This window comes from Streptomyces sp. NPDC042346, from assembly GCF_055581845.1.
On record NZ_JBVJEH010000017.1, the window covers coordinates 13,361 to 71,031 of the forward strand.

Here is a 57,671-nt window from a genome sequence, read left to right on the forward strand (position 1 = left end):
GAAGAACCACGTGCGGAACATCCTGGAGAAGCTCCAGCTGCACTCCCGCATGGAGGCCGTGGTCTACGCGATGCGGGAGAAGATCCTCGAGATCCGCTGAGGCTCCGGCACGAGGGGCGCCCCTGCTGGGGGTCCGGGGGTTATCCCCCGGGGGATGCAGCATCTCCGAGAACACGGTGAAGAACCACGTGCGGAACATCCTGGAGAAGCTCCAGCTGCACTCCCGCATGGAGGCCGTGGTCTACGCGATGCGGGAGAAGATCCTCGAGATCCGGTAGGGCGGCGCCCCTGCGCCCCCGCTCGGCCGTTCAGCTCAGGGCGCGTACCAGCTCGGGTGCGAGCTCGGGGTGGTTCACGCGGTCCGGGACCACCGACACCGCGTCGCAGCCGACCCACTCGGCCGCCTCGCGCAGCGCCCGCGCCACCGCCGGTACGGCCTTCGGGCCGTCCAGGGTGATCTGCCGGGCGACCAGCGTGCCGCCCTCGCGCGCCGGGTCCACCCGGCCGACCAGACGGCCCCCCGCCAGGACCGGCATCGCGAAGTAGCCGTGCACCCGCTTCTGCTTCGGCACGTACGCCTCCAGGCGGTGCGTGAAGCCGAAGATCCGCTCCGTGCGCGCCCGCTCCCAGATCAGCGAGTCGAAGGGCGACAGCAGCGTCGTCCGGTGCCGGCCGCGCGGCTCGGAGGCCAGCGCCGCCGGGTCCGCCCACGCGGGCTTCCCCCAGCCCGCCACCGTGACAGGAACGAGCCCCGAGGCCTCGACCACCGCGTCGAACTGCTCGCCCTTGATGCGGTGGTAGTCCGCGATGTCCGCGCGCGTGCCCACGCCCAGCGCCTCGCCCGCCTGCCGCACCAGGCGCCGTACGCACTCGGTGTCGTCCAGCTCGTCATGGAGCAGTGCCTGCGGGATCGCCCGCTCGGCCAGGTCGTAGACCCGCTTCCAACCGCGCCGCTCGACCACCACCACCTCGCCGTGCATCAGCGCCCGCTCGACGGCGATCTTCGCGTCGGACCAGTCCCACCACTCGCCCTTGTTCTTCGCGCCGCCCAGCTCGGTCGCGGTCTGCGGGCCCTCGGACCGCAGCTGGTCGATCACCTTGTCGTACGCCCCGGCCGACAGGTCGTGGTGCCAGTGCGGGCGGTCGCGGTAGGCGCGGCGGCGGAACGCGAAGTGGGGCCACTCCTCGATCGGCAGGACGCAGGCGGCGTGCGACCAGTACTCGAAGGCGTGGGGTCGTGCCGGAAGCGCGCCATCGGAGACGCCGGTCCAGTAGGCGTCCTCGACCGTCCCGCGGCCCACGGCGCCCAGGCGCGCGTACGGGATGAGCTCGTGCGAGCGGGCCAGGACGGAGATCGTGTCGAGCTGGACCTGACCGAGGGCGCGCAGCACCCCGCGGACCCCGGACCTGCGGTCGGGCGCGCCCAGGAACCCCTGAGCGCGCAGCGCGATCCGGCGGGCTTCGTCGGCGGACAGTTCGGCGGCGGGGCGCGGCGCAGTCGTCATGCACCGCACCCTAGAACCCGGCACTGACAGCCGGGCCGCGGGTCAGGCCTGGTCGGGCCGGTCGGGCCGGTCGGGGGCCGGGAGGTACGGCAGCGGGCTCGGCAGGCCGAAGTCGGAGGGCAGCAGGGCGCCGACCCAGCAGTCGCGGAGCGTGCCCTTGTTGACGAGGCCGGCGCGCTGGACGCCCTCCAGGGCGAAGCCGACGCGCTCGGCCACCGCGCGCGACCCGGTGTTGCCGAGCTCCGCGCGCCAGACGAGACGGGTGCAGCCGAGCCCCGTGAACGCCCAGTGGGCCAGGGCCCGGACGGTCTCCGTCATGTAGCCGCCGCCCCGATGCTCCTTGCGCAGCCAGTAGCCGACCTCCCAGACGCCCGAACCGCGGCTGGTCAGCGAGATCGCGGCGAGCAGCGGGCCGCCGGCCACCGGCTCGACGGCGAAGGAGTAGTCCGAGTCCTCGCGCCAGCCGTCGGGCACCAGCCGGTTCAGGAAGAAGTCCGCGTCCTGCCGCGTATAAGGGTCCGGGACGACCGTCCAGCGCCGAATGTCCGGGTCCTGGCAGATTTCGTACACCGCGTCGGCGTCGCCGGGGACGAAGTTCCGCAGACGCAGTCGGTCGGTGGTGAGGGTGATCGGCTCCATGCCTGGATTGTGGTGAGCCGCCCGACCGGAAGCGAACACTTTTCGGGAGGTGCGGCACCTTCCGCCCACCTCGTGCGTTCTCTTTGAGGGTGGCCTTGCGGCTCGGGCACTGCGGGCCTCCCTTCGCGAGGGCGGTCTCGCTTACGATGGCCGTTGCGGTGGGGACCACCTGCCGTGCCCGCGCTCGCGTCGATCACAAGACCCAGTGCCAGGCCCGACCGGCAAGGAGACCAGCCTCAGTGTCCGTCTTCAACAAGCTCATGCGTGCAGGCGAAGGCAAGATCCTGCGCAAACTGCACCGCATCGCGGACCAGGTCAACTCCATCGAAGAGGACTTCGTCAACCTCTCCGACGCCGACCTGCGGGCGCTCACGGACGAGTACAAGCAGCGGTACGCCGACGGCGAGAGCCTCGACGACCTCATGCCGGAAGCCTTCGCGACGGTGCGCGAGGCCGCCAAGCGCGTCCTCGGCCAGCGCCACTACGACGTCCAGCTGATGGGTGGCGCCGCGCTCCACCTCGGCTACGTCGCCGAGATGAAGACCGGTGAGGGCAAGACCCTCGTCGGCACCCTCCCGGCGTACCTCAACGCGCTGTCCGGCAAGGGCGTGCACCTGATCACGGTCAACGACTACCTGGCCGAGCGCGACTCCGAGATGATGGGCCGCGTCCACAAGTTCCTCGGGCTCCAGGTCGGCTGCATCCTGGCCAACATGACTCCGGCCCAGCGCCGTGAGCAGTACGCCTGCGACATCACGTACGGCACGAACAACGAGTTCGGCTTCGACTACCTCCGCGACAACATGGCGTGGTCCCAGGACGAGCTCGTCCAGCGCGGCCACAACTTCGCCTGTGTCGACGAGGTCGACTCGATCCTCGTCGACGAGGCCCGTACGCCGCTGATCATCTCCGGCCCGGCCGACCAGGCCACCAAGTGGTACGGCGACTTCGCCAAGCTGGTCACCCGCCTCTCCAAGGGCGAGCCCGGCAACCCGCTCAAGGGCATCGAGGAGACCGGCGACTACGAGGTCGACGAGAAGAAGCGCACCGTCGCCATCCACGAGGCCGGTGTCGCCAAGGTCGAGGACTGGCTCGGCATCGACAACCTCTACGAGTCGGTGAACACCCCCCTCGTCGGGTACTTGAACAACGCCATCAAGGCGAAGGAACTGTTCAAGAAGGACAAGGACTACGTCGTCATGGACGGCGAAGTCATGATCGTCGACGAGCACACCGGCCGTATCCTCGCCGGCCGCCGCTACAACGAGGGCATGCACCAGGCCATCGAGGCGAAGGAAGGGGTGGCGATCAAGGACGAGAACCAGACCCTCGCCACGATCACCCTGCAGAACTTCTTCCTCCTGTACGCGAAGCTCTCCGGCATGACCGGTACGGCCATGACCGAGGCCGCCGAGTTCCACCAGATCTACAAGCTGGGCGTCGTCCCGATCCCCACGAACAGGCCGATGATCCGCAAGGACCAGTCCGACCTGATCTACCGGACCGAGGTCGCGAAGTTCGCCGCCGTCGTCGACGACATCGCGGAGAAGCACGAGAAGGGTCAGCCGATCCTCGTCGGCACGACCTCCGTGGAGAAGTCCGAGTACCTCTCGCAGCAGCTCTCCAAGCGCGGCGTCCAGCACGAGGTGCTCAACGCCAAGCACCACGACCGCGAGGCCAGCATCGTCGCCCAGGCCGGCCGCCGCGGCGCCGTCACCGTCGCCACGAACATGGCCGGTCGCGGTACGGACATCAAGCTCGGCGGCAACCCGGACGACCTCGCCGAGGCCGAGCTGCGCCAGGCGGGCCTGGACCCGGTCGACCACGTCGAGGAGTGGGCCGCGGCCCTCCCCGGCGCCCTGGAGCGGGCCAAGAAGGCCGTGCAGGCGGAGTTCGAGGAGGTCAAGGACCTCGGCGGTCTTTACGTGCTGGGCACCGAGCGCCACGAGTCCCGCCGTATCGACAACCAGCTCCGCGGCCGCTCCGGCCGTCAGGGCGACCCCGGCGAGTCCCGCTTCTACCTCTCGCTCGGCGACGACCTGATGCGCCTGTTCAAGGCGCAGATGGTCGAGCGCGTGATGGCCATGGCCAACGTGCCGGACGACGTGCCGATCGAGAACAAGATGGTCACCCGGGCGATCGCCTCCGCCCAGTCGCAGGTCGAGACCCAGAACTTCGAGACGCGTAAGAACGTCCTGAAGTACGACGACGTCCTCAACCGGCAGCGTCAGGTCATCTACGGCGAGCGCCGCCGCGTCCTGGAGGGCGAGGACCTGCACGAGCAGATCCAGCACTTCATGGACGACACGATCGACGACTACATCCGCCAGGAGACCGCCGAGGGCTTCGCGGAGGAGTGGGACCTCGACCGTCTGTGGAACGCGTTCAAGCAGCTCTACCCGGTGAAGGTCACCGTCGACGAGCTGGAGGACGCTGCGGGGGACCGGGCCGGCATCACCGCCGAGTTCATCGCCCAGTCGGTCAAGGACGACATCCACGAGCAGTACGACGCGCGTGAGAAGCAGCTCGGCTCGGAGATCATGCGCGAGCTGGAGCGGCGCGTGGTCCTGTCGGTCCTGGACCGCAAGTGGCGCGAGCACCTCTACGAGATGGACTACCTCCAGGAGGGCATCGGCCTGCGCGCCATGGCGCAGAAGGACCCGCTGGTCGAGTACCAGCGCGAGGGCTTCGACATGTTCACCGCCATGATGGAGGGCATCAAGGAGGAGTCCGTCGGCTACCTGTTCAACCTGGAGGTCCAGGTCGAGCAGCAGGTCGAGGAGGTCCCGGTGCAGGCGACCGCTCCCTCGCTCGACAAGGGCGACGCGGTGCCGTCCGGCGCCGGGAACGGGCGTCCGGAGATCCGCGCCAAGGGGCTCGACGCTCCGGCGCGGCCGGACCGTCTGCACTTCTCCGCGCCGACCGTCGACGGTGACGGCGGGGTCGTCGAGGGCGACTTCGCCTCCGACGACGAGTCGGGCGACGGGATGACGCGGGCGGAGCGTCGCAAGGCGCAGAAGAACGCGAGCGGTGGGCGTCGTCGCAAGAAGTGACATCGTGACGCCGTGATGGCGTGAGGTGGAGGGGTCGGTCGCCCGGTGGGCGGCCGGCCCCTTCGTCATGGGTGGCGGGCCGCCGTGCCGAGGCCGTCGAGCTCGACGGCGGCGCAGCGCCAGCGGTGGTCGGGGCCGCGCTCCAGACGGAACGCCATGGCCCGGACGCGAGGGCCGGTGGCGATGCTCGCGAAGGCCTCCATGGCCGTGCGGTGGGGGTCCAGCTGTACGGCGCAGCGGCGCATGACGGGGCGGGGGCCGAGCGATCGCAGGGGCGTCGTCGGAGCCAGCCGGACGAGCTGCTCGTACGCCTCCCCGACGGTGTGACCGAGCATCCAGTGGACCGGCCGCTCCCCGCTGAGCACCGCGAGCAGGCGCTCCGCGAAGACGGTGTGCGGGGGGAGCGCGCGGGGCGGGGTGCGGGGGTGGGTGCCCGCGCCGCCTCGGGGGCGGGTGCCGGCGGGGCCGCCCGGGGCGGTGCGGGGGCGGGGCGTGCGCGGGCGGGTGGTGGCCGTGGGCGAGAGGGGTGCGGGGGCGATGTCCGTGGCGATGTCCGTGGCGACGGGCGTGGCGGGTGCGGTGTTCATGGTGGTCATGGCGGGCCCCTGTCGTTGCGTAACCGAGTGGTACCAGTCGGTAACTTCCGTTGGGGATCTTGTACGGGTGGGGTACGAGCCCCCGCAAGGAGTCCGGGGCCGCGGGGCCGCGCCGCGGGCGAATCACCTATCAGGGTGACGCGGGGGGAAAGCGCCTCTTTAGGGGCTTGGCGGGGGCCGTCGGCGGTGGACGGGCGGGGAGTTCGGTCCGCCAGCCCGAAGGGGGACTCCGCACGTATCCTGAGGGCCTCTCCGTCTACGAAAGCGGCCAGCCATGCGCGTGTACGTCCCCCTGACCCTCCCCGGTCTCGCACAGGCGCACAAGGCGGGCGAGCTGGGCCCCGGCCCGCTGACCGCCTACGCCGTCACGCCCGCGCTGCGCGAGTGGTACGTCTCCGACGACATCGAGGAGCTGGAGTACGCGGCGCTCAACCGGGCCGCCTCCGCCTCCCTGCGGCTCATCGCCGGTGACCCCGGGGCGCCGCGGCGCCGGGTCGTCGTCGCCGTCGACGTGGCCGACAAGGACGCCACCGTGGATCCCGACCGGGGGCTCGACGCCGGGTCGATCGGCGAGGTCCGGATCGCCGGGGCCGTCGCGCTGGCCAAGGCCGCGGCGGTGCACGCCGACGCGGACGACGCCGAGGCGGACGTCACCGCGGCGGCCGCGGCGCTCGGGGCGGCGGACCAGGGCGACGACGACGCGCGCTTCGTGGTGGACGGGGCCGAGGACCACGAGCTGCTGTGGTTCGGGGTGCAGGAGATTCCCGGGCTGCTGGGGTAGCCGGGGAGCGGGACGCGACGGGACCGGGCCGGGTGCGTTGTCGGCGCCTGCCGGTACCGTTCTTCCAATGGGGAAGCACGCTAAGCATCTGGTCTGGGACTGGAACGGGACACTGCTCGACGACATCGGCGCGGTGATCGGGGCGTCGAACGCCGCCTTCGCCGAGATCGGGCTCGCGCCGATCACGCTGGAGCAGTACCGCGAGCTGTACACGGTGCCGGTGCCGAAGTTCTACGAGCGGCTCATGGGGCGGCTGCCCACGGACGAGGAATGGACCGTCATGGACGGCGCCTTCCACCGCCACTACTGGGCGCGGGCGGAGGGGTGCGGGCTCACGCTCGGCGCCGCGGAGCTGCTCGCGGCGCGGCAGGACTCCGGGCTCACGCAGTCGCTGCTGTCGCTCGCGCCGCACGCCGAGCTGATACCGCTCGTGCGGCGCCACGGGATCGCCGAGCGGTTCCTCCGGATGGACGGGCGGGTCGGCGACTCGACGGACGGGAAGTCCGGGCACATGGTGCGGCACCTGGAGGCGCTCCGCGTCCCCGCGGACCGGGTGGTCGTCATCGGCGACGCGGCGGACGACGCGGTGGCGGCGGCGCACGTCGGCGCGCAGGCGGTGCTCTACACCGGGGGGTCGCACAGTCGGGCGTCGCTGGAGCGGGTGGGGGTGCCGGTGGTCGACTCGCTGGCGGAGGCGGTGTCCGTGGCGGAGGGGTTGGGGTAGCGGTCGGACTGGGCCGGGCCGGGCTGGGTCCGGGCCGGTGGGGCGGCCCTGTCCGGTGGTGGGTGGGGCGGGGGGCCGGATCCGGCCCGGTGGGTGGTTGTGCCCACCCGTTCCGCCCCGGCGGAACGCATGCCCACAACCACCCTGGGGGCGCGTGCCTACAACCACCCCTTCGGGGTGTCAGGCCTTGGCTCGGAGGACCTTGAGGAATTCGCGCATCCAGGTGGGGTGGTCCGGCCAGGCCCGGGAGGAGACCAGGAGGCCGTCGACCACGGCCGCCGAGTCCTGGAAGGTGGCTCCGGCCGCCTGCATGTCGAGTTCCAGGGCCGGGTACGCCGTGACCCTGCGGCCCTCCAGGCCGCCGATCGCCGCCGTCAGGAGCGGGCCGTGGCAGATCTGGGCCACCGGCTTGTCCGCGTCGAAGAAGGCCTTCAGGATCTTGCGGAGCTCCGGGTCGTTGCGCAGGTACTCCGGCGCCCGGCCGCCCGGGATCACCACCGCCACGTACGCGCCCGGGTCGACCTCCGAGAAGGCCAGGTCCGCGGGCCACGTGTAGCCGGGCTTCTCGGTGTACGTGTCGAAGCCGGGCTCGAAGTCGTGGACGACGAAGCGGAGCGTCTTGCGGGCCGGGGCCGCGATGTCGACCTCGTAACCCTCCTCCAGGAGCCGCTGGTAGGGGTACATCACCTCGAGCGACTCCGCCGCGTCACCGGTCACGATCAGGATCTTCGCCATGGCTCTCCCAGGTCACAGATGGTCGGTCTGCCGTGCTGCGCCCATGCTCGCGTACACGCTGCCCCTGGCGGGGCGCTTTGCCAAGAGGACATGTGTCGCTGTCCATAACGTCAAACTTCCCCCCCTGCTTTTGTACACATACGGACCATGACGGTTCGGGGGTCGGGGGAGATAGGCTTTTGCCGTGATCAGCGCGATACGCCGAGGGGGCAGTGAAGCCCCCGGCTGCCGCCCGACCCGCGACAGCGGCCGGGCCGACCGTGCGTTCGCCGATCCCTTCCGTCCGGGCGCGCCGCGCTCTGTGGCCGATAACGACCCGGGCATCTCTCATCCGGGCATAACGTCGTCTTCGACCGGAATCACCGCGTCGTGGCGTTGTGCCCTTTCTTCCACCGACGTCACGCAACGGCGCGCGACAGGAGTCAGAGGACATGCAGACCAAGCTGGACGAAGCCAAGGCCGAGCTGCTCGAAAGGGCCGCTCGGGTAGCTGAGCACAGCCCGGTCGGGGGGCGACTTCCGACGGGGCCGGAGGGTGCCGGGGAGCGCCCGGACCGGGACACCGTGCTCGAATACCTCCAGCGCTACTACCTGCACACCGCGCCGGAGGACCTCGGCGACCGGGACCCGGTCGACGTCTTCGGTGCCGCGCTCTCTCACTACCGGCTCGCGGAGAACCGCCCGCAGGGCACCGCGAGCGTGCGCGTCCACACCCCGACGGTGGAGGAGAACGGCTGGACCAGCAGCCACTCCGTCGTCGAGGTCGTCACCGACGACATGCCGTTCCTCGTCGACTCCGTCACCAACGAGCTGTCCCGCCAGGGCCGCGGCATCCACGTCGTGATCCACCCGCAGGTCCTCGTCCGCCGTGACGTCGCCGGCAAGCTCATCGAGGTCCTCGCCGCCCAGATCCAGGGCGAGCTGCCGCACGACGCGATCACCGAGTCGTGGATCCACGTCGAGATCGACCGCGAGACCGACCGCGCCGACCTCAAGCAGATCACCGCCGACCTGCTGCGCGTCCTGTCCGACGTCCGCGAGACGGTCGAGGACTGGGACAAGATGCGCGACGCCGCGCTGCGGATCGCGGAGGGTCTCCCGGCCGAGCCCACCGCCTCCGACCTGCGGCCGACCGAGGTGGAGGAGGCCCGCGAGCTGCTGCGCTGGCTCGCCGACGACCACTTCACCTTCCTCGGCTACCGCGAGTACGAGCTCGTCAACGGCGACGCCCTGTCCGCCGTGGCCGGCACCGGCCTCGGCATCCTGCGCTCCGACCCGCAGCACGGCGCCGACGACGAGGGCCACCACGCCCACCCCGTCTCGCCCTCCTTCAGCCGGCTGCCCGCCGACGCGCGCGCCAAGGCCCGCGAGCACAAGCTGCTGATCCTGACGAAGGCCAACAGCCGGGCGACCGTGCACCGCCCCTCGTACCTCGACTACGTCGGTGTGAAGAAGTTCGACGCCGACGGCAACGTCATCGGCGAGCGGCGCTTCCTCGGCCTGTTCTCGTCCGCCGCGTACACCGAGTCCGTGCGGCGCGTCCCCGTCGTCAAGCGCAAGGTCCAGGAGGTCCTCGCGGGCGCCGGCTTCTCGCCGAACAGCCACGACGGCCGCGACCTGCTCCAGATCCTGGAGACCTACCCGCGCGACGAGCTCTTCCAGACCCCGGTCGACCAGCTCCAGTCCATCGTCACCAGCGTCCTGTACCTCCAGGAGCGGCGCCGGCTGCGGCTCTACCTGCGTCAGGACGAGTACGGCCGCTACTACTCGGCCCTCGTCTACCTGCCGCGCGACCGCTACACCACCCGCGTCCGGCTGCGGATCATCGACATCCTCAAGGAGGAGCTCGACGGCACCAGCGTCGACTTCACCGCCTGGAACACCGAGTCGATCCTCTCCCGGCTGCACTTCGTCGTCCGCGTCAAGCCCGGCACCGAGCTCGCCAAGCTGACCGACGCCGACGTCGACCGCATCGAGTCCCGGCTCGTCGAGGCCGCCCGCTCCTGGGCCGACGGCTTCGGCGAGGCGCTCAACGCCGAGCTGGGCGAGGAGCGCGCCGCCGAGCTGCTCCGCCGCTACGGCAACGCCTTCCCCGAGGGCTACAAGGCCGACCACTCGCCGCGCGCGGCCGTGTCCGACCTGGTCCACCTGGAGGCCCTCGCCCGTACGGACAAGGACTTCGCGCTCTCCCTCTACGAGCCCGTCGTCGCCGGCCCCGGCGAGCGCCGCTTCAAGATCTACAAGACCGGCGACCCGATCTCCCTCTCCGCCGTCCTGCCGGTCCTCAACCGGCTCGGCGTCGAGGTCACCGACGAGCGCCCGTACGAGCTGCGCTGCTCCGACCGCACCCACGCCTGGGTCTACGACTTCGGCCTGCGCATGCCGCTCCCGACCGGCAACGGCGGCGACTACCTCGGCGACGACGCCCGCGAGCGCTTCCAGGAGGCCTTCGCCGCCACCTGGACCGGCGAGGCCGAGAACGACAACTTCAACTCCCTCGTCCTCTCCGCCGGGCTCACCTGGCGCGAGGCGATGGTGCTGCGCGCCTACGCCAAGTACCTGCGCCAGGCCGGTTCGACCTTCAGCCAGGACTACATGGAGGACACCCTCCGCAACAACGTCCACACCACCCGGCTGCTCGTCTCCCTCTTCGAGGCCCGGATGGCGCCGGAGCGCCAGCGCGCCGGCACCGAGCTGACCGACGGCATCCTGGAGGAGCTGGACGGCGCCCTCGACCAGGTCGCGAGCCTGGACGAGGACCGGATCCTGCGGGCCTTCCTCACCGTCATCAAGGCCACCCTGCGGACCAACTTCTTCCAGAAGGCGGCGGACGGGAAGTCGCACTCCTACGTGTCGATGAAGTTCGACCCGCAGGCCATCCCCGAGCTGCCGGCCCCGCGCCCCGCCTTCGAGATCTGGGTGTACTCGCCGCGCGTCGAGGGCGTCCACCTGCGCTTCGGCAAGGTCGCCCGAGGCGGCCTGCGCTGGTCCGACCGCCGTGAGGACTTCCGTACGGAGATCCTCGGCCTCGTCAAGGCGCAGATGGTGAAGAACACCGTCATCGTGCCCGTCGGCGCCAAGGGCGGCTTCGTCGCCAAGCAGCTCCCGGACCCGTCCGTGGACCGGGACGCCTGGCTCGCCGAGGGCATCGCCTCGTACAAGACCTTCATCTCGGCGCTGCTCGACATCACCGACAACCTGGTCGCGGGCGAGGTCGTGCCGCCGCTCGACGTGGTCCGCCACGACGAGGACGACACGTACCTCGTCGTCGCCGCCGACAAGGGCACCGCGACTTTCTCCGACATCGCCAACGGGGTCGCCGAGGCCTACGGCTTCTGGCTCGGCGACGCCTTCGCCTCCGGCGGTTCGGCCGGTTACGACCACAAGGGCATGGGCATCACCGCCCGCGGCGCCTGGGAGTCCGTCAAGCGCCACTTCCGCGAGCTGGGCCACGACTCCCAGACCGAGGACTTCACGGTCGTCGGCGTCGGCGACATGTCCGGCGACGTCTTCGGCAACGGCATGCTGCTCAGCGAGCACATCCGTCTGGTCGCCGCCTTCGACCACCGGCACATCTTCCTCGACCCGAACCCGGACGCGGCCGTCTCGTACGCCGAGCGCCGCCGGCTCTTCGACCTGCCCCGCTCGTCCTGGGCCGACTACGACACGTCGCTGCTCTCCGCCGGCGGTGGCATCCACCCCCGCGGCGCCAAGTCCATCCCGGTCAACGCGCAGGTCAGGGCCGCTCTCGGCATCGAGGACGGCGTCACCAAGATGACCCCGGCCGAGCTGATGAAGGCCGTGCTCCACGCGCCCGTCGACCTGCTGTGGAACGGCGGCATCGGTACGTACGTCAAGTCCTCCGCCGAGTCGAACGCGGACGTCGGCGACAAGGCCAACGACGCCATCCGCGTCGACGGCCAGGACGTCCGCGCCCAGGTCATCGGCGAGGGCGGCAACCTCGGCGCGACCCAGCTCGGCCGCATCGAGTTCGCCCGCAGCGGCGGCCCCGAGGGCCAGGGCGGCAAGGTCAACACCGACGCCATCGACAACAGCGCCGGCGTCGACACCTCCGACCACGAGGTCAACATCAAGATCCTGCTCAACGGGCTCGTCGCCGAGGGCGACATGACCGTCAAGCAGCGCAACAAGATCCTCGCCGAGATGACCGACGAGGTCGGCACGCTCGTCCTGCGCAACAACTACGCGCAGAACACGGCCCTGGCCAACGCCGTCGCGCAGTCGCCCTCGCTGCTCCACGCCCACCAGCGCTTCATGCGCCGCCTGGGCCGCGACGGCAGCCTCTCCCGCGAGCTGGAGTTCCTGCCCAACGACCGGCAGATCCGCGAGCTGCTCAACAACAGCCGGGGCCTCAGCCAGCCGGAGCTCGCCGTCCTCCTCGCGTACACCAAGATCACGGTGGCCGACGAGCTGATCGGCACGGAGCTCCCGGACGACCCGTACCTGCGCGGGCTGCTCCACGCGTACTTCCCGACGCTGCTGCGCGAGAAGTTCACCGAGGCCGTCGACGGTCACGCCCTGCGCCGCGAGATCATCACGACGGTCCTGGTCAACGACACCGTCAACACCGGTGGCTCGACCTTCCTGCACCGCCTCCGCGAGGAGACGGGCGCGTCGATCGAGGAGATCGTCCGCGCGCAGACCGCGGCCCGGGTGGTCTTCCGCCTCAGCCAGGTCTGGGACGCCGTCGAGGCCCTCGACAACCAGGTGCCCGCCGACGTCCAGACCCGGATGCGGCTGCACTCCCGCCGGCTCGTCGAGCGCGGCACGCGCTGGCTGCTCAACAACCGGCCGCAGCCGCTCCAGCTCAGCGAGACCATCGAGTTCTTCGCGGATCGCGTCGAGGAGGTCTGGACGCAGCTCCCGCAGCTGCTGCGCGGCTCGGACCTGGAGTGGTACCAGTCGATCCTGGCCGAGCTGACCGAGGTCGGCGTGCCGGAGGAGCTCGCGCTGCGGGTCGCCGGCTTCTCGTCCGCCTTCCCGATCCTCGACATCGTCGCGATCGCGGACCGGACGGGCAAGGAGCCGCTCGCGGTGGCCGAGGTCTACTACGACCTGGCCGACCGCCTGCGGATCACCGACCTCATGGACCGGATCATCGAGCTGCCGCGCAGCGACCGCTGGCAGTCGATGGCCCGCGCCTCGATCCGTGAGGACCTGTTCGCGGCGCACTCGGCGCTGACCGCGGACGTCCTGACCGTGGGCAACGGCACGACGAGCCCCGAGGAGCGGTTCAAGGCCTGGGAGGAGAAGAACACGGCGATCCTGGGCCGCGCGCGGACGACCCTGGAGGAGATCCAGGGCTCGGACACCTTCGACCTGGCGAACCTGTCGGTGGCCATGCGGACCATGCGCACGCTGCTGCGGTCGCACAGCTGATCGTGACGTGAGGAAGGGCCCCGCCGGTGTTCCGGCGGGGCCCTTCTCCTTTCTCTGCGCTCTTCAGCTGTCGGCAGGGGTGGTCACCGTCTCCTTCCACAGCCGGCGGGCGGCGAGCAGGGCCGCCGCGAGCAGCAGGCCGTTGCGGAGCACCATGACGGTGAGGCCGGAGGGGGTGCCGGCGAGGACCTCCAGGTACAGGACGGGGTACGCGAGCGAGCTCAGCGCCGCCGCCGGGAGCAGCAGCAGGGCCGCCGGGCGCATCACGGTGCTGCGGGAGGTCAGGCAGACGGCGGCGAGCCCGAGCAGCCAGACCATGTACTGGGGGCTGATGACCCGGCTGGTGACGGTGAAGAGCAGCACGGCGGCGAAGGCCGCGTCGAGCGGTGTCGCGGGGGTCCAGCGCCGGGCCCGGACGCGCCAGAACAGCAGCCAGCCGAGGGCGATGACGGTGAGCAGCAGGGCGAGGTGCCCGAGGGTGGAGACGTACGGGCCGAGGTACTCGAAGGAGCCGTAGCGGAACTCGACCCGGCCCGGCCAGATGTCGGCGGCCCGGGCCAGCGCGAGGGCCGTGCCGCCCAGGGACTCGACCTGAATGCCGCGGTTGCCCTGCTGGCGCAGGAAGCCGAGGGAGTCGTCGAAGAGCAGCGCGAGGGTGGCGAGGAGGGCGAGCGCGGCGACGACGGCGGCGGTCCAGGCCTCGCGGGTGGTACGGCCCCGGGGGGTGCCGATCAGGGTGAGCACCGGCCAGACCTTGACCATGGCGCCGATCCCGGCGAGCGCCCCGCCGAGCTGGTGGGCGGCCGTCGAGCGGGCGTTGACGGCGAGCAGGGCGAGGACGGCGAGGGCGGTGGTGTGGACGTCGTACCGCGCGAGGGGGAGGTGCAGGAGGAGCGGGAGGCCGCAGACCCAGAACCAGGCGCCGTGGGTGACGCGTTCGCTGTCCGCGCGGGCGAGGGCGAGGGTGACGACCGCGTCCGCGAGGAGGGCGAGGGCGACGAAGGCCTGGAAGTAGGTGAGGGAGGGGACGATCCCCGGGGCCATGATCACGAGGCCCGCGCCGGGCGGGTACTGCCAGGTGACGTCGCCGGGCGGGAAGGTTCCGGACGCGAACTGCCCGTACCAGTACCGGTAGAGGTCCACCTCGCGGCCGACCCCGCCGATGCCGAGGTCGTCGCGGAGGAGCAGCAGGAGCATCCCGGCGCGGGTGAGGAGCCAGACGACGGCGAGGGCGAGGGCGGGGCCGCGGCCGACCGTGACGAAGGTGGCGGAGGTGAAGGTGTCCGAGTCGAAGGGGGACTTGGTCAGGGAGGGGGGAGGGGGTGCGGTGGCGGGGGACGCGGGGGATGGGGGAGCGGTGGTGGGGGATGCGGGAGCGGCGGGGGTGCGGGGCTCGGTGGGTGACGGAGCGTCGTTCCGGGCCCGGCGACGCGGCGGCTGCGGGTGATCGTTCGTCATCCCCCGGCACTCTAGTCCGTTATGCCCTATTTCTTAGGAGTTGCCGCCCTCGTGCCTGTGAACTCCTCGTACGCCGCCACCACCTCCTTCGCCGGACCGTCCATCCGCAGCGTCCCCGCCTCCAGCCACAGCGCCCGCTCGCAGGTCTCCGTGATGGTGGAGTTCGAGTGGCTGACCAGGAAGACCGTCCCCGCCTCCGCCCGCAGCTCGTCGATCCGCCGCTGGCTGCGCCGCCGGAAGTGTGCGTCGCCGGTCGACAGGGCCTCGTCGATGAGCAGGACGTCGTGGCTCCTGGCGGCGGCGATCGAGAAGCGCAGCCGGGCCCCCATCCCGGAGGAGTACGTCCGCATGGGGCGGGAGATGGCGTCGTCCTTCTCGTTGATGCCGGAGAACTCGACGATGTCGTCGTAGCGCTCCCGCACCTCCGCGCGGCTCATGCCCATCGCGAGGCCGCCCAGGACCACGTTCCGTTCGCCGGTCAGATCGCTCATCAGGGCCGCGTTGACGCCGAGGAGCGAGGGCTGGCCCTGGGTGTAGACCTGACCCCGCTCGACGGGCTGGAGGCCCGCGATGGCCTTCAGGAGCGTCGATTTCCCCGAACCGTTCGAACCGATCAGGCCGATCGCCTCGCCCCGGTACGCGGCGAAGCTGACGCCCTTCACGGCGTGGACCAGGCGGCCGCCGGCCGGAGTCGTACGGCCGCGGCGCAGCATCCGGCCGAGGGCGGCGGTGGCGCTGCCCCGGCCGCCGGGGTGCCCGCCGTGGACCGTGTAGGTGATGTGGACGCCGTCGACCACGACGGTCGGGGTGCGGGGGTCCGCGTGGGTGGTGTCCTGTGTGTCAGCCACGGCCGTACGTCTCCTCTGCCTTCCAGAACCAGATGAAGCCGCCCGCGAAGGCCAGCAGGGCCCAGCCGACGGCCAGTGCCCAGACGTGCGGCGGCAGCTGGGCCGCCGTGTAGCTCTCGATCAGCGCGAAGCGCATGAGGTCGATGTAGACCGCCGCCGGGTTGCACTGGAGGGCCAGCACCACGGCGTCCGGGAAGCGGCCGGCGCCCGCCAGGTTCTGGATCGAGAACATGACGCCCGAGGCGTACATCCAGGTGCGCAGCACGAACGGCATCAGCTGGCTGATGTCCGGGGTGCGCGCCGCGAGCCGCGCGAGGACGAGCGCCGCGCCGGTGTTGAACAGGGCCTGGCAGAGGAGGGCCGGAACGGCGAGCAGCCAGCTCCAGGTGGGGAACTCGCCGCAGCAGACGAGGATCGCGCCGAGTGCGGTGAGCGAGAGCAGCAGCTGCTGGAGCTGCTGGAGCGCGAGGGAGATCGGGAGGCTCGCACGCGGGAAGTGCAGGGCCCGGACGAGGCCCAGGTTGCCGCTGATCGCGCGGGTGCCGGCCAGGACCGTGTCGGAGGTGAAGGTCCACACGAAGATGCCGGTGAGCAGGAACGGGACGTAGTCGGGGACGCCGTGCTTGGCGTTCATGAGGACGCCGAAGATCGCGTAGTACACGGCCGCGTTGAGGAGCGGGGTCATCACCTGCCAGACCTGGCCGAGCCGGGCCTGGCTGTACTGGGCGGTGAGGCGGGCGGTCGCGAAGGCGGTGATGAAGTCGCGGCGGGACCAGAGCTGCCGGACGTAGGCGGGGAGCGAGGGGCGGGCCCCGCTGACGGTCAGGCCGTGGCGCAGGGCGAGCGCGCGCAGGTCCTCGGGCGGGGGCGGGGGCTGGTGCCGGTCGTCTCGTACGGGTGGGGCGAGGGTCGTGGTCACGCGGGCCGCTTTCGACGAAGGGTGCGGGTGTCGTCGGCGATGGAACGGGTCCGTATCGTCGCTACGTGGAGGTTAGGACGCTCACACGTCGGAACGCAACCGTATCGTCGTCACGTCACCGTTGGTTAGGATGCCGTTCATGACCGAACCGACCCCCCGCCGCGCCCCCGCCGGAGCCGCCGTACTCCGCGAGGACGTGACCGAGGCCATCCGCGCCGCCGTCTTCGAGGAGCTCGCGGCCGTCGGCTTCGCCCGGATGTCCATCGAGGGCATCGCGCGCCGCGCGGGCGTCGGCAAGACCGCCGTCTACCGGCGGTGGAAGTCCAAGCTCTCCCTCGTCCTCGACCTGGTCGGCGCCTTCGCCGTCCAGGGCCTGCCGGTGCCCGCCACGGGCTCGCTGGACGGGGACGTGCGCGCGCTCCTGGAGATGGCCTCGTACGCCCTGCGCCACCCGGTCGCCTCGCGGGTCATCCCCGACCTGCTCGTCGAGGCCGCACGGCAGCCGGAGATCGCCGACGCGATCCGGGAGGCGCTGCTCGACGGCCAGCAGGGCGTCATGACCCGGATCGTCCGCGAGGCCGTCGCCCGCGGCGAGCTCCCCGAGGGCACCGACCCGGCCAAGGCCCTCGACCTCGTCGTCGGACCGCTGTACTGGCGCCTCGTCGTCGTCCGTACGGCGCTGCCCGCGGAGTACGTGGACGAGCTCGCGCGCGCGGCGGTGGCGGCGCTCAAGGCCTGAGGCCGCCCGGGAGCACTACTCCACCGCGCCCGCCGCCACTACTTCACCGCGCCCCGCCGCCACTACTTCACCGCGCCCGCCGCCACTACTTCACCGCGCCCGCCATCACCCCGGACGCGAACTGCCGCTGGAACGCGAAGAACACCGCCAGCGGCACCACCATCGACAGGAACGCCCCCGGCGCCAGCACGTCCACGTTGTTGCCGAACTGCCGGACCTGCTGCTGGAGCGCCACCGTGATCGGCGGCGACTGCGAGTCAGCGAAGATCAGCGCGATCAGCATGTCGTTCCACACCCACAGGAACTGGAAGATCCCCAGCGAGGCGATCGCCGGACCGCCGAGCGGCAGCACCACCCGCGTGAAGAGCCGCACCTCGCCCGCCCCGTCGAGCCGCGCCGCCTCCAGGAGCTCGCGCGGGATCTCCGCGAAGAAGTTCCGCAGCAGGAAGATCGCGAACGGCAGGCCGAAGGCGGTGTGGAAGAGGACGACGCCGACCGTCGTCTCGAAGAGCCCGACCGCGCCGAACAGCTTCGACACCGGGACCAGCGCGACCTGCACCGGGACCACGAGCAGGGCCACCACCCCCAGGAACCACCAGTCCCGGCCCGGGAAGTCCAGCCACGCGAAGGCGTACCCGGCGAAGGAGCCGAGGACGAGGACGAGGAGCGTGGCCGGGACGGTGATCAGGACGGTGGAGAGGAGCGAGCCGGTGATCGTGCCGTTCGCGAGGAGGTGCGCGTAGTTCTCGGTGGTCAGCCGGGCCGGCGCCGTGAACACCTCCCACCAGCCGCTCGCCGCGATGTCGGAGGGCGAGCGGAGGGAGGAGAACAGCAGCCCGACCGTCGGCAGCAGCCAGAGCAGGCCGGCCAGCACGAGGAAGACGCGGACGCCGCCGCCGGCCGCGCGGGCCGCCATCCGGGAGGCGAGGGAGGCGCGAGGGGCGCGGGACGGCGGCGGGCCGGGAGCGGCCGGCGGGGTGGACACGGCCGTCGGGGCGGGCGAGGTCATCGGCGGGTCTCCCTTCGAATGCGGCGGATGTTGACCGCCATCACCGGCAGCACCAGCAGGAGCAGCACGACGGCGATGGCCGAGCCGACCCCGAGGTCCGCGTCCGTGCCGAAGGACGAGCGGTACAGCTGGAGCGCGAGCACGTTCGCGTCGTCCTGCGCCGAGCCCGGCGCGATGACGAAGACCAGGTCGAAGACCTTCAGCACATTGATCATCAGAGTGACGAGGACGACTGCGAGGATCGGGGCCAGGAGCGGGACCGTGATCCTGCGGAACACCTGCCACTCGTTCGCCCCGTCCACCCGCGCCGCCTCCAGGAGTTCGCGGGGCACGGCCGCGAGCCCGGCGCCGATCAGCACCATCGCGAACCCGGCCCACATCCACACGTACGCCCCGATCACGGCCGGGGTGACGAGCGAGGGGCCCAGCCACTCCACGCCGTTGTACTGCTCCCGGAAATTGCTCGCGGGGAGGCGGAGTACGGCTCCGTCGGCGCGGTCGGCGGGCAGGGTGAAGGTGCCGTCGGCCGCCGCCGTGGCCGTGGCGACCACCGTGCCGTCCCGTACCGCCTCGATCCGCAGCCCGGCGAGGCCCAGTTCGGCGGGGTCGACGACGTTCGGCTTTCCGCCGCCGCCCCGGGTGAAGTCCAGCCAGGCCGTTCCGGTGATCGTCCCCTCGGGCGGGGGAGCGGGCTCGTGCGCCGGGCGGGCCTCCTTCGGCATCCGGCCGGGAGCCACCCCGACGAGCGGGAGGAGGACGGGCTCCCCGGCGTGCACCGCCTCCTTGGTGACGTACGCACCCCTGTCGCCGTCGCCGCCACCGGCCGCCGTGAGCGGGTGCACGGGGAGCGGCCGGGCACGGGGGAAGCCCGAGGACTCGGCGAAGGTGTCGTGGACCCCGACCCAGACGGCGTTGGCGACCCCCCGGTCCGGGTCCTGCTCGTAGACGAGCCGGAAGATGATCCCGGCCGCCAGCATCGAGATCGCCATCGGCATGAAGACGACCAGCTTGAACGCCGTGCCCCAGCGGACGCGTTCGGTGAGGACGGCGAACACCAGGCCGAGCGCGGTGGCGACCGCGGGGGCGAGAACCAGCCAGATCAGGTTGTTCCGCACGGCGGTGCGGAGCGAGTCGTCGGTGACGAGCGCGAGGTAGTTGTCCAGGCCCACGAAGGAGGAGCCGGAGCGGTCGAAGAACGAGCGCTGGACGGAGTACCCGATCGGGTAGACGACCAGCGCCCCGAGGAGGAGCAGGGCGGGGAGCAGGAACCCCGCCGCGACCGTCCTGCTCCTCCCGTTCCCGTTCCTGTTCCTGTTCCTGTTCTTGGTGCTGGTGCTGCTGGTGCTGTGCCTGCTCTTGGGGTCGGTGCGGGGGGTCCTCGGCATGCCCGTACCTCAGCTCTTCGCGGCGGCCCGGTACGCCTTCGCCGCGTCCGCCTCCAGGCGCGCCTGGGCCCCGGCGATGTCCTTCGGGTTCTTCAGGAAGTCCTGGAGCGCCTTCCACTCGCCCTTGCCCGGGGTCCCGCCGAAGGACTGCGGCATCTGGTCCGACATGTCGAAGCGGAAGTCGTCACCGGCGCCGACGAGGGCCTTGGCGATCTCGCGCTGGACGTCGTTCGGATACGCGGACGGGTCCAGGTTCTTGTTGGGGGAGAGGAAGCCGCCCTCGGCCGCCCAGATCCGCGCCGCGTCCGGGGAGGCCAGGAAGGCGAGCAGCGCCTGCGCGCCCTTCGTGTCCTTCAGCGCCACGGCCGCGTCGCCGGCCGTCACGACGGGCGCGATGCCGCCGCCGACCGCCGGGAACGGGAAGGCCTTCGCGTCCGTACCGATCTTCGCCTCCGTCTGGGCGATGTTGACGGCCGCGAAGTCGCCCTCGAAGACCATCGCCCCCTTGGGCTGGTCGCCGCCCGTGAACGTCTGGGTGACCGAGACCGGGTACTCGGTCTGGAGCGCGCCGCTCGTCCCGCCCGCCAGCAGCGCCGGCTTCCCGAACAGCTCGGCGAGCGTGGTGAGGGCCGCGGTGACCGAGGGGTCGGTCCACTTGATCTCGTGCTTCGCCAGCTGGTCGTACTTCGCCGGGCCCGCCTGGGAGAGGTAGACGTTCTCGAACCAGTCGGTGAGGGTCCAGCCGTCCGCGCCGCCGACCGAGACCGGGGTGACGCCGGAGGCCGAGACGGTCTCGGCGGTGGTGAGGAACTCCTTCCAGGTCTTCGGCTCGGTCGCGCCCGCGTTCTCGAAGACCGCGGTGTTGTACCAGACCAGGGACTTGTTGGCGGCCTTGAAGTAGACCCCGTACTGGGTGCCGTCGACCGCGCCGAGGTTCTGCCAGCCGGGCGAGTAGTTCGCGGCGAGCTGGGCCTTGGCCTCGGGGCCGACCGGCTTCAGCCACTTCTGGGCGGCGGCCTGCTGGATCGCGCCGACCTGCGGCAGCATCGCCACGTCGGGCGGGGAGCCGCCGGCGATCTTCGTTCCGAGGAAGTTCACGATCGGGTCCTGGGCCGGCACGAACGTGACGGTCGCGCCGGTGCGCTTCTCGAACTCCTTGAGGACCTTGGTGAAGTTCTCCTGCTCGGGGCCCGTCCAGACGGCGGCGACCTCGATCTTCTCGCCCTTGAGGGAGGTGCCGGGGGTGGACGTGGCGTCCCCCGGATCCTCGCGCGCCCCGCCGCCGTCGCCGCCACCGCAGGCCGCGAGGGCCAGTGCGGTGAGCGCCGTGAGCGCCGTGATGGTCACTGTGGTCTTGCGTGGACGAAGAGTTGTACGCATCGCTGCCCCGTCTCTCCCGTGCGCGTCGCTGTCCCGTGCCGACAGGTCTACGCCGGGTGACGGAGCCCCCGCAATACCGCCTTCCGTGTCAAGTGGGTGATCGTGACTCCCTCGTGACGTGCCGTCAGGTGCGAGTGGCGGGCGCGAGCGGCGGTATGGGCGTCGCCTCGACCGAACGGGCGGCCCGGTCGAGGGCGCTCGCGAGGAGGGCCAGATCCGTCGGGCCGTTGCCGAGCTCGCGGACCGGGCGGCGGGTGGGCGGGTCGCCCATCCGCTCCCACTCCAGCGGGACGACGACCGGGCGGAGCGTCGCCGTCCGCGGGATGCGACCGGTCACGCGGCCCGCCTGGAAGGGGGTCACGCGGCCGTCCGGATGGCCGAGCCTGCCCCGCCCGGCCGCCGGTACGTCCGGGCCGGGGGACACCGGGGGCGCGTCGAGCACGATCCGCAGCCGGGCCCCGTGGGCCAGCTCCGTGTCGGCGGTCCGGTCCGGTCGCGACGAGGTCGCGACCAGGTGCACCCCGAGCCGCTCGCCGTGCCGCGCGACGGCCTCCAGGGCCCGCACGACGGACCCGGCGGCCGGCCGGCCGGGGGCCCCGAGCGCGGGGGCGACCAGGGCGTCGAAGTCGTCGACGAGGACGACGAGCCGCGGCAGCGGCCCGGCGCCCGCCGCCCGGGCGGAGCCGGACTCGCCGACGGTGGGCCGCGGAATCCGCCCACCGGTCGGGTCGGCGGCCCCGGGCTGCTCGCTGGAGGGGTGCGGTACGCGGCCGCTCGGGTGGTCGGCGAGGTCGCCGTCGCCCGTGCGGAGGGTGCGGCTGCTCGGCCGGTCGTCCAGGGACCCGCCCTCGCGCCGGGGGAGCCGCCCGCTGGGCGTGTCGGCCAGGAAGCCGGTCCCACCGTCACGCGCCACGCGCCCGCTGGAGCGGCCCCCGAGGTCGTCCGCGCCGGGGTACGGCACGCGGCCGCTGGAGCGGTCCTGGAGGCTGCCGTCGCCCGTGCGGGGCACGCGCCCGCTGGAACGTCCGCCGAGGTCGTCGGCGCCGGGGTACGGGACCCGGCCGCTGGAGCGTTCCTGGAGGCTGCCGTCGCCCGTGCGGGGCACGCGCCCGCTGGAGCGGCCCCCGAGGTCGTCCGCGCCGGGGTACGGGACCCGGCCGCTGGAGCCGTCGTGGAGGCTGCCGTCGCCCGTGCGGAGCGTGCGTCCACTGGAGCGGCCGCCGAGCTCGTCCGCGCCCGAGTACGTGATCCTGCCGCTCGGGCGGCCGCCGAGGTCGCCGTCGGGCGTACGGGCGCCGCGCGCGCTCGGGAGCGCGCCGATCGTGCCGTCGCCCGTGCGCAGGGTACGGCCGCTCGGACGGTCCGTCAGGTCGCCCGCTTCGGACACGCGGACGGTCGCGCGGGCGCCCTGCGGCACGGATTCCGCGGCGCTCGGGGAGCGCTGGCCGATCAGCCGGTCGGCGGCGGGCGCGGTGCGGCTCCCGCGCCGGTCGGCGAAGTGGCCGTCGCCCAGGAGCTCGGCCCGGCGCTTCAGCTCGGCGCCGAGCGCCTGCGCGAACTCCCGCATCCGTACCGGATCGGAGGCGACCAGGTGCTCGGTGACGTGCGGCAGCTCCGTACAGACCGCGAGGCCCTCGCCGCGCTCGCCGCCCGCCCCGTCCACGAGGAGCAGGCCCAGCCGGTCCGGGCGGCCGCCGGCCGCGAGGGACGCGGCGATCGAGCGGAGCAGCTCCGTGCGGCCGCTGCCCGCCGGTCCCTCGATCAGCAGGTGCGGGCCCTCCTGGGTGAGGTCCACCGACAGCGGGCCGCGCGGGCCCGCGCCGAGCACGGCCGTCCCGTCGCCGGCGGAGGCCCAGCGGGCCAGCAGGGAGGCGGGGGTCGCCCGGGCGAGGCCGAGCTCGTCGAGCAGGCGGGCCGACGGGGGCAGCGCGGCGGCCCGGCCGTGCGGCGCCGCCGCCGTCTCCGTACGCAGCGGGGCGAGGGCCCGGCCGAACCGGTCGGCCCAGGCGACGGAGACCGCGTCGACGATGCCGACGGTGCCGTGGCCCGCGACCCGTCCTCCGGAGGTGCGGACCAGCCGCAGCGCCGTCGCGACGTCGCCGCTCAGGAGCGCGGCGGCCCCGCACTCGCGGAAGGCGAGGGAAGCGGCGCAGGCCGCCTCGTAGGTGGCGGCCACCGGCGATTCCGGGGTGGCCGAGGGTGCCTCGGCGAGGCACAGCAGGTGGATGCCCGCCGCGGCCCCGGCGCCCGCGAGACGCGCGACGGTCTCGCGCAGCGCGGCGGAACCGGGGTCCCCGTCGACGATCACGACCGTCGCCGCGCCCGTGTGGCGCGCGGCGGCCTCGGCGACGGACGCGCGGTCGGCGCTGGGCCAGCCGGGACCGAGGGGACCGTCGTCGAGCCGCCGGGTCAGCTCGGTCGTCCGGGCGTGGGCCTGCTCGCGGTCGTACGCCAGGAGCAGGCGGCAGTCCTGGCCGTGGGCCGGGCGGACGTGCGGGAGCCAGCCGAGCCAGCCCCAGGCGCGGCGCCGCTCCTCAAGGGAGCGGTTCCGGTCGGCGCTGATCAGCACGATCTCCAGGTCGGAGGGGGAGTGCAGGGCGGCGAGCTGGGCCACGACGGAGCGGGCGAGTCCGGCGAGCCGGTCGGCGGGGCCGGCGAGACCGAGGGAACCGGCCTCGCGCAGCCCGACGGTGACCGGCACCCCGGAGAGTTCGGCGCGGTCGGTCGTGCCGAGCCGGACCACCAGGGACTCGGGATGGTCCTGGGCCCGCTCCCAGAGGCGGGGGCCCGGGCCGAGGGCGGCGAGCAGGACGGTGGCCGGGTCGGGCCAGGTGCCGGCCACGGGGCCGGGGCCGGTGGCCGCGTCCCGTCCGGCGGGGCCCGGACGGCCGCTGCTCAGGGCACCGGCGGGGGCGCCCGCGTGGGTGTCCGGGGCGGTACGGGGGTCGGCCTCCCGGGCGGGGAGCTCCTCGCGCCCGCCCGCGAGGCGCCGGGCCCAGGCGCCGAGCCCGCGCTTCCCGCCCGCGCGGCCGGGTGCCGGGGACGGTGCGGCGCCCTGGCGGCCGGACTCGCGGGTCCTGCTGTGGGCCTCGCCGCCGGCGTGGTCGTGGGGGCCCTCGGGCTCCTCCGCGCGCGCGTGGCCGGGGGAGCCGGGGCGGTCGCCGTAGGGCTCGGCGGCGTACGGATCCGCGTACACGTCGTCGTGGCGGGTGCCCTGGGGGGCGTGGTGAGAGGCGTCGTACGGGATGCCTCGCGCGCCGCCGTGGGTGGTGTCGTCGGCGGGGAGTCCGGGAAGCCCCGGAGAACCGGGAGATCCCGGAGGTCCCTGTCGTCCCGCGCGTCCCGAGGGCGCGTCGGGACCGGCGGGCGCCGGCGTCCCGTCCGGCCCGGCAGCCCCGCGCGCGACGCGCAGGTGGCCCTCGCCGTCGGGGGCCGTCGCCACCGTCTCCGTACCGTCGGATCCGTCGCCGGGGCCCGTCAGGCGGAGGGCGGACTCGCCGAGGCGCAGCAGGGAGCCGGGGCGGAGCCGGACCGGGCGGTCGCCGACCGGCACGCCGTCGAGCGTCGTCCCGTTCGTCGAGCCCAGGTCGGAGACGGTGACGCGGCCGTCGTCGCCGACGATCACCGTGCAGTGCGCGCGCGAGACGTCCGGGTCGTCGAGCGGCACGTCGGCGTCGACGGAGCGGCCGATTCTGATCGGTCCGCCGTGCAGCAGGTGCACCCCGCCCGCGTCCGGTCCCGCCACCACGTGCAGCCGGGCGGACGCGGCCTCGCCGAGCCGGTCGTCGGGGCCGGGGACCTGGAGCGAGAGGACGGCGCCGTCGACGAGCGGAGGCTCGCCGAGCACACAGCGCCTGCTGTCGAGCCGGTCCCCGCCCGCGTAGAGCACGGTCGTGCCCGAGGCGGAGGTGTCGGGGCCGGTGACGGCGGCGGCCAGACCGGAGGCCACGGCGGCGAGCGCCGTCCCGGCGGGGGCCGTGACGAGCACGTCGCAGGCGCGCCCGGCGCCGTGGCCGCCGTGGCTGCCATGGCCGGAATGCGGCGCGAGGACGGTCAGCCGGATCTGCATCGCCGTCAGCGGTCCCTTCTGCGCGAGATGCCCGGCAGGGGAACCGCCCTGTGACTCCCCCCACCCGGCACGGACGCGTCGTCCGGTACAGGTCGGCACGGCGCGGGGGGCTCCCGACCCCACTGATGCGACGTGCTGTAGGCATCCTCGCACCTGCCACCGACAACACGCCCGCGGGTCGGCCACAAGTGATCTTGAATGGTCGGCTGTGGTCCTAAAAATGCCTGGTTGGGCATGCCTTCGGACCATGCCTGGCAACCGTCACGGCCCGCGGAGCGTCTTCTTCCGGACAAGTTCGGTGCATATTCCGCCTGTGGACGACCGGCCTGTGACCCGTTCGGCGGCACTAAAGTGGGTCGGACGCCCGGACGGGTCACAACAGAGAACAGGGACCCCGGGGAGCACACGAGATCACCCCAGGACCACGATCAGCAGGGAGCGCGTGACGTGCGGCCTATCGGCAGCAAGTACCTGCTCGAGGAGCCGCTCGGACGCGGCGCCACGGGCACCGTCTGGCGAGCCCGCCAGCGGGAGACGGCGGGCGCCGAGGCGGCCGTGGCCGGGCAGCCCGGCGAGACCGTCGCGATCAAGGTCCTCAAGGAGGAGCTGGCCAACGACGCGGACATCGTGATGCGCTTCCTGCGCGAGCGGTCCGTGCTCCTCCGGCTCACCCACCCCAACATCGTGCGCACCCGCGACCTGGTCGTCGAGGGCGATGTCCTCGCCCTCGTCATGGACCTCGTCGAAGGCCCCGACCTGCACCGGTACATCCGGGAGAGCGGACCGCTCACCCCGGTCGCCGCCTCCCTCCTGACGGCCCAGATCGCCGACGCGCTCGCCGCCAGCCATGCCGACGGCGTCGTCCACCGCGACCTCAAGCCGGCCAACGTCCTGCTCGCCGAGCAGGGCGGCCAGATGCACCCGATGCTCACCGACTTCGGCATCGCGCGCCTCGCGGACTCCCCGGGCCTGACCCGGACGCACGAGTTCGTCGGCACGCCCGCGTACGTGGCGCCCGAGTCCGCCGAGGGGCGCCCGCAGACCTCCGCCGTCGACATCTACGGCGCGGGCATCCTGCTCTACGAGCTCGTCACCGGCCGGCCCCCCTTCGCGGGCGGCACCGCCCTCGAAGTCCTCCACCGGCACCTCAGCGAGGAGCCGCGCCGCCCCTCGACCGTGCCCGGCCCGCTGTGGACGGTCATAGAGCGCTGCCTCAGCAAGAACCCCGACCGCCGGCCGAGCGCCGAGAACCTCGCCCGCGGCCTGCGCGCCGTCGCCGCCGGCATCGGCGTCCACGCCACGCCCGCGCAGATCGAGGCCGCTGACGGCGTCGGGGCGCTCCTGGCCCCGGACCCGGCGCCCGCGCCCGTCCCGGAGACCCCGGGGGCCGCCGACGCCACCCAGGTGCTGCCCAGCGGCGCCGGCGCCCCGGCGCACTACGACCCCGCCGCCGCGACCAGCGTGATGCCGACCAGCGGCCCGGCGGGCGTCGCCGACCCGACGGCCGTCATGCCGCCCGTACCGTCCCAGCCGCCGCAGTCCGAGGACCCGCACCCCTGGCAGAGCCAGCTGCGCGCGGCCCGCGACCGCAACGAGCAGACGCAGGTGCAGTACCTCGACCCGAGCGAGGACCCGCTGCGCCGCCGCCCGCAGCGCCCGCAGCAGCAGGGCCAGCAGGGGCAGCCCGGCCAGTACGGGCAGCAGGGCCAGCCGGGCCAGTACGGGCAGCAGCAGCCGCAGCCGCAGCACCAGCAGCAGCGGCCTGCGCCGCAGCGTCCCGCCCCGCCGCAGCAGTACCAGCAGCAGCACCAGCCGCAGCAGTACGCGCCCCCGCCGCCCCCGCAGCAGTACGCGCAGCCGCAGCAGCCGCCCCAGCAGCAGTACACGCCGCCGCAGCCGCCGCCCCAGGCGCCCGCGCCCCGCGAGCCGCGCCCGCCGCGCCAGCGCGGCGCGAACCCGATGCGGATCCCCGGCCTCGGCTGCCTCAAGGGCTGCCTGTTCACGATCGTCCTGTTCGTGGTCGCCGGCTGGCTCGTCTGGGAGCTGACCCCGCTCCAGGACTGGGTCGCCCAGGGCAAGGGCTACTGGGAGGCCATCGGCGACGGCATCACGAAGATCACGGACTGGGTCTCCACGATCGGCGAGGCCACCGGCTCCGGGGGTACTACCGGCGGTACGGGACAGTAATACTGCCGATTTATCGACTTCCGAAGGGTGATTTCGCTTCGGAAGTGACGACCGGCGGCTGCGGACGCGTAGCTTTGACGCGAACCGCAGCCGCTGAGGGAGCAGTCTTGGCACGGAACATCGGCAGCCGCTACACCGCCCACCAGATCCTCGGGCGGGGCAGCGCCGGAACGGTGTGGCTCGGCGAGGGACCCGAAGGGCCCGTCGCCGTCAAACTGCTGCGCGAGGACCTGGCATCCGACCAGGAGCTCGTCGGCCGCTTCGTCCAGGAGCGCACCGCGCTCCTCGGCCTCGACCACCCCCGGGTGGTCAAGGTCCGCGACCTCGTCGTCGACGGCAACGACCTCGCCCTCGTCATGGACCTCGTGCGCGGCACCGACCTGCGCACCCGCCTGGACCGGGAGAGACGGCTCGCCCCCGAGGCCGCCGTCGCGATCACCGCCGACGTCGCCGACGCCCTGGCCGCAGCGCACGCCGCCGGGGTCGTCCACCGCGACGTCAAGCCGGAGAACATCCTGCTCGACATGGAGGGCCCGCTCGGCCCGGGCGGCGCCCACCCCGCCCTCCTCACCGACTTCGGCGTCGCCAAGCTGATCGACACCCCCGGCCGCACCAAGGCGACCCGGATCATCGGCACCCCCGACTACCTCGCCCCCGAGATCGTCGAGGGCCTCCCGCCGCGCGCCGCCGTCGACATCTACGCCCTCGCCACCGTCCTGTACGAGCTGCTGGCCGGCTTCACGCCCTTCGGCGGCGGCCACCCCGGCGCGGTCCTGCGCCGGCACGTCACCGAGACCGTCGTCCCGCTCCCCGGCATCCCCGAGGAGCTGTGGCAGCTGATCGTGCAGTGCCTGGCGAAGGCCCCCGCCTCGCGGCTGCGCGCCTCCGAGCTCGCCGCCCGCCTCAAGGACGTCCTGCCGCTGCTCAAGGGCATTCCGCCGCTGGACGTGGACGAGCCGGACTCGGACCCGGCACCCGGGTCCGCGCAGGCGTCGGAGCCGTACGAGGACGACGCGTACGCCACCGGCACGGGCGCCGGTGAGCCCGGCCCGCGCCGGGCCGCCGTCCCGCTCGTCCCCGGCGCGTCCGCCGACTCCAACAGGGACACCCACACCTCCATGCGGGTCCCGGCCCCCGACGAGCTCTCCGGCGGCCCCCTCGGCACCGCCCGGGCCCCCCGCCCGGCCGGCGCCCGGCGTCCCGGCTCGGCCCGCCACAAGGCGGGCGTGGTCCGCAAGCGCCGGATCACCCTCGCCGTCGCGGCGGTCGTGGTCGCCGGCGCGCTCGGCGCCGGCGGCTACCTCGCGGCCTCCGGGGACGGGGACGCGCCGCCGCAGGACTCCAAGCAGTCCTCCCAGCCGTAGGGGGCAGCCGTACGGGCGCGGGGGCAGCCTGAGGGGACCGCCCCAGGGCGACCCCGGGGGGCGGTCGCAGGGGACAGCCGTACGGCCGTCACGGCCAAAGGTTCGGCTCCTCGCCCGGAGCCGTTACGCTGGACGCGTGGCAGTCGTCGATGTATCCGAAGAGCTGAAGTCCCTCTCCTCGACCATGGGGTCGATCGAGGCCGTCCTGGACCTCGAGAAGCTGAGGGCCGACATCGCCGTGCTCGAAGAGCAGGCCGCGGCCCCGTCCCTGTGGGACGACCCGGACGCGGCGCAGAAGATCACGAGCAAGCTTTCGCACCTCCAGGCGGAGGTCCGGAAGGCCGAAACCCTGCGCGGGCGGATCGACGACCTCTCGGTGCTCTTCGAGCTCGCCGAGGAGATGGACGACCAGGACACCCTCGCCGAGGCCGAGACGGAGCTCACCTCCGTCCGCAAGGCCCTCGACGAGATGGAGGTCCGCACGCTCCTCTCCGGCGAGTACGACGAGCGCGAGGCCCTCGTCAACATCCGTGCCGAGGCCGGCGGCGTCGACGCCTCCGACTTCGCCGAGCGGCTCCAGCGCATGTACCTGCGCTGGGCGGAGCGCCACGGCTACGCGACGGAGATCTACGAGACCTCGTACGCGGAAGAGGCCGGCATCAAGTCGACCACCTTCGTGGTGAAGACGCCCTACGCCTACGGCACGCTCTCCGTCGAGCAGGGCACCCACCGCCTGGTCCGCATCTCGCCCTTCGACAACCAGGGCCGCCGTCAGACGTCCTTCGCGGGCGTCGAGGTCCTCCCGGTCGTCGAGTCCTCCGACCACGTCGAGATCGACGAGTCCGAGCTGCGCGTCGACGTGTACCGCGCCTCGGGCCCCGGCGGCCAGGGCGTCAACACGACCGACTCGGCCGTGCGCATCACGCACATCCCGACCGGCATCGTGGTCTCCTGCCAGAACGAGCGCTCCCAGATCCAGAACAAGGCGAGCGCCATGAACGTCCTCCAGGCCAAGCTCCTGGAGCGCCAGCGCCAGGAGGAGCGCGCCAAGATGGACGCGCTCAAGGACAGCGGCAGCTCCTGGGGCAACCAGATGCGCTCGTACGTCCTGCACCCGTACCAGATGGTCAAGGACCTCCGTACGGAGTTCGAGGTCGGCAACCCGCAGTCGGTCCTGGACGGCGAGATCGATGGCTTCCTGGAGGCCGGCATCCGCTGGCGCAAGCAGCAGGACAAGTAGCAGGACAAGTAGCCTTCCCGGCTGACCCGTTCAGCCGTACGAGTCCGGGCCCCGCACTTTCTCGGTGCGGGGCCCGGACTCGTTCCGTACCGTCGTGCGGATTCGCTGGCGCAAGCGGCAGCGGGGCCGTCGGGGCGCTTTGTCGACAAGGGAACTGCTGTCACAGGGCCCGGAGTTACGGGTTTACGTCACAGTTGCATCGTCTCATGACGGGCACTTGTGGATCTTTCGGGCATCGCACGCGCAACGGCCTTGACGCTTCATCGGAAACTCGGAAGGGTGACGTACTGGCATGCGCATTTCTGGGGCGCGTGTGAACGGGGGCCGGCCCAGTCGTGACGCCGCCCCTGCTGCGCGGGGCCCCGAGCGCTGCCCCATGACGAGTTTGAGCTACTGGGGGTAGCAGCCAGATGACCAAGCAGATGCGAGTCCGATTCGCGCGCATCGCCGCCGGTGCGGTGATCGCCGCCGGAGCTTCGCTGACCGCGGCCGGTGCCGCGCAGGCCGTGGGCGCCTTCGGCGAGCCGGCCCCGACGGAGACGTGCCTCCCCGGTGACGCCGGTTGCGAGACGCCGCCGCCGACCACCGAGCCGCCGACCACCGAGCCGCCGACCACGGAGCCGCCGACCACGGAGCCTCCGACCACCGAGCCGCCCACGACGGAGCCCCCGACCACGGAGCCCCCGACCACGGAGCCGCCCACGACGGAGCCTCCGACCACGGAGCCTCCGACCACCGAGCCGCCCACGACGGAGCCCCCCACCACGGAGCCCCCGACCACGGACCCCGGTCCGGGCGAGACCACGGAGCCCGGCCCCGGTGAGACCACCGAGCCCGGTGGCGAGACCACCAAGCCCGGCAACGGCAACGGCAACGGTGGCAACGGCAACGGCGGCAACGGGAACGGCGGGACCGACCCCGGTTCGACCGACAGCCCCGTCACCCCGGACGAAGGCGCCGACGGCGGCTCCACCGGCTCCGGTGCGGGCGACCCCGGCACCTGCACCGTCGACCTCGACGGCGCCGAGTGCGTGGACACCGGCAACAACAACACCGACACCAACAACGCCGGCTCGCAGCCCGTGCAGCAGGGTCAGGCGAAGGAGGAGCTCGCCGAGACCGGTGCGGCCGAGACCTCGTTCCTGATCATCGGCGCCGCGACCATGATCGCCGGCGGCATCGGCTTCCGCATGCTGCCGCGTCTCGTCGCCGGTGGCGGCAACGCCGCCGTCTGACGGACCCGCGTGAGCGCGTGAGAGCGCGCGCATGACGAAGGGCCGGGGAGATCACTCTCCTCGGCCCTTCGTCGCGCTCCGGCTCGTCTGGGTGTCTCTCCCCGTCCGGTACAAGGTCTTGGGCCGTTCAGGCCGCCTGGATCACCGCGAGCAGGGCGATCGCGGCCAGCAGGGCGATCGCCAGCGTCAGAAGCATCGCCGGGGTCAGCCCCTGCGGGGTCAGGCGCTCCCGGTTCGCGCGGCAGACGCGGCAGCGGCCCTCGGCGACCGGGCCCGCGCAGTTGGCGCACACCAGTCGGTCGTAGGTCATGCGCTCTCCTCCTCCCGCACAGGGATCCACACCAGGACAACGCCCGGAGGGGTCCGGACGTTCCCCCTACCACTGTGCCAGCTCCGGGGCGTTTCGGCGCGCCCCGCCGGATTGTCCGCCTTCCGCCCGAAAGGGCGAAAAGGATAAAGCACGCAAGCCAGGACCGCGACTGCGCGGGCCATCCCCGTTCGCGTAAGGTCACGCACACCTACTCCCGGCCGACCGTGGTGCATCCGTGATCCGATTCGACAACGTCTCCAAGTCCTATCCGAAGCAGAACCGCCCCGCGCTCCGGGATGTCTCCCTGGAGATCGAGAAGGGGGAGTTCGTCTTCCTCGTCGGTTCGTCCGGCTCCGGAAAGTCGACTTTCCTGCGGCTGCTCCTGCGTGAGGAGCGCGCCAGCCAAGGCCAGGTGCACGTCCTCGGCAAGGACCTGGCCCGGCTCTCCAACTGGAAGGTGCCGCACATGCGGCGCCAGCTCGGCACCGTCTTCCAGGACTTCCGCCTGCTCCCCAACAAGACCGTCGCCGAGAACGTGGCCTTCGCCCAGGAGGTCATCGGCAAGCCGCGCGGCGAGATCCGCAAGGCCGTCCCGCAGGTGCTCGACCTCGTCGGGCTCGGCGGCAAGGAGGACCGGCGCCCCGGCGAGCTCTCCGGTGGTGAGCAGCAGCGCGTCGCCATCGCCCGCGCCTTCGTCAACCGCCCGATGCTGCTGATCGCCGACGAGCCCACCGGCAACCTCGACCCGCAGACCTCCGTCGGCATCATGAAGCTGCTCGACCGCATCAACAGGACAGGGACCACCGTCGTCATGGCGACCCACGACCAGAACATCGTCGACCAGATGCGCAAGCGCGTCATCGAGCTCGAGAAGGGTCGCCTCGTCCGCGACCAGGCGCGCGGCGTCTACGGATACCAGCACTGAGCGGGTCGGCGAAGAACAGGTAGGGGAAAGCAGTCACCATGCGCGCTCAGTTCGTGCTCTCCGAGATCGGCGTCGGCCTCCGGCGCAACCTGACGATGACCTTCGCCGTCATCGTCTCCGTGGCCCTCTCGCTCGCCCTCTTCGGCGGCGCGCTGCTCATGCGCGAGCAGGTCAGCACGATGAAGGACTACTGGTACGACAAGGTCAACGTCTCCATCTTCCTCTGCAACAAGACGGACGCGACCACCGCGCCCAAGTGCGCCAAGGGCGCGGCCACGAAGCAGCAGAGGGAACAGATCGAGGCCGATCTGAAGAAGATGGACATCGTGGAGACCGTCCACCACGAGACCGCCGGCGAGGCGTTCAACCACTACAAGCAGCAGTACGGCGACACCGCCATCGCGTCCGTCATCACGCCGGACCAGATGCAGGAGTCGCTCCGGGTCAAGCTCAAGGACCCGGAGAAGTACAAGGTGGTCGCCACGGCCGTCGCCGGCCGGGACGGCGTCGAGTCGGTCCAGGACCAGCGGAACATCCTGCAGAACCTCTTCGACCTGATGAACGGCATGAACATCGCCGCCCTCGGTGTCATGGGCCTGATGCTGGTCATCGCGCTGATGCTGATCGTCAACACCGTCCGCGTCTCGGCCTTCAGCCGCCGCCGCGAGACGGGCATCATGCGGCTCGTCGGCGCGTCCAGCTTCTACATCCAGATGCCGTTCATCATGGAGGCCGCCTTCGCCGGACTCCTCGGCGGCACCGTCGCCTGTGTGCTCCTGCTCGTCGGCCGGTACTTCCTCATCGACCACGGCATCGCGCTCGCCGAGAAGATGCAGCTGGTCAACTTCATCGGCTGGGACGCCGTCCTGGCCAAGCTGCCGCTGGTCCTCGCCATCGGTCTGCTCATGCCGGCCATTGCCGCGTTCATCGCGCTGCGCAAGTACCTGAAGGTGTGAGAAGACACCACTGACGGCGAACGGCGTCGTACGGGCAAAGCCCGTGCGGCGCCATTCCCTTGTCCTAGAGTGGGCGCCATGCCGGCCGGCACCGATCACCGATTCTGTATCCGGCCCCGCGGAGTGCTCCGTGGGGCCGTTCTGACGTTGGTCTTCACCGGTGTCCTCGCCACCGCCGCCGCCACCGGGTCCCTGCCCCGGCAGGGCGGCGCGGGCGCGGAGTCGTCGGACGCCGCCCGTACGGACACGGTGGACCGCGCCGCGCTCAACCGGGCCGCCGCCGCGGCCATGGCCGACGGGAAGTCGGGCAAGCAGGCCGCAGAGGAGTTCGTCAGCCGCAGTGGCGACCGCTGGGGCGCGGTGTACGACAAGAAGGAGTACGCCGACTTCGAGCAGGCCCTCGACGGCGCCTACACGGGGGTCGGGCTCTCCGCGGGGCGGGCCGCCGACGGCGGCGGGGTGAAGGTGACCCGGGTCCAGGCCGGCGGCCCCGCCGAGCGGGCCGGGCTCCGGGCCGGCGACCGGCTCGTCTCCGTCGACGGACGCCCGGTCGGCGCGCTCTCCGTCTCCGAGGTCGTCTCCCTGCTGCGCGGCGACGGCGTCTCCGGATCGACCGTCGCCGTCCGGGTCGAGCGCGGCCGCGCCGCCTGGACGAAGACCCTGCGCCGGGCCCGGGTCGCGACGGACCCCGTCACCGTCCGCCGCCTCGACGACGGGGCCGTCCTGATCAAGGTGGCCGCCTTCACCAAGGGCGCGGGCTCGCGCGTGCGGGACGCGGTACGGGACGCCCCGGCCGGCGCCGGAGTCCTCCTGGACCTGCGGGGCAACGCGGGCGGCCTGGTCGCGGAGGCCGCCGTCGCCGCCTCCGCCTTCCTCGACGGCGGCCTCGTCGCCACGTACGACGTCGAGGGCGAGCAGCGGGCCGTGTACGCGGACGGGGGCGGCGACACCGGCCGGCCCCTGGTGGCGCTGATCGACGGCGGCACGATGAGCGCGGCCGAGCTCCTCACCGGCGCCCTCCAGGACCGGGGCCGGGCGGTCACGGTCGGCTCGCGGACCTTCGGCAAGGGATCGGTGCAGATGCCGAGCACGCTGCCGGACGGTTCCGTCGCCGAGCTGACCGTCGGCCACTACCGCACGCCCGCCGGGCACGCGGTCGACGGGCGGGGCATCATCCCCGACCTGACGGCGGCGGAGAGGGCCGAGGAACGAGCTCGTACGGTATTGAGTGGCCTCGGAGGGGGCTCGTAGTGCGAAAATGACCGCACTATGGCAAAGGGACTCGTGAACGTGCAGGGCAAGCCTGCGAAGAAGAACCAGGACAAGGCGCCGGAGCGCAAGATCATCGCGCAGAACAAGAAGGCGCGCCACGACTACCACATCGTCGACACGTACGAGTGCGGTGTGGTCCTCATGGGCACCGAGGTGAAGTCGCTGCGGATGGGCCGCGCCTCGCTGGTCGACGGCTTCGTGCAGATCGACAACCACGAGGCGTGGCTGCACAACATCCATGTGCCCGAGTACATGCAGGGCAGCTGGACCAACCACTCGGCGAAGCGGAAGCGCAAGCTGCTCCTGCACCGCGAGGAGATCGACAAGCTCGAGTCGAAGTCGCAGGAGACGGGTCACACGATCGTGCCCCTCGCGCTGTACTTCCTGAACGGCCGGGTCAAGGTCGAGATCGCGCTCGCCAAGGGCAAGAAGGAGTTCGACAAGCGTCAGACCCTGCGCGAGCAGCAGGACACCCGCGAGACCAACCGGGCCATCGCGGCGGCCAAGCGCAGGGAGCGGGCGGCCAAGATCGCCTAGCGGCGGGTCGGCGGGTAATACGCTGGCGACGGCGCCTGTCGGTCACGTACGATGGGCCTTGCACACCTCGCAACAGGTGCGCGCTTTGAAAAATAAACATGGGGATGATCGGTTTCGACAGCGGATACCGATGCAGAGGAAGCGTGTCGAGGAAGCGGCAATGATCTCGTAAACCATATGTCGCAACCAATAATCGCCAACTCCAAGAGCGATAACTCCCGCTTCGCCCTCGCTGCCTAATTTTAGGTAACGACAAGAAGCCTCTGTGAGGAGCGTCAGCCCGGGGATGGTCCCGACCCGGATCCTGGCGTCATTTAGGGATCTAAACCTCTCACCCCGGTCACGGGGGTGAGAGGGAAATCAAACAGTGACTGAGCCCGTCGGAGACTTGTCCGCGTGATCTCCGGGGCTGAGAAACTCGTAGCGGACTGCGCACGGAGAAGCTCTGTTTCCGTACCGTTGGACGCGGGTTCGATTCCCGCCATCTCCACCGAGCGTCCGAGTGGCATGGCCCCTCGGACACCTCATCCCATGTGGGCAGAGGCCCGGCAGTCTTCGGACTGTCGGGCCTTTGTCATGCCAAGCCCGCGGATCGGCGACCGTGCCCGTCCTGTCGGCCGGTCAGTAGTGGTAGCGGGCCTTGAGGATCTTCACTTCCTTGTCGTCCGCCCGGTAGACGAGCCGGTGCTCGTCGTCGATCCGGCGGGACCCGTAGCACGACAGGTCGCCCTTCAGCGGCTCGGGCTTGCCGATCCCGCTGAAGGGGTCGCGCTGGATCTCGCCGATCAGGCGGGTGATCCGGCGGGCCATCTTCCGGTCCGAAGCGAGCCAGAACAGAAAGTCCTCCCACGCGGCGGGGTCGAAGTGGATGCTCCTCACTCCTCGCCCCCGGCCAGCTCCCTCAGCTCGTCCATCGTCTTGGCGGCCGTGGGTGCGCTCGCGCGATCGCGGGCCACGGCCTCCATGAGGCGCTGGGCGTTGGCGGGGGAGCGGAGCAAGTAGACGGTCTCCTGCCAGGAGTCGTAGTCGTCGGCCGACATGAGGACGGCGTCGCCGCTCTTGGAGGTGATGCGCACCGGGGCGTGGTCGGTGTTGACGCGCTCGATCAGGGGGAACAGTGTCGCCCTGGCTTCGCTGGCGCTTATGGACATGGGTCCACTCCTCTCTGTCCTGTACGACTTTATGGTACGTGATTGGTACCGGAAAGTCGTACGAGTTCAGTGAGTCGAGGGCCTCGCGCACAGTGCCAGGGCCAGTGCCAGGGCTGCCGCCGCGATCGGGACGAGGAAGCCGAAGGCGGGGAAGGGGGCGTGGTCGGCGGACCAGCCGCCGGTGGCGGAGCCTGCCGCGATGCCGGCGAGGAGGGCGGTCACCGCGAGGGTCATGCCCTCGTTGAGCCGGGACGCGGGCGTCAGGCGCTGGACCAGGCCCATGCCCGTGACCATCGTCGGGGCCGTCGCCATGCCCGCCACGAGCAGGCCGCCCGCGAGGGCGAGGAGGGAGCCGGTCGTGGCGGCCAGCAGCGGCATCGCCATCAGGACGGTCATCGCGGCCAGGCAGGTGCGGAGGCGGGCGGTGCGGCGGGCGCGGCCGTAGAGGAGGCCCGCGGCGCAGGAGCCGGCGGCCTGGAGGGCGAGGACCGGGCCGGCGACGGGGCCGTCCACGTACGCCAGGGTCACGACCTCCATGGAGCCGAAGATCGCCCCGGTGGCGAGGAAGACCGCGAGCAGCGGCACCATGCCGGGGGTGCGGAGAGGGGAGCCGGTGGCGGTGCGGGGCGCGATCGGGGGTTCGGTGGAGCGCTGTGCGGCGAAGAGCAGCACGCCGGAGAGGAAGAGGACCGCGGCCGCGAGGGTGCCCGCCTCCGGGAAGAGCGCCGAGCAGAGGAGCGCGGCGAGCACCGGGCCGAGCATGAAGCAGAGCTCGTCGGCGGCCTGCTCGAAGGCGTTGGCGGTGTGCAGGGCGTCCGGGTCGTCCCGGAGGAGGTGGGCCCAGCGGGCCCGGGACATGCCGCCCGTGTTCGGGGCGGTGGCGGTGGCGGCGGCGACGAGGAAGAGCGTCCAGGCGGGGGCCTTGCCGTGGACGCAGAGCAGCAGGATGAGGTGGCCCAGGACCGCGTACGCCGTGGCCGGGACGGCGACGCGCGCCTGGCCGTACCGGTCGACGAGCCGGGCGATCCAGGGGGCGGCCAGGGCGCCGGCGGTCAGGCCGGTGGCGGTGACCGAACCGGCCAGGGCGTAGGAGTCGTAGCGGCCCGCGATCATGATCACGGCGCTCACGCCGAACATGCCGCTGGGCAGTCGCGCGATGAGGTTCCCGGCGGTGAAGGCGCGGGTGCCGGGGAGGGCGAAGAGGCGGAGGTAGGGGTTGCGGGGGGTGGGGGAGTCGGGGGTGTGGGAGCGGAGGGTGCGGGGTGCTGTGGTGCGGGATGTCGTGGTGTCGGGGGTGGCGGGTCGGGGTTCGGTGTAGCGGGGGGCGAGGGCCGGGCCCGCCGGGGTGAGGGTGAGGTCCGGTTGCGGCATGGATCAAGGTTCGCGGGCGCGGCCCCCGCCGGTCCAACACCTGATCGGTGGCCATTCACGCACCTGTGTTGTTAAATGCGGCGGTGACCTTCTCGGGCCCCTCGCACGACATCGACCCCCGCCTCCTGCGCGCCTTCACCGCCGTCGCCGAGGAGCTGCACTTCACCCGGGCCGCCGCCCGCCTGTACGTCGCCCAGCAGGCCCTGAGCCGTGACATCCGGCGCCTGGAACGGGAGTTGGGCGCCGAGCTCTTCGTACGGACCACCCGGCAGGTCACCCTCACCCCCGACGGCGAACGGCTCCTCCCGTACGCACGGCGGGTGTTGACCGCCCACGACGAGCTCGGCGACGCCTTCCGCGCCGCGCCCCGGCCGCTGCTCGTCGACCTCAACACCCCCGGCCTCGCCCATGAGCGCATCCTGCGCCGGGCCCGCGAACTCGCCCCCGAACAGGAGCTGATGGCCCGCTACGAGAGCGGCCTCACCGGCGCCGCGCGGGAGATCCTCGCCGGGCGGCTCGACACCTCCTTCGGCCGGTACGGAGGGCTGGCCGCGGGGCTCCGGGCGCGGCTGGACAGCCAGTTCGTGCGGTACGAGCGGATGGCCGTGATCCTCCCCGAGGACCACGAGCTCGCCGCCCTCCCCGAGGTCCCGCTCGACCGGCTCGCCGGGGAGCGGATCTACGCGGGCGCCGGCAACGACCGCACGCCCGAGTGGACCGACCTCGCCGGCCGGCTCTTCGCCGGACGCGGGATCGAGGTCGCCGCGCCCGCGCCGCTCGCGATCGGCCCCGAGGAGTTCCGCCGGATCATGGCCAAGCACCGCAACCCGGTCCTCGCCGTCGTCGACTTCCCGCCGATGCCGGGCTGCGTGCTCCGGCCGCTCGTCGACCCCGTACCCCTGTCACCCGTGAGCCTGGTGTGGCGCAAGGGGCTGCGCCACCGGGGCCTGGACGTCGTGCGCACCGCCGCTGCGGAGATCGCCGCCCACGAGGGCTGGCTGGACCGCCCGGCGGACTCCTGGCTGCCGGAGGGGGAGCCGGGGATACCCGGACAACCCGCCACCCCCGGGACCGGCGAGTGAGCCGAAGGGACGCGCCGGGGGAACCTCCCCGAGCGCGCGGAGCCCTCGACGGAGGAGGGGGCGAGCACGGTCGGGGAGGTGAGCCCGGCTGTGGCGTCCCGGAGGTGAACCGAGCCCGAAAGAAGGAGGGGAGCGCTCACAGCGTCGTCGCGCGCCGGGTGAGAGCAAGGTTCCCGCGCCGTCACCTCGCGCGGCACCGGGCCGAAACGCGGCCTCCCTAGCGTCTGCGATCGGAGGACCGGGGCTGTGGACGCCCCAGGACCCGACACGGCGGAGGTGCGACATGGGCGGCCGGTGGATCGAACGGTGGGAACCGGAGGACGAGACCTTCTGGCGTGAGGAGGGGGAGCGGATCGCGCGGCGGAATCTGCTCTTCTCCGTGCTCTCCGAGCACATCGGCTTCTCGGTCTGGAGCCTGTGGTCGGTCATGGTGCTCTTCATGGGGCCGCAGTACGGCGTCGACCCGGCCGGCAAGTTCTTCCTGATCGCGACCGCGACCTTCGTCGGCGCGCTGATCCGGATTCCGTACACCTTCGCCGTCGCCCGTTTCGGCGGCCGCAACTGGACCGTCTTCAGCGCCCTGCTGCTCCTGCTGCCCGCCGGTTTCGCCTTCGCGGTGATGGAGCCGGGCACCTCGTACACGACGTTCGTCCTGGTGGCCGCGCTCACCGGCGTCGGCGGCGGCAACTTCGCCTCCTCCATGACCAACATCAACGCCTTCTTCCCGCTCCGCAAGAAGGGCTGGGCGCTCGGGCTCAACGCGGGCGGCGGCAACATCGGCGTCCCCGTCGTGCAGCTCGTCGGCCTGCTCGTCATCGGCACCGCCGGGGCCATGCACCCGAGGATCGTGCTCGGCGTCTACCTGCCCCTGATCGTCGTGGCCGCCGTGTGCGCCGCGCTCTTCATGGACAACCTCGCGCCCGTCAGGAACGACACCGGCGCCGCCAAGGAGGCCGTGCAGGCCCGCCACACCTGGATCATGGCCTTCCTCTACGTCGGCACCTTCGGTTCGTTCATCGGCTACAGCTTCGCCTTCGGGCTGGTGCTCCAGACCCAGTTCGGACGCACCCCGCTCCAGGCCGCCTCGCTCACCTTCGTCGGCCCGCTCCTCGGCTCCCTCATCCGGCCGATCGGCGGCTCCCTCGCCGACCGGCACGGCGGCGCCCGCATCACCCTGGGGACGTTCGTGGCGATGGCCGCCGCGACCGGCGTGGTGATCTACGCCTCCGTCGTCGAGTCGCTCGCCGTCTTCCTCGTCGGCTTCATCGGCCTCTTCGTCCTCAGCGGCCTCGGCAACGGCTCGACGTACAAGATGATCCCGGCGATCTTCCTCGCCCAGGGGCACCGCAAGGGCCTCTCCGGAGAGGCCGCCGAGGCCTACGGGCGGCGGCTCTCCGGGGCCTCCATGGGCCTCATCGGGGCCGTCGGCGCGCTCGGCGGGCTCGGCATCAACCTCGCCTTCCGCCAGTCCTTCCAGACCGCCGGCACCGGCACCGGGGCCTTCGTCGCCTTCCTCGCCTTCTACGCGGCCTGCACCGTCGTCACCTGGGCGGTATACCTTCGGCGGCCGACGGCCGTGCCCGAGACCGCGGAAGGTGCCGCGGAGGCGGCTGAGGAAGGGACCACGGCGGGGGGCACGGGAGCGGCCGTGGACGAGCGGACCCGGCCCGGATACGCGAAGGTGTGATCCACGGTGCCCGGCGCGGACCGTAACGACCAGGAAATACGGGCGAACCGAGTCCGTCACGCACCCCCGTCAGGCTCTGGCCCCATGGACGAGCAAGAACACGGCCCCCTCGCCGGCTTCACGGTCGGTGTCACCGCGGCGCGGCGCGCGGACGAACTCATCGCGCTGCTGCGCCGGCGCGGCGCGGCCGTCGTCCACGGCCCCGCCCTGCGGATCGTGCCCCTCGCGGACGACACCGAACTCCTGGCCGCGACCAAGGAACTCGTCGCCCACGCCCCGGACGTCGTCGTCGCCACCACGGCGATCGGCTTCCGGGGCTGGGTCGAGGCCGCCGACGGCTGGGGGCACGGCGAGGAGCTCCTCGCCGTGCTGCGGGACGTCGAGCTCCTCGCCCGGGGCCCGAAGGTCAAGGGAGCCGTACGGGCCGCCGGACTCACCGAGTCCTGGTCGCCCTCCTCGGAGTCCATGGCCGAGGTCCTCGACCGGCTCCTCGCCGAGGGCGTGGCCGGCCGGCGCATCGCCCTCCAGCTGCACGGGGAGCCGCTGCCCGGCTTCGTGGAGGCCCTCACGGCCGGCGGCGCCGAGGTCGTCGTCGTCCCCGTCTACCGCTGGATGCCCCCGGAGGACATCGGCCCCCTGGACCGGCTCCTCGACGCGACCCTCTCGGGCGGCCTGGACGCCGTCACCTTCACCAGTGCCCCGGCCGCCGCCTCGCTGCTCTCCCGGGCGGCGGAGAAGGGCGTACGGGACGAACTCGTCGCCGCGCTCCGGCACGGGGTCCTCGCGGTGTGCGTGGGCCCCGTGACGGCGCTCCCGCTCCAGGCGGAGGGCATCGACACGTACCAGCCCGAGCGGTTCCGGCTCGGCCCGCTCGTCCAGCTGCTCTGCAAGGAGCTCCCGGCCCGCTCCCGGGTCCTGCCGGTCGCCGGCCACCGGATGGAGGTCCGCGGGCACGCGGTCCTCGTCGACGGCGACCTGCGCCCGGTCCCGCCCGCCGGGATGGCCCTCCTGGGGCTGCTCGCCCGCCGTCCCGGCTGGGTGGTCTCCCGGGCCGACCTGCTGCGCGCGCTGCCCGGCGCGGGGCGCGACGAGCACGCGGTGGAGACGGCCATGGCCCGCCTCCGGACGGCGCTCGGCACCCCGAAACTGATCCAGACCGTCGTCAAGCGCGGCTACCGGCTGGCCCTCGACCCGGCCGCGGACGACAAGTACGACACGCCGTAGGGCCCTTCGGGAGGCGGGCGTTACGGTACGGGGATGATCGCCGAAGGACTCCGCATCCGCCCCGCCGAACCCGACGACCCCGCGGAAGCGGTCGCGCTCGCCGCCGCCCTGCTGCGGAACCGGGAGCACATGCGGCCCTGGGAGCCCTACCGCCCCGAGCGGTACTACACCCCGGAGGCGCAGGCCGAGCGGCTCGCGGACGGCGGGGTGCGGTGGTTCGCCGTCGAGGGTGACACCGTGGTCGGTGCCGCGATCCTCTCCGGGATCGCCCTCGGGCCCTTCCGCAGCGGCTCCCTCGGCTACTGGGTCGACCGGGAACACACCGGGCGCGGCGTGGCCACCGCGCTCGTCGAGGAGGCCTGCCGGGCCGCCCGCGAGGAGCTCGGCCTGCACCGGGTCGAGGCGTGCACCGTCCTCGACCACACCGTCTCCCAACGGGTCCTGGCCAAGAGCGGGTTCACCCGGATCGGCACCGCGCCCCGCTACCTCCACATCGCCGGGGAATGGCGCGACCACCACCTCTTCCAGCGACTCCTGCACGACGACCCGCCGCCCGGCTTTCCGGGATCCCTCCCGGTGAACGGTGATCGCGCCTGACACGGTGCCTTCCGGTGGCGTACGCTCGACGGCTGCCCAGTGCACGTCAGAAGGGGGCCTTAGGTGGCCGCGCAGGAAGCCGTGGACACGGTCAGAGACCGTGAGATCGGTGTCGAGCAGGAACATCTGGATCAGGTCTACCGCCGGCTGGAGGAGAAGATCCACGAAGCGGAGTTCCTGATGAACGACGCCGCCCAGCGGGGGCAGGTCGGTACGCCCGGCGCCCTCGCCGAGCGCGACGCCCAGGTGTTCCGCGCCGGCATCCACCTCAACAGGCTCAACAACGAGTTCGAGGACTTCCTCTTCGGCCGGATCGACCTGCTGTACGGCAAGGACGGCAAGAAGGGCCCCGACGGCGCGTACACCTCCGTCGAGCCCGCCGAGGACGCCGTACGCCCGGACAACACGGCCGACATCGGCGAGACCCTCCACATCGGGCGGATCGGCGTCCTCGACTCCGACTACGCCCCGCTCGTCATCGACTGGCGCGCGCCCGCCGCCGCGCCGTTCTACCGGTCGACGCCCGTCGACCCCGGCCGGGTCGTGCGCCGCCGCGTCATCCGCTCCAAGGGCCGCAGGGTCCTCGGCGTCGAGGACGACCTCATGCGCCCCGAGCTGCGGGCCGCCCTGGACGGGCGCGAGCTGCCCGTGATCGGCGACGGCGCCCTGATGGCCGCCCTCGGCCAGGCCCGCAGCCACACCATGCGGGACATCGTCTCCTCCATCCAGGCGGAGCAGGACCTCGTCATCCGCGCGCCCGCCGCGTCCGTCACGTACGTGGAGGGCGGCCCCGGCACCGGCAAGACCGCCGTCGCCCTGCACCGGGCGGCCTACCTGCTCTACCAGGACCGGCGGCGGTACGCGGGCGGCATCCTCATCGTCTCGCCGACCCCGCTCCTCGTCTCGTACACCGAGGGCGTCCTGCCCTCGCTCGGCGAGGAGGGCCAGGTCGCGATCCGCGCCGTCGGCTCGCTGGTCGACGGCGCCGAGGCCACCGCCTACGACGAACCGGCCGTCGCCCGGATCAAGGGCTCCTCCCGCATGCTCCACGTGCTGCGCAAGGCGGCCCGCGGCGCCCTGGAGACCCCGGCGCCCCGGGCACAGCTCGCCCTGGGCGACGACGACGAGGCCGCCGCGCCCACCGGGACGCCCAACCGGCTCCGGGTCGTCGCCTTCGGCCGGCGGATCGAGCTGGAGGCCGACGACCTCCGGCGCATCCGCCACAACGTCCTCGGCGGCACCGCCCCCGTCAACCTGCTGCGCCCGCGCGCCCGCCGGCTGCTCCTCGACGCGCTCTACTCCAAGTCCGGCGCGGTCGGCCGGCACAGCGACCCCGAGCTCGCTGCCGAGCTGCGCTCCTCCTTCGACGAGGACGTGTCGACGGAGGACTCCTTCCTCGGCTTCCTCGACGCCTGGTGGCCCGAGCTCACCCCGCGCGGGGTGCTCGACGCGATGGCCGACGAGCGGCGGCTCGGCCGCTGGGCCCGCCGGATCCTCAACCCGGGCGAGGTGCGGCGGCTCGCCCGCTCGCTGCGCCGCCGGGAGCTGTCCGTCCACGACGTGGCGCTCCTCGACGAGCTGCACACCCTGGTCGGCGCCCCGGCCCGGCCCCGCAAGAAGCGGGAGTACGACCCGCTGGACCAGCTCTCGGGCCTGGAAGAGCTCATGCCCGTACGCGAGGAGACGCAGTACGAGCGGGCCGAGCGGCTCGCCGCGGAGCGCACCGAGTACGCGCACGTCATCGTCGACGAGGCACAGGACCTCACGCCCATGCAGTGGCGGATGGTCGGGCGGCGCGGCCGGCACGCCACCTGGACGGTCGTCGGCGACCCGGCGCAGTCCTCCTGGTCGGACCCGGACGAGGCCGCCGAGGCGCGCGACGAGGCCCTCGGCAGCCGGCCGCGGCGCCGCTTCGAGCTGACCGTGAACTACCGGAACCCGGCGGAGATCGCCGAGCTGGCCGCGAAGGTGCTCGCCCTCGCCATGCCGGGCAAGGAGTCGCCGCGCGCGGTCCGCTCGACGGGCGTCGAGCCCCGTTTCGTCCCGGTACGGGAGACCGCGGGGAAGGCCGATCTGGCCGAAACCGTACGGTCCGAAGCGGCCCTGCTCCTGGAGCGGGTCGAGGGCACGGTCGGTGTCGTCGTCGCCATGAACCGGCGCGCGGAGGCCGCCCGCTGGCTCGCGGAGCTGGGCGACCGGGTGGTGGCGCTCGGCTCCCTGGAGGCGAAGGGCCTGGAGTACGACGCGACGGTGGTCGTCTCGCCCGCGGAGATCGCGGACGAGTCCCCGGCCGGTCTGCGGGTGCTGTACGTGGCGCTGACGCGGGCGACGCAGCAGCTCACGGTGGTCGCGGGGGCGGGAGACATGCCGGACGAGGCGGGGGTGCCGGACCTGCTGCGGGACTGAGCCCGGGGCCGCAGGGGATGGGGCTCCCGCGCCCGTCGGGGGCCGATTTCCAGTCAACCTGTGGCGCCGGAATCACTATCCAGAGTGGTTTGTTAGCCTTGTCGTGGCACCGGCTCGATCCAAGCCCCCGGGCCCAACCTTCGTCCCTTTGAGGGACCACTTGCCGCGAGGCGAGCATGGCGGGTCGGTGCCACTTAGACATACGCACAAAGTTGAGGCCCCTGTCACCTCCGGTGACGGGGGCCTCTTCTGTTTCCTCCGGACTTCTCGTATGGTGGAAACTACTTTCCGAAAACAAAATGACCGCATTACCTGCTACCGGCAGGTAGGTGCGACCATCGGAGGGCGCCGCCAGGCAACCAGCCGGGGCGGCGTAGCAACGAAGCTCAGGGAAAGCAGAGGAAGTCGGCCATGGCAACGGCGCCCAGCGTCTCGTACTCGATGACGGTCCGGCTGGAGGTTCCCGCGAGCGGAACCGCGGTCTCCCAGCTCACCACGGCGGTGGAGTCCCACGGCGGATCAGTCACCGGCCTCGACGTGACCGCCTCCGGCCACGAGAAGCTCCGCATCGACGTCACCATCGCCGCGACCTCGACCGCGCACGCCGACGAGATCGTCGAGCAGCTGCGCACCATCGAGGGCGTCGTCCTCGGCAAGGTCTCCGACCGTACGTTCCTGATGCACCTCGGCGGCAAGATCGAGATGGCGTCCAAGCACCCCATCCGCAACCGTGACGACCTCTCCATGATCTACACCCCGGGCGTCGCCCGCGTGTGCATGGCGATCGCCGAGAACCCCGAGGACGCCCGCCGCCTCACCATCAAGCGCAACTCCGTCGCGGTCGTGACCGACGGCTCCGCCGTCCTCGGCCTCGGCAACATCGGCCCGATGGCCTCCCTGCCGGTCATGGAGGGCAAGGCCGCCCTCTTCAAGCGCTTCGCCGGCATCGACGCCTGGCCGATCTGCCTCGACACGCAGGACACCGACGAGATCGTCGCGATCGTCAAGGCGATCGCCCCCGGCTTCGCGGGCATCAACCTGGAGGACATCTCCGCGCCCCGCTGCTTCGAGATCGAGGCCCGGCTGCGCGAGGCCCTCGACATCCCCGTCTTCCACGACGACCAGCACGGCACCGCCATCGTCGTCCTCGCCGCCCTCACCAACGCGCTGCGCGTGGTGGGCAAGAGCGTCGGCGACGTACGGGTCGTCATGTCCGGTGCGGGCGCGGCCGGTACGGCCATCCTCAAGCTGCTCATCGCGGCGGGCGTCAAGCACGCGGTCGTCGCCGACATCCAGGGCGTCGTGCACGCGGACCGCCCGGACCTCGTGGACGCCCCGGCCGACTCGCCGCTGCGCTGGATCGCCGACAACACCAACCCCGAGGGCGTCACCGGCACCCTCAAGGAGGCCGTCGTCGGCGCGGACGTCTTCATCGGCGTGTCGGCCCCGAACCTGCTGGGCGCGGAGGACGTCGCCGCCATGGCGGAGGGCGCCATCGTGTTCGCGCTCGCGAACCCCGACCCGGAGGTCGACCCGGCCGCCGCGCGCCAGACGGCCGCCGTCGTCGCCACGGGCCGCTCGGACTTCCCGAACCAGATCAACAACGTGCTCGTCTTCCCGGGTGTCTTCCGCGGCCTGCTGGACGCCCAGTCCCGTACGGTCAACACGGAGATGATGCTGGCGGCGGCCTCGGCCCTCGCCGACGTGGTCACCGAGGACGAGCTGAACCCGAACTACATCATCCCGTCGGTCTTCAACGACAAGGTCGCGGGCGCGGTGGCGGGCGCGGTGCGCAACGCGGCCAAGGCGGCGAGCGGTCGCTGACGGCGCGTCGCGATTCGCGATGCCGCAAACCCGCCTTTAGGGTGGCTTTTCGGCTCCGTACGGAAATCACGGAGTCGACGGAACGTCACCACTACGGGGCTCCGGCGCTTTTCGTGTGACCCCAGGGGGTGCCGGATTGGCGTTCCCGCCGCTGGTGGGGGCAGGATGCGTGTTTGGGCGCGAGGGTCTGTCATTAGACCCGGGTCCGGGGACTGTCCGAAGGCCCTGGCAGCATCGGCTTCGCTGTACCCAATCACGCGGCTTCCGCCGCGTGGCACGCCTCACAGGCAAGAAGAACACGGGAGTAACAACATGAACCGCAGTGAGCTGGTGGCCGCCCTGGCCGACCGTGCCGAGGTGACCCGCAAGGACGCCGACGCCGTGCTGGCCGCTCTCGCCGAGACCGTCGGTGAGGTCGTCGCCAAGGGCGACGAGAAGGTCACCATCCCCGGCTTCCTGACCTTCGAGCGCACCCACCGTGCCGCTCGCACCGCTCGTAACCCGCAGACCGGCGACCCGATCAACATCCCGGCCGGCTACAGCGTGAAGGTCTCCGCGGGCTCGAAGCTCAAGGAAGCCGCCAAGGGCAAGTAAGGCAGCCTGTAGGCGCAGAAAGGGCGGCCACCCTGTCAGGGGGTGGCCGCCCTTCCGTTTGTGCCTCAGAGGGCGTCGTACGGGCCTCAGAAGGCGTTGCACGGGCCCCGGAGGGCCCGTACGGCCTTCGTTAGACCAGTGCGCTGCCCGGGAGCTCGACCTTGGCGCCCAGCTCGACGAGCTTCTCCATGAAGTTCTCGTAGCCGCGGTTGATCAGCTCGATGCCGTGGACCCGGGACGTGCCCTGGGCCGCCAGGGCCGCGATCAGGTACGAGAAGCCGCCGCGCAGGTCGGGGATGACCAGGTCGGCGCCCTGGAGCTTGGTGGGCCCGCTCACGACCGCGGAGTGCAGGAAGTTGCGCTGGCCGAAGCGGCAGTCGGAGCCGCCCAGGCACTCGGGGTACAGCTGGATGTGCGCGCCCATCTGGTTCAGCGCGGAGGTGAAGCCGAGGCGCGACTCGTACACCGTCTCGTGGACGATGGAGAGGCCGGAGGCCTGCGTCAGGGCCACGACCAGCGGCTGCTGCCAGTCCGTCTGGAAGCCGGGGTGCACGTCCGTCTCCAGGGCGATCGCGTTGAGCGAGCCGCCCGGGTGCCAGAAGCGGATGCCCTCGTCGTCGATCTCGAAGGCGCCACCCACCTTCCGGTACGTGTTGAGGAAGGTCATCATCGAGCGCTGCTGGGCGCCGCGCACGTAGATGTTGCCCTCGGTGGCCAGCGCCGCCGACGCCCAGGAGGCCGCCTCGAGGCGGTCCGGGAGCGCCCGGTGGGTGTAGCCGTCGAGGCGGTCGACACCGGTGATCCGGATGGTCCGGTCGGTGTCCATGGAGATGATCGCGCCCATCTTCTGCAGAACGCAGATGAGGTCCTCGATCTCGGGCTCCACGGCCGCGTTCGACAGCTCGGTGACGCCCTCGGCGAGGACGGCGGTGAGCAGCACCTGCTCGGTCGAACCGACCGAGGGGTACGGGAGGCGGATCTTGCAACCGCGAAGACGCTGGGGGGCCTCCAGGTACTGACCGTCGTCCCGCTTCTCGATCGTGGCGCCGAACTGGCGCAGGACGTCGAAGTGGAAGTCGATCGGCCGGCCGCCGATGTCGCAGCCGCCGAGACCCGGGATGAAGGCGTGACCCAGTCGGTGCAGCAGCGGGCCGCAGAACAGGATCGGGATGCGGGACGAGCCGGCGTGCGCGTCGATGTCGGCGACGTTCGCGGACTCCACGTGCGTCGGGTCGAGGACGAGCTCGCCGGGCTCCTCGCCCGGACGGACCGTCACCCCGTGCAGCTGGAGCAGTCCGCGGACCACGCGGACGTCACGGATGTCGGGAACGTTGCGCAGTCGGCTGGGACCGCTGCCGAGCAGGGCGGCGACCATCGCCTTGGGCACGAGGTTCTTCGCGCCGCGGACGCGGATCTCGCCCTCCAGCGGGGTTCCGCCGTGGACAAGCAGGACATCGTCTGTGCCGGTCATGAATCTCGCGTTCCGGTCGGGTCGGTCGGGTGGCCAGAGAAAAGGGTAAGGGGCCATGGGACCCCGTTCGGGTGTGTCGGGGGGTCTGTCAGATGTAATGAATTCGGCACAACACCCTCTGTTCCCGTGATCTTGCGGAGCGTTACCGTCCGCTTGTGCCGGTTCGTCCGTACGGGAAGACCCGCCGCGCCCTTCTGAACTGCGAAGGCCGTCGACTTCCCGCCGCCGCACCCCCATCGGGCCCGACAGCCCCCGCGAACGCCGAAGATGCGGGATCATGTGTCGCATGACCGAGGTGTCCTCGCTCACAGGACGGCTGCTCGTGGCCACCCCCGCGCTGGCGGACCCGAATTTCGACCGCGCGGTCGTCCTGCTGCTCGACCACGACGACGAGGGCTCGCTCGGCGTGGTCCTCAACCGGCCGACGCCGGTGACCGTCGGCGACATCCTCGCGCCCTGGGCCGCACTCGCCGGCGAACCCGGCGTCGTCTTCCAGGGCGGCCCCGTCTCGCTCGACGCGGCGCTCGGCGTCGCCGTGATCCCCGGCGACGAGGGCCCCCTCGGCTGGCGCAGGGTGTACGGAGCGATCGGCCTCGTCGACCTGGAGGCCCCGCCCGAGCTCCTCGGACCGGCCCTCGGCTCCCTGCGGATCTTCGCCGGGTACGCGGGCTGGGGCCCCGGCCAGCTGGAGACCGAGCTGGGCGACGGAGCCTGGTACGTGGTCGAGTCGGAGCCCGGCGACGTCTCCGCGCCGCACCCCGAGACCCTCTGGCGGCAGGTGCTGCGCCGCCAGCGCGGTGAACTCGCGATGATCGCGACGTACCCCGACGACCCGTCCCTCAACTGACCCCCGCGGCTTTCAGTACCCTTGGCGGTTATGAGCACTCTCGAGCCCGAGCGCGGGGCAGGTACGGGAACCCTCGTGGAGCCGACTCCGCAGGTGTCCCACGGTGACGGCGACCACGAGCGCTACGCCCACTACGTCCAGAAGGACAAGATCATGGCGAGCGCCCTCGACGGGACTCCCGTCGTGGCGCTGTGCGGAAAGGTCTGGGTGCCGGGGCGCGACCCCAAGAAGTACCCGGTCTGTCCGATGTGCAAGGAGATCTACGAGTCCATGGGCGCCGGCGGTGGCGACAAGGACAAGGGCGGCAAGGACAAGTAGGCGGATCCCGCGGGGCGTGTGGATCCCGCGGGTCCGGTAGGTCCTGACGTCGGGGACGGCCCCCGTCGTGCGTGCTTCGGCATGCGCGACGGGGGCCGTTTCGCGTTTCCGGGCAGTGCGTCGGGGCCGTTGCACAGGGTGCTTTCGCCGGTCACGGAGTGGTTGAAGTGGTCGAGACCTCTTGTCGGCTCGCCGGAAGCGCGCCTAACCTCACGCGTGTTGTGCAGAACGAAACGCGCATTGCGCATGTTGCAACGGACGCACTCGGAGGGGATCCGCCCATGAAGCTTCCTGCCCGCCTCGCCGCCCCGGCAGCCGTACTCCTGCTCGCGGGGCTCACCGCCACGGCCTGCGCGCCCCAGACGTCCGACGGCAAGGCGACGGCGGACGAGAAGAGCGGCACCCTGCGCGTCTGGCTCTTCCAGGAGGTGAGCAACAAGCCCAAGGAGCAGGTCGTCGACCAGGCCGTCGCCGCCTTCGAGAAGCGGAACCAGGGCACGAAGGTCGAGGTCGAGTACATCCCCGTCGAGACCCGCGCCCAGCGCGTCAAGGCCGCCTTCAACGACCCCAAGTCCGCGCCCGACCTCATCGAGTACGGCAACACCGACACCGCCGGATACGTCAAGGACGGCGGACTCGCCGACATCAGCGCCGAGTTCGCGGCCTGGGACGAGGCCAAGGACACCGACCCGACGGCCCGGCAGTCCGTCACCGTCGGCGGCAAGGTCTACGGCTCCCCGCTCTTCGTCGGCCTCCGCGCCCTCTACTACCGCACCGACGTCTTCAAGGAACTCGGCCTCACCGCCCCCAAGAGCCAGGCCGAACTGATCGCCACCGCCAAGAAGATCCGCAAGGCGAAGCCCGACCTCTACGGCATCGCCGTCGGCGGCGCCTACACCTACGGCGCCATGCCCTTCGTCTGGTCGGCGGGCGGCGAGATCGCCACCGAGAACAGCGGCACCTACAAGGCGGCCATCAACAGCGAGGCCGCCCGCAAGGGCATCGCCACCTACACCTCGCTCTTCGGCGACGACAACTGCCCGGCCGCCAAGTGCGCCCAGATGGGCGGCAACGCCACCGTCACCGCCTTCGCCTCCGGCAAGGCCGCCATGGCCATCGGCGGCGACTTCAGCCACGCGGCCGTCGAGGCCGGCACGGTCAAGGGCAAGTACGCGGTCGTCCCGCTGCCCGGCACGGCCCCCGGCTCGATCGCCCCGGCCTTCGCCGGCGGCAACAACATCGGCGTCCTCAAGAGCACCTCGCACCGCACCCTCGCCGTCGACCTCCTGAAGTCCCTCACCGGCAAGGACACCCAGGGCAAGCTCTTCGACGCGATGGGCTTCCTGCCCACCTACACCGACGTACGGGCCGCCGCCGCCCAGCGCCAGCCCTTCGTGAAGCCCTTCATCGACACCCTCGACGCCGGCACCAAGTTCGTCCCCGCGTCCCCCGGCTGGGGCCAGATCGACTCCTCCCTCGTCCTGCCGACGATGTTCCAGGAGGTCGTCAGCGGCCGTAAGGACATCAAGGCGGCGGCCGACGACGCCGCGAAGAAGATGGACGCGGCCTTCGCGCCGGCGAGCTGAGACGCATGACGACCTCGATCGAACGCACGGAGAAGCGGACCGGCACGACCGCGCGCCCGGCCCCCCGGCGCGGCGCGCGGACCCCCCGCACCGCCCGGCGCACCAGCGCCTGGACCCCCTGGCTGTACCTCCTGCCCGCCCTCGCCGTCATCGGCGGACTCCTCGTCTACCCCGTCTACCAGCTCGGCCTCATCTCCTTCCTGGAGTACACCCAGGCCCAGGTCAGCGGCGGCGAACCCACGTCCTTCAAGGGGTTCGGCAACTACACGACCCTCTTCTCCGACCCCCAGTTCTGGCAGGTCCTCCTCGCCACCGTCGTCTTCGCCGCCGCCTGCGTCGTCACCACGCTCGCCGTCGGCTGCGCCCTCTCGGTCCTCCTGACCCGGGTCCGGGCCCTGCCCCGGCTCGTCCTGATGGTGGCCGCGCTCGGCGCCTGGGCCACGCCGGCCGTCACCGGCTCCACCGTCTGGGTCTTCCTCTTCGACCCCGACTTCGGCCCGGTGAACCGGCTCCTCGGCCTGGGCGACTTCTCCTGGACGTACGGGCGGTACAGCGCCTTCGCCCTCGTCCTCCTCGAAGTCGTCTGGTGTTCCTTCCCGTTCGTGATGGTCACCGTCTACGCGGGCATCAAGGCCATCCCGTCGGAGGTCCTGGAGGCCGCCGCCCTCGACGGCGCCTCGCAGTGGCGGATCTGGCGCTCGGTCATGGCGCCGATGCTCCGGCCGATCCTGGTCGTCGTCACCATCCAGTCGATCATCTGGGACTTCAAACTCTTCACCCAGATCTACGTGATGACCAACGGCGGCGGCATCGCCGGCCAGAACCTCGTCCTCAACGTGTACGCGTACCAGAAGGCCTTCGCCTCCTCCCAGTACAGCCTGGGCTCGGCGATCGGCGTGGTCATGCTGCTGATCCTGCTGGCCGTGACCCTGGTCTACCTGCGGCTCCTGCGACGCCAGGGAGAAGAACTGTGAGCGCGTTCCGTATACGCAGGCCCGGGCGCCTCGCCGCCGAGGCGGTCACGCTCCTCGTCGCGGCGGCCGTCGCCTTCCCCCTGTACTGGATGGTCCTCTCGGCCCTCAAGCCTGCGGGCGAGATCCAGTCGACCGACCCCCGGCCGTGGACGCTCTCCCCGTCCCTCGACTCCTTCCGGCGCGTCTTCGAGCAGCAGGACTTCGGCCGCTACTTCCTCAACTCGCTGATCGTGGCGGGCACGGTCGTCCTCGCCTCCGCGCTCATCGCCTTCCTGGCGGCGACGGCGGTCACGCGGTTCCGCTTCCGGTTCCGGACGACGCTCCTCGTCATGTTCCTGGTCGCCCAGATGGTGCCGGTCGAGGCGCTCACCATCCCGCTGTTCTTCCTCATGCGGGACTTCGGGCAGCTCAACACCCTCGGCTCGCTGATCCTGCCGCACCTCGCCTTCTCGCTCCCCTTCGCGATCTGGATGCTCCGGGGCTTCGTCAAGGCGGTCCCGGAGGCCCTGGAGGAGCAGGCCCAGATCGACGGGGCGAGCCGCACCCGGTTCCTGTGGCAGATCCTCTTCCCGCTCGTCTTCCCCGGCCTGGTGGCGACGAGCGTCTTCTCCTTCATCTCGACCTGGAACGACTTCCTCTTCGCGAAGTCCTTCCTGATCAGCGACACCTCGCAGTCGACCCTGCCGATGGCGCTGCTCGTCTTCTTCAAGCCCGACGAGAACGACTGGGGAGGCATCATGGCGGGTTCGACCGTGATGACGATCCCGGTCCTCGTCTTCTTCGTACTCGTACAGCGCCGCCTGGTCTCGGGCCTCGGCGGGGCGGTGAAGGACTGACGTGATGACAGACGACGTGACGACCGACGACGTGAACCTGATCCCGGCGCCGTTGACCGTCGCGCGCGGCGGGACCGGCCCCGGCGCCACCCGTGTCGCGTTCGACGCGCGGACGACGCTCGACGCGGGACCCGGCACCGAGAGCACCGCGCGCTGGCTGCGCACCACCCTGGGCGCCGCCACCGGACTGCCGCTGGCCGACGGCGCGGGACCGCACGCCGTACGGCTGCGGATCAGCGAGGAGGTGGAGCGGGAGCACGGCCCCGAGGGCTACCGCCTCTCCACCGAGGCCGAGGCCCCCGACGCCGCCGTCGTCATCGAGGGCGGCGGCCCCGCCGGGGTGTTCTGGGGCGCCCAGACCCTCCGTCAGCTGCTCGGCCCGGAGGCGTACCGCAGCGCGCCCGTGAGGGGCGGCGACTGGGACCTCCCGTACGTCACGGTCGAGGACGCCCCCCGCTTCGGCTGGCGCGGGCTCCTCCTCGACGTCTCCCGGCACTTCCTGCCCAAGGACGACATCCTGCGCCAGCTCGACCTCCTCGCCGCCCACAAGCTCAACGTCTTCCACTTCCACCTCACCGACGACCAGGGCTGGCGCATCGAGATCAAGCGCCACCCCAAGCTGACCGAGGTCGGCTCCTGGCGGGCCCGTACCAAGTGGGGACACCGGGCCTCGCCGCTCTGGACGGAGGCCCCGTACGGCGGGTTCTACACCCAGGACGACATCCGCGAGATCGTCGCGTACGCCGCCGAGCGGCACATCACCGTCGTCCCCGAGATCGACCTCCCGGGCCACGCGCAGGCCGCCATCGCCGCCTACCCCGAACTCGGCAACACCGACGTCGTCGACACCGCCGCCCTCACCGTCTGGGACACCTGGGGCGTCAACCCGAACGTCCTCGCCCCGACCGAGGACGTCCTGCGGTTCTACGAGGGCGTCTTCGAGGAGGTCCTCGGCCTCTTCCCGTCCACCTTCGTCCACGTCGGCGGCGACGAGTGCCCCAAGGACCAGTGGAAGGCCTCCCCGGCCGCCCAGGCCCGCATCAAGGAGCTCGGGCTCGCCGACGAGGACGGGCTCCAGTCCTGGTTCATCCGCCACTTCGACCGCTGGCTCGCCGCCCGCGGACGCCGCCTGATCGGCTGGGACGAGATCCTGGAGGGCGGCCTCGCGGACGGCGCGGCCGTCTCGTCCTGGCGGGGGTACGCGGGCGGGATCGCCGCCGCCGAGGCCGGCCACGACGTCGTCATGTGCCCCGAACAGCAGGTGTACCTGGACCACCGTCAGGCGCCGGGCGAGGACGAGCCGATGCCCATCGGATACGTCCGCACCCTGGAGGACGTCTACCGCTTCGAGCCCGTCCCGCCGGGGCTCTCGCCGGAGGCCGCCGCCCACATCCTGGGAACCCAGGCCAACGTCTGGACCGAGGTCATGGAGAACCGGTCCCGCGTCGACTACCAGGTCTTCCCGCGCCTCGCCGCCTTCGCCGAGGTCGCCTGGTCCGCGCTGCCCGCCCCGGAAGACCGCGACTACACCGGCTTCGAGCGCCGCATGAACACCCACTACCGGCGCCTCGACGCCCTCGGCGTCGACTACCGCCCGCCGACCGGCCCCCAGCCCCGGCAGCGTCGCCCGGGAGTGCTCGGCAGGCCCCTGGAAGGAGCGCCCCCGATCGTGTGAGACACCTCGCGTCCCCGGTTCACCCAAGAGCGGCGAAAGGGAAGTTACCGTCGCTCCTGGGGCGTCCCGGACGGAACAGTCCTTCGCGGACCCTCGCGCCGGACGGCTCGGAAGATGTGCCAGAGTTGCCACGTCCGGCCTGTGAGCACGTACGGTACGCCCACACGCAGGCGCGACCGCCGGGCACAGTCGGGGACCACCGGGACACCGGGAAGGGGCAGCGGGTTGACCACGCACGCACCACAGACGGCGCAGTCCGTGACGCTGCCCGCCTCGCTCGACGAGGCCGTGGCGGCGCTCACCGCCATGCCGGCCGCCGTGCCCGTCGCCGGCGGCACCGACCTGATGGCCGCCGTCAACAGAGGTCAGCTCCGCCCCGCCGGACTCGTCGGCCTGAGCCGCATCAACGAGATCCGCGGCTGGCAGTACCAGGACGGCCACGCCCTCCTCGGCGCGGGCCTCACCCACGCCCGCATGGGCCGCCCCGACTTCGCCGCCCTCATCCCGGCCCTCGCCGCCGCCGCCCGCGCCGCGGGACCGCCCCAGATCCGCAACGCGGGCACCCTCGGCGGCAACGTGGTCACCGCCGCGCCGACCGGCGACTCGCTGCCCGTGCTCGCCGCCCTGGAGGCCGACCTCGTCGTCGTGGGCCCCCTCGGCACCCGCGAGATCCCCGTCTCCCACCTGCTCGCGGGCCGCGACCTGCTGGCCCCCGGCGAGCTCGTCGGCTTCGTCCGCGTACCGCTGCTCCACGCCCCCCAGGTCTTCCTCAAGGCCACCGGCCGCACCGGCCCGGCCCGCGCCACCGCCTCCGTCGCCGTCGTCCTCGACCCGGCCCGGCGCGGCGTGCGCTGCGCGGTCGGCGCCGTCGCCCCGATGCCGCTGCGCCCGCTGGAGGCGGAGCGCTGGATCGCCTCGCTGGTGGACTGGGACAACGACCGGGGCCTGGCCCCCGAGGCGCTCGCGGCGTTCGGCGAGTACGTCGCCGCCGCCTGCATTCCGGACCCGCCGGGCGACGAACAGCTGCCGCCCGCCGTACAGCACCTGCGGCGCACGGTCGCCGCACTCGCCCGACGGGCACTGGGGAGGGCACTGGCATGAGCAACGACGAACAGCACGGGAACCCGGGCGGCTGGGAGCCGATCCCGCAGAGCGAGGGGTACGACGGCGACGCGACCGCCTTCGTCCAGCTGCCGCCCGACTTCATGCTGGACGGCGTGCCCCTGGAGGCGCCGGGCCACGGCTACGTACCGCCGATGATCATGCCGCTGCAGCCGCTCACCCCGGCGGCGGCGACCGACCCGGCGGCGACGGGCGCGTGGACGGTGCACCTGCCGACGCAGGCGGAGCAGGTCCAGCACTTCGACCAGGTCGAGCACGTGGATCACGTCGATCGTGTGGATCACGTGGATCGCGTCGAGCACGCGGGCCAGGCGCAGGACTTCGGGCAGGGCCAGGGGACCGAGTACTTCGAGCAGGGCGAGTACGTCCAGCACGGGTCGCAGCACGCGGAGGGGTTCGGCCAGGACCCGCACGCGACGGCCGAGTGGAACTTCGCGGGCTCGACGGCCTCGGTCGACTCCACGGGCCAGTGGGAGATCCCGGTCGCGCCGGAGCAGGCCGTACCGGAGCAGGTCGCACCGGAGACCGCCGTACCGGAGACCGCCGCGGCGGAAGCGGTCGAGCCCCCGCACCGCACCTCGTACGACCAGGCCCCGGCGACCCTGCCGGGCGGCGCGCCCGCGCCGTGGGCGCTGCCGGAGGAGCCGGTCGCGGAGGCCGGTCAGGCCGACGCCGATGCGGTCCAGGACGCCTCCGAGCCGGAGCCGGAGCCCGACGCGGACTCCCCGGCCGAGATCCCGGTCGAGGCGCTGGAGGAGACGGCCCCGGCCCCCGAGCCCGACCCCGCGCCCGACGTCTACGCGTCCACGGACAGCGACGAGCACCCCCACACCTCGTACACCCTGCGGGTCAACGGCGCCGACCGGCCCGTCACCGGTTCCTGGATCGGCGAGTCCCTGCTCTACGTCCTGCGCGAGCGCCTCGGCCTCGCCGGGGCCAAGGACGGCTGCTCCCAGGGCGAGTGCGGCGCGTGCAACGTGCAGGTCGACGGCCGGCTCGTCGCCTCCTGCCTGGTGCCGGCGGCGACCGCCGCCGGATCCGAGGTGCGGACGGTCGAGGGCCTCGCCACCGACGGCGAGCCGTCCGACGTGCAGCGGGCGATGGCGAAGTGCGGCACCGTCCAGTGCGGCTTCTGCATCCCGGGCATGTGCATGACCGTGCATGACCTCCTGGAGGGCAACCACGCCCCCACCGAGCTGGAGACCCGCCAGGCGCTCGCCGGCAACCTCTGCCGCTGTTCCGGCTACCGGGGCGTCCTCGAAGCCGTACGGGACGTCGTCGCCGAGCGCGAGGCGAGCGCCGCGGCCACGGCGCCCACCGCGCCCGAGACCGCCGCCGAGCTCCGCGTCCCGCACCAGATTCCCCACCCGCACGACGGAGGCATGGCGTGAGCAGCGACGCGACCACCGCCGTTCCCGTTCCCCCTGTCCTGGACACCCCCGGGGCACTGGACCAGGAGCCGGCCGCGCACGGCCTCGGCACCTCGCTCCCGCAGGCCGAGTCACGGGCGAAGACCGAGGGCACCTTCCCGTACGCCGCGGACCTGTGGGCCGAGGGCCTGCTCTGGGCCGCGATCCTGCGCTCCCCGCACCCGCACGCCCGGATCGTCTCCGTCGACACGACGGCCGCGACCGCCATGCC

46 protein-coding genes, 1 other RNA gene and 1 pseudogene (1 of these 48 cut by a window edge) are annotated in these 57,671 nt (G+C 72.2%); 32 read left to right on the forward strand and 16 right to left on the reverse strand.

The window, feature by feature from the left end; genetic code table 11:
* Together ACZ6K0_RS42090 and ACZ6K0_RS42095 are read left to right on the forward strand one after the other, a co-directional pair.
* Positions 1-100, forward strand: a 100-nt coding sequence (locus ACZ6K0_RS42090) for a LuxR C-terminal-related transcriptional regulator (protein WP_469578773.1), incomplete at its 5' end; no start/stop codon positions are given.
* Positions 101-161: 61 nt separating this feature from the next.
* Positions 162-278: pseudogene (locus ACZ6K0_RS42095) on the forward strand (response regulator transcription factor); the annotation flags it as partial.
* A 30-nt stretch (positions 279-308) separates the two neighbouring features.
* Here the strand turns inward: ACZ6K0_RS42095 and ACZ6K0_RS42100 are convergent.
* Both ACZ6K0_RS42100 and ACZ6K0_RS42105 read right to left on the reverse strand, forming a co-directional pair.
* Positions 309-1,505, reverse strand: coding sequence for a winged helix-turn-helix domain-containing protein (locus tag ACZ6K0_RS42100; RefSeq protein WP_469236072.1), 1,197 nt, complete (start codon positions 1,503-1,505; stop codon positions 309-311).
* A gap of 42 nt (positions 1,506-1,547) precedes the next feature.
* Positions 1,548-2,144: a GNAT family N-acetyltransferase gene (locus tag ACZ6K0_RS42105; RefSeq protein ID WP_469236073.1), complete on the reverse strand. Its 597-nt coding sequence runs from the start codon at positions 2,142-2,144 to the stop codon at positions 1,548-1,550.
* 239 nt (positions 2,145-2,383) lie between these two features.
* Here ACZ6K0_RS42105 and secA point away from each other — a divergent pair, with 239 nt between their 5' ends.
* Positions 2,384-5,197 (forward strand): preprotein translocase subunit SecA, encoded by a 2,814-nt coding sequence (secA, locus tag ACZ6K0_RS42110; RefSeq protein WP_376405265.1) that lies wholly within the window; start codon positions 2,384-2,386, stop codon positions 5,195-5,197.
* Positions 5,198-5,262: 65 nt separating this feature from the next.
* Here the strand turns inward: secA and ACZ6K0_RS42115 are convergent, their stop codons facing one another.
* Positions 5,263-5,793 carry an Rv3235 family protein gene (locus tag ACZ6K0_RS42115; protein ID WP_469236074.1) on the reverse strand — a complete coding sequence of 177 codons (531 nt, stop codon included), beginning with the start codon at positions 5,791-5,793 and terminating at the stop codon, positions 5,263-5,265.
* A 274-nt stretch (positions 5,794-6,067) separates the two neighbouring features.
* Between ACZ6K0_RS42115 and ACZ6K0_RS42120 the strand changes: the two genes are divergently transcribed.
* Positions 6,068-6,574, forward strand: a complete 507-nt coding sequence (locus tag ACZ6K0_RS42120; RefSeq protein ID WP_376405269.1) for a DUF6912 family protein — start codon at positions 6,068-6,070, stop codon at positions 6,572-6,574.
* Positions 6,575-6,641: 67 nt separating this feature from the next.
* Positions 6,642-7,298 carry an HAD family hydrolase gene (locus ACZ6K0_RS42125; protein ID WP_376405271.1) on the forward strand — a complete coding sequence of 219 codons (657 nt, stop codon included), beginning with the start codon at positions 6,642-6,644 and terminating at the stop codon, positions 7,296-7,298.
* Positions 7,299-7,478: 180 nt separating this feature from the next.
* On the opposite strand, the gene ACZ6K0_RS42130 is transcribed toward ACZ6K0_RS42125, so the two are convergent.
* Entirely contained in the window at positions 7,479-8,033 is a 555-nt protein-coding gene (locus ACZ6K0_RS42130) for a DJ-1/PfpI family protein (protein ID WP_376405273.1), read from the reverse strand.
* Positions 8,034-8,464: 431 nt separating this feature from the next.
* On the opposite strand from ACZ6K0_RS42130, the gene ACZ6K0_RS42135 reads away from it, so the two are divergent.
* The gene (locus tag ACZ6K0_RS42135) at positions 8,465-13,432 is read left to right on the forward strand and encodes an NAD-glutamate dehydrogenase (protein WP_376405275.1); all 4,968 of its coding nucleotides are present in this window, start codon (positions 8,465-8,467) and stop codon (positions 13,430-13,432) included.
* 63 nt (positions 13,433-13,495) lie between these two features.
* Here ACZ6K0_RS42135 and ACZ6K0_RS42140 read toward each other — a convergent pair whose 3' ends face one another.
* The 3 genes from ACZ6K0_RS42140 to ACZ6K0_RS42150 are packed head-to-tail and all read right to left on the reverse strand — an operon-like array spanning position 13,496 to position 16,657.
* Positions 13,496-14,890 (reverse strand): glycosyltransferase 87 family protein, encoded by a 1,395-nt coding sequence (locus tag ACZ6K0_RS42140; protein WP_469236075.1) that lies wholly within the window; start codon positions 14,888-14,890, stop codon positions 13,496-13,498.
* Between the two features lie 26 nt (positions 14,891-14,916).
* A complete protein-coding gene (locus ACZ6K0_RS42145) occupies positions 14,917-15,738 on the reverse strand; it encodes an ABC transporter ATP-binding protein (RefSeq protein WP_469236076.1) in 822 nt (273 codons plus the stop codon).
* Positions 15,731-16,657, reverse strand: a complete 927-nt coding sequence (locus ACZ6K0_RS42150) for an ABC transporter permease (protein WP_469236077.1) — start codon at positions 16,655-16,657, stop codon at positions 15,731-15,733. Before ACZ6K0_RS42150 ends, ACZ6K0_RS42145 begins: the two co-directional genes overlap by 8 nt.
* A gap of 139 nt (positions 16,658-16,796) precedes the next feature.
* Here ACZ6K0_RS42150 and ACZ6K0_RS42155 point away from each other — a divergent pair, with 139 nt between their 5' ends.
* Positions 16,797-17,396, forward strand: a complete 600-nt coding sequence (locus ACZ6K0_RS42155) for a TetR/AcrR family transcriptional regulator (protein WP_376405283.1) — start codon at positions 16,797-16,799, stop codon at positions 17,394-17,396.
* Positions 17,397-17,481: 85 nt separating this feature from the next.
* Here the strand turns inward: ACZ6K0_RS42155 and ACZ6K0_RS42160 are convergent, their stop codons facing one another.
* From ACZ6K0_RS42160 to ACZ6K0_RS42175, 4 genes are all read right to left on the reverse strand, one after another.
* Positions 17,482-18,405, reverse strand: coding sequence for a carbohydrate ABC transporter permease (locus tag ACZ6K0_RS42160; protein ID WP_469236078.1), 924 nt, complete (start codon positions 18,403-18,405; stop codon positions 17,482-17,484).
* Positions 18,402-19,790 (reverse strand): carbohydrate ABC transporter permease, encoded by a 1,389-nt coding sequence (locus tag ACZ6K0_RS42165; protein WP_469236079.1) that lies wholly within the window; start codon positions 19,788-19,790, stop codon positions 18,402-18,404. Before ACZ6K0_RS42165 ends, ACZ6K0_RS42160 begins: the two co-directional genes overlap by 4 nt.
* Before the next feature lie 9 nt (positions 19,791-19,799).
* The gene (locus ACZ6K0_RS42170; RefSeq protein ID WP_376405289.1) at positions 19,800-21,170 is read right to left on the reverse strand and encodes an ABC transporter substrate-binding protein; all 1,371 of its coding nucleotides are present in this window, start codon (positions 21,168-21,170) and stop codon (positions 19,800-19,802) included.
* A 124-nt stretch (positions 21,171-21,294) separates the two neighbouring features.
* Complete coding sequence (locus tag ACZ6K0_RS42175) at positions 21,295-25,239, reverse strand: FHA domain-containing protein (RefSeq protein WP_469236080.1); 3,945 nt, start codon at positions 25,237-25,239, stop codon at positions 21,295-21,297.
* A 447-nt stretch (positions 25,240-25,686) separates the two neighbouring features.
* Here ACZ6K0_RS42175 and ACZ6K0_RS42180 point away from each other — a divergent pair, with 447 nt between their 5' ends.
* The 4 genes from ACZ6K0_RS42180 to ACZ6K0_RS42195 all read left to right on the forward strand — a co-directional run bounded on the left by ACZ6K0_RS42180 (position 25,687) and on the right by ACZ6K0_RS42195 (position 31,265).
* Positions 25,687-27,426, forward strand: coding sequence for a serine/threonine-protein kinase (locus ACZ6K0_RS42180; RefSeq protein WP_469236081.1), 1,740 nt, complete (start codon positions 25,687-25,689; stop codon positions 27,424-27,426).
* A 107-nt stretch (positions 27,427-27,533) separates the two neighbouring features.
* On the forward strand, positions 27,534-28,790 hold the full coding sequence (locus tag ACZ6K0_RS42185) for a serine/threonine-protein kinase (RefSeq protein WP_376405295.1): 1,257 nt from the start codon (positions 27,534-27,536) through the stop codon (positions 28,788-28,790).
* Positions 28,791-28,926: 136 nt separating this feature from the next.
* Entirely contained in the window at positions 28,927-30,030 is a 1,104-nt protein-coding gene (gene prfB, locus ACZ6K0_RS42190; RefSeq protein ID WP_376405297.1) for a peptide chain release factor 2, read from the forward strand.
* A gap of 410 nt (positions 30,031-30,440) precedes the next feature.
* Positions 30,441-31,265: an LPXTG cell wall anchor domain-containing protein gene (locus tag ACZ6K0_RS42195; RefSeq protein ID WP_469236082.1), complete on the forward strand. Its 825-nt coding sequence runs from the start codon at positions 30,441-30,443 to the stop codon at positions 31,263-31,265.
* 127 nt (positions 31,266-31,392) lie between these two features.
* Here the strand turns inward: ACZ6K0_RS42195 and ACZ6K0_RS42200 are convergent, their stop codons facing one another.
* Positions 31,393-31,575, reverse strand: a complete 183-nt coding sequence (locus ACZ6K0_RS42200) for a hypothetical protein (RefSeq protein WP_376405301.1) — start codon at positions 31,573-31,575, stop codon at positions 31,393-31,395.
* Positions 31,576-31,810: 235 nt separating this feature from the next.
* Here ACZ6K0_RS42200 and ftsE point away from each other — a divergent pair, with 235 nt between their 5' ends.
* The 5 genes from ftsE (at position 31,811) to ssrA (ending at position 35,758) form a co-directional block, all read left to right on the forward strand.
* Positions 31,811-32,500, forward strand: coding sequence for a cell division ATP-binding protein FtsE (ftsE, locus tag ACZ6K0_RS42205; RefSeq protein ID WP_024761477.1), 690 nt, complete (start codon positions 31,811-31,813; stop codon positions 32,498-32,500).
* 38 nt (positions 32,501-32,538) lie between these two features.
* Positions 32,539-33,456: a permease-like cell division protein FtsX gene (gene ftsX / locus ACZ6K0_RS42210; protein ID WP_376405304.1), complete on the forward strand. Its 918-nt coding sequence runs from the start codon at positions 32,539-32,541 to the stop codon at positions 33,454-33,456.
* Positions 33,457-33,534: 78 nt separating this feature from the next.
* On the forward strand, positions 33,535-34,707 hold the full coding sequence (locus tag ACZ6K0_RS42215) for a S41 family peptidase (RefSeq protein WP_469236083.1): 1,173 nt from the start codon (positions 33,535-33,537) through the stop codon (positions 34,705-34,707).
* A gap of 18 nt (positions 34,708-34,725) precedes the next feature.
* Positions 34,726-35,265: an SsrA-binding protein SmpB gene (gene smpB / locus ACZ6K0_RS42220; protein WP_260605744.1), complete on the forward strand. Its 540-nt coding sequence runs from the start codon at positions 34,726-34,728 to the stop codon at positions 35,263-35,265.
* A 100-nt stretch (positions 35,266-35,365) separates the two neighbouring features.
* Positions 35,366-35,758, forward strand: a transfer-messenger RNA (tmRNA) gene (gene ssrA, locus ACZ6K0_RS42225).
* A 128-nt stretch (positions 35,759-35,886) separates the two neighbouring features.
* On the opposite strand, the gene ACZ6K0_RS42230 is transcribed toward ssrA, so the two are convergent.
* The 3 genes from ACZ6K0_RS42230 to ACZ6K0_RS42240 all read right to left on the reverse strand — a co-directional run bounded on the left by ACZ6K0_RS42230 (position 35,887) and on the right by ACZ6K0_RS42240 (position 37,787).
* Complete coding sequence (locus ACZ6K0_RS42230) at positions 35,887-36,144, reverse strand: Txe/YoeB family addiction module toxin (protein ID WP_376405308.1); 258 nt, start codon at positions 36,142-36,144, stop codon at positions 35,887-35,889.
* Complete coding sequence (locus ACZ6K0_RS42235) at positions 36,141-36,416, reverse strand: type II toxin-antitoxin system Phd/YefM family antitoxin (RefSeq protein WP_400148679.1); 276 nt, start codon at positions 36,414-36,416, stop codon at positions 36,141-36,143. The genes ACZ6K0_RS42230 and ACZ6K0_RS42235 overlap by 4 nt, the downstream gene beginning before the upstream one ends.
* A 66-nt stretch (positions 36,417-36,482) precedes the next feature.
* Positions 36,483-37,787 (reverse strand): MFS transporter, encoded by a 1,305-nt coding sequence (locus ACZ6K0_RS42240; protein WP_469236084.1) that lies wholly within the window; start codon positions 37,785-37,787, stop codon positions 36,483-36,485.
* A gap of 83 nt (positions 37,788-37,870) precedes the next feature.
* Between ACZ6K0_RS42240 and ACZ6K0_RS42245 the strand changes: the two genes are divergently transcribed.
* From ACZ6K0_RS42245 to ACZ6K0_RS42275, 7 genes are all read left to right on the forward strand, one after another.
* Positions 37,871-38,869 (forward strand): LysR family transcriptional regulator, encoded by a 999-nt coding sequence (locus ACZ6K0_RS42245; protein WP_469236085.1) that lies wholly within the window; start codon positions 37,871-37,873, stop codon positions 38,867-38,869.
* 283 nt (positions 38,870-39,152) lie between these two features.
* Complete coding sequence (locus ACZ6K0_RS42250) at positions 39,153-40,556, forward strand: nitrate/nitrite transporter (protein WP_469236086.1); 1,404 nt, start codon at positions 39,153-39,155, stop codon at positions 40,554-40,556.
* 84 nt (positions 40,557-40,640) lie between these two features.
* A complete protein-coding gene (locus tag ACZ6K0_RS42255; RefSeq protein WP_376405318.1) occupies positions 40,641-41,780 on the forward strand; it encodes a uroporphyrinogen-III synthase in 1,140 nt (379 codons plus the stop codon).
* A gap of 33 nt (positions 41,781-41,813) precedes the next feature.
* Complete coding sequence (locus ACZ6K0_RS42260; protein WP_376405320.1) at positions 41,814-42,377, forward strand: GNAT family N-acetyltransferase; 564 nt, start codon at positions 41,814-41,816, stop codon at positions 42,375-42,377.
* 63 nt (positions 42,378-42,440) lie between these two features.
* Complete coding sequence (locus ACZ6K0_RS42265) at positions 42,441-44,783, forward strand: HelD family protein (RefSeq protein WP_376405322.1); 2,343 nt, start codon at positions 42,441-42,443, stop codon at positions 44,781-44,783.
* 411 nt (positions 44,784-45,194) lie between these two features.
* The gene (locus ACZ6K0_RS42270) at positions 45,195-46,607 is read left to right on the forward strand and encodes an NAD-dependent malic enzyme (protein WP_376405324.1); all 1,413 of its coding nucleotides are present in this window, start codon (positions 45,195-45,197) and stop codon (positions 46,605-46,607) included.
* 312 nt (positions 46,608-46,919) lie between these two features.
* A complete protein-coding gene (locus ACZ6K0_RS42275) occupies positions 46,920-47,201 on the forward strand; it encodes an HU family DNA-binding protein (RefSeq protein WP_017237029.1) in 282 nt (93 codons plus the stop codon).
* Between the two features lie 130 nt (positions 47,202-47,331).
* On the opposite strand, the gene murA is transcribed toward ACZ6K0_RS42275, so the two are convergent.
* Complete coding sequence (gene murA, locus ACZ6K0_RS42280) at positions 47,332-48,672, reverse strand: UDP-N-acetylglucosamine 1-carboxyvinyltransferase (RefSeq protein ID WP_024761664.1); 1,341 nt, start codon at positions 48,670-48,672, stop codon at positions 47,332-47,334.
* Positions 48,673-48,958: 286 nt separating this feature from the next.
* Here murA and ACZ6K0_RS42285 point away from each other — a divergent pair, with 286 nt between their 5' ends.
* From ACZ6K0_RS42285 to ACZ6K0_RS42325, 9 genes are all read left to right on the forward strand, one after another.
* A complete protein-coding gene (locus tag ACZ6K0_RS42285; RefSeq protein WP_376405327.1) occupies positions 48,959-49,519 on the forward strand; it encodes a YqgE/AlgH family protein in 561 nt (186 codons plus the stop codon).
* A 30-nt stretch (positions 49,520-49,549) separates the two neighbouring features.
* Positions 49,550-49,837 carry a DUF3039 domain-containing protein gene (locus tag ACZ6K0_RS42290; RefSeq protein ID WP_024761666.1) on the forward strand — a complete coding sequence of 96 codons (288 nt, stop codon included), beginning with the start codon at positions 49,550-49,552 and terminating at the stop codon, positions 49,835-49,837.
* Positions 49,838-50,118: 281 nt separating this feature from the next.
* Positions 50,119-51,423, forward strand: a complete 1,305-nt coding sequence (locus tag ACZ6K0_RS42295; RefSeq protein ID WP_469236087.1) for an extracellular solute-binding protein — start codon at positions 50,119-50,121, stop codon at positions 51,421-51,423.
* 5 nt (positions 51,424-51,428) lie between these two features.
* Positions 51,429-52,397, forward strand: coding sequence for a carbohydrate ABC transporter permease (locus ACZ6K0_RS42300; RefSeq protein ID WP_376405332.1), 969 nt, complete (start codon positions 51,429-51,431; stop codon positions 52,395-52,397).
* Positions 52,394-53,233, forward strand: a complete 840-nt coding sequence (locus ACZ6K0_RS42305) for a carbohydrate ABC transporter permease (RefSeq protein ID WP_376405334.1) — start codon at positions 52,394-52,396, stop codon at positions 53,231-53,233. The genes ACZ6K0_RS42300 and ACZ6K0_RS42305 overlap by 4 nt, the downstream gene beginning before the upstream one ends.
* A 4-nt stretch (positions 53,234-53,237) precedes the next feature.
* Positions 53,238-54,908, forward strand: a complete 1,671-nt coding sequence (locus ACZ6K0_RS42310) for a beta-N-acetylhexosaminidase (RefSeq protein ID WP_469236088.1) — start codon at positions 53,238-53,240, stop codon at positions 54,906-54,908.
* A gap of 225 nt (positions 54,909-55,133) precedes the next feature.
* Positions 55,134-56,009: an FAD binding domain-containing protein gene (locus ACZ6K0_RS42315; protein WP_469236089.1), complete on the forward strand. Its 876-nt coding sequence runs from the start codon at positions 55,134-55,136 to the stop codon at positions 56,007-56,009.
* On the forward strand, positions 56,006-57,421 hold the full coding sequence (locus ACZ6K0_RS42320) for a (2Fe-2S)-binding protein (RefSeq protein WP_469236090.1): 1,416 nt from the start codon (positions 56,006-56,008) through the stop codon (positions 57,419-57,421). The genes ACZ6K0_RS42315 and ACZ6K0_RS42320 overlap by 4 nt, the downstream gene beginning before the upstream one ends.
* Positions 57,418-57,671: the 5' end (the start) of a xanthine dehydrogenase family protein molybdopterin-binding subunit gene (locus ACZ6K0_RS42325; protein WP_376405342.1), read on the forward strand. It continues 2,074 nt past the right edge of the window; 254 of the gene's 2,328 nt are visible here — the first part of the coding sequence; the start codon lies at positions 57,418-57,420; its stop codon lies off the right edge, out of view. Before ACZ6K0_RS42320 ends, ACZ6K0_RS42325 begins: the two co-directional genes overlap by 4 nt.

Bases quoted from the DNA above. Each gene is read 5' to 3' on its own strand.
- ACZ6K0_RS42240 (WP_469236084.1), bottom strand. From the start codon at position 37,787: ATGCCGCAACCGGACCTCACCCTCACCCCGGCGGGCCCGGCCCTCGCC.
- ACZ6K0_RS42295 (WP_469236087.1), top strand. From the start codon at position 50,119: ATGAAGCTTCCTGCCCGCCTCGCCGCCCCGGCAGCCGTACTCCTGCTC.
- ACZ6K0_RS42270 (WP_376405324.1), top strand. From the start codon at position 45,195: ATGGCAACGGCGCCCAGCGTCTCGTACTCGATGACGGTCCGGCTGGAG.
- ACZ6K0_RS42250 (WP_469236086.1), top strand. From the start codon at position 39,153: ATGGGCGGCCGGTGGATCGAACGGTGGGAACCGGAGGACGAGACCTTC.
- ACZ6K0_RS42300 (WP_376405332.1), top strand. From the start codon at position 51,429: ATGACGACCTCGATCGAACGCACGGAGAAGCGGACCGGCACGACCGCG.
- ACZ6K0_RS42105 (WP_469236073.1), bottom strand. From the start codon at position 2,144: ATGGAGCCGATCACCCTCACCACCGACCGACTGCGTCTGCGGAACTTC.
- ACZ6K0_RS42130 (WP_376405273.1), bottom strand. From the start codon at position 8,033: ATGGCGAAGATCCTGATCGTGACCGGTGACGCGGCGGAGTCGCTCGAG.
- ACZ6K0_RS42310 (WP_469236088.1), top strand. From the start codon at position 53,238: ATGACAGACGACGTGACGACCGACGACGTGAACCTGATCCCGGCGCCG.
- ACZ6K0_RS42160 (WP_469236078.1), bottom strand. From the start codon at position 18,405: ATGACCTCGCCCGCCCCGACGGCCGTGTCCACCCCGCCGGCCGCTCCC.
- ftsX (WP_376405304.1), top strand. From the start codon at position 32,539: ATGCGCGCTCAGTTCGTGCTCTCCGAGATCGGCGTCGGCCTCCGGCGC.
- ACZ6K0_RS42135 (WP_376405275.1), top strand. From the start codon at position 8,465: ATGCAGACCAAGCTGGACGAAGCCAAGGCCGAGCTGCTCGAAAGGGCC.
- ACZ6K0_RS42320 (WP_469236090.1), top strand. From the start codon at position 56,006: ATGAGCAACGACGAACAGCACGGGAACCCGGGCGGCTGGGAGCCGATC.
- smpB (WP_260605744.1), top strand. From the start codon at position 34,726: ATGGCAAAGGGACTCGTGAACGTGCAGGGCAAGCCTGCGAAGAAGAAC.
- ACZ6K0_RS42215 (WP_469236083.1), top strand. From the start codon at position 33,535: ATGCCGGCCGGCACCGATCACCGATTCTGTATCCGGCCCCGCGGAGTG.
- ACZ6K0_RS42260 (WP_376405320.1), top strand. From the start codon at position 41,814: ATGATCGCCGAAGGACTCCGCATCCGCCCCGCCGAACCCGACGACCCC.
- ACZ6K0_RS42175 (WP_469236080.1), bottom strand. From the start codon at position 25,239: ATGCAGATCCGGCTGACCGTCCTCGCGCCGCATTCCGGCCATGGCAGC.
- ACZ6K0_RS42125 (WP_376405271.1), top strand. From the start codon at position 6,642: ATGGGGAAGCACGCTAAGCATCTGGTCTGGGACTGGAACGGGACACTG.
- murA (WP_024761664.1), bottom strand. From the start codon at position 48,672: ATGACCGGCACAGACGATGTCCTGCTTGTCCACGGCGGAACCCCGCTG.
- ACZ6K0_RS42275 (WP_017237029.1), top strand. From the start codon at position 46,920: ATGAACCGCAGTGAGCTGGTGGCCGCCCTGGCCGACCGTGCCGAGGTG.
- ACZ6K0_RS42155 (WP_376405283.1), top strand. From the start codon at position 16,797: ATGACCGAACCGACCCCCCGCCGCGCCCCCGCCGGAGCCGCCGTACTC.
- ACZ6K0_RS42115 (WP_469236074.1), bottom strand. From the start codon at position 5,793: ATGACCACCATGAACACCGCACCCGCCACGCCCGTCGCCACGGACATC.
- ACZ6K0_RS42140 (WP_469236075.1), bottom strand. From the start codon at position 14,890: ATGACGAACGATCACCCGCAGCCGCCGCGTCGCCGGGCCCGGAACGAC.
- ACZ6K0_RS42290 (WP_024761666.1), top strand. From the start codon at position 49,550: ATGAGCACTCTCGAGCCCGAGCGCGGGGCAGGTACGGGAACCCTCGTG.
- ACZ6K0_RS42195 (WP_469236082.1), top strand. From the start codon at position 30,441: ATGACCAAGCAGATGCGAGTCCGATTCGCGCGCATCGCCGCCGGTGCG.
- ACZ6K0_RS42100 (WP_469236072.1), bottom strand. From the start codon at position 1,505: ATGACGACTGCGCCGCGCCCCGCCGCCGAACTGTCCGCCGACGAAGCC.
- ACZ6K0_RS42200 (WP_376405301.1), bottom strand. From the start codon at position 31,575: ATGACCTACGACCGACTGGTGTGCGCCAACTGCGCGGGCCCGGTCGCC.
- ACZ6K0_RS42285 (WP_376405327.1), top strand. From the start codon at position 48,959: ATGACCGAGGTGTCCTCGCTCACAGGACGGCTGCTCGTGGCCACCCCC.
- ACZ6K0_RS42170 (WP_376405289.1), bottom strand. From the start codon at position 21,170: ATGCGTACAACTCTTCGTCCACGCAAGACCACAGTGACCATCACGGCG.
- ACZ6K0_RS42165 (WP_469236079.1), bottom strand. From the start codon at position 19,790: ATGCCGAGGACCCCCCGCACCGACCCCAAGAGCAGGCACAGCACCAGC.
- ACZ6K0_RS42255 (WP_376405318.1), top strand. From the start codon at position 40,641: ATGGACGAGCAAGAACACGGCCCCCTCGCCGGCTTCACGGTCGGTGTC.
- ACZ6K0_RS42120 (WP_376405269.1), top strand. From the start codon at position 6,068: ATGCGCGTGTACGTCCCCCTGACCCTCCCCGGTCTCGCACAGGCGCAC.
- ACZ6K0_RS42235 (WP_400148679.1), bottom strand. From the start codon at position 36,416: ATGTCCATAAGCGCCAGCGAAGCCAGGGCGACACTGTTCCCCCTGATC.